This window comes from Jatrophihabitans fulvus (genome assembly GCF_054781375.1).
The window spans coordinates 135,451-192,881 of sequence record NZ_BAAGUN010000005.1 but is presented as its reverse complement, the minus strand read 5'-3'; the positions used below and the strand labels follow the sequence as shown (position 1 = coordinate 192,881).

At 73.6% G+C, this 57,431-nt stretch carries 51 protein-coding genes (2 of these 51 only partly in view); 23 read left to right on the top strand and 28 right to left on the bottom strand.

What is annotated here, in order from left to right; all coding sequences use genetic code 11:
* The 6 genes from ACYVP9_RS17095 to ACYVP9_RS17070 form a co-directional block, all read right to left on the bottom strand.
* Positions 1-78: the 5' portion of a regulator of G-protein signaling domain-containing protein gene (locus ACYVP9_RS17095; protein ID WP_460606124.1), read on the bottom strand. 639 nt of this gene lie to the left of the window's left edge; 78 of the gene's 717 nt are visible here — the first part of the coding sequence; it begins with the start codon at positions 76-78; the stop codon falls past the left edge of the window.
* Positions 79-197: 119 nt separating this feature from the next.
* Positions 198-1,340, bottom strand: a complete 1,143-nt coding sequence (pcaDC, locus tag ACYVP9_RS17090; RefSeq protein ID WP_460606285.1) for a bifunctional 3-oxoadipate enol-lactonase/4-carboxymuconolactone decarboxylase PcaDC — start codon at positions 1,338-1,340, stop codon at positions 198-200.
* 2 nt (positions 1,341-1,342) lie between these two features.
* Positions 1,343-2,524, bottom strand: coding sequence for a lyase family protein (locus ACYVP9_RS17085; RefSeq protein ID WP_460606123.1), 1,182 nt, complete (start codon positions 2,522-2,524; stop codon positions 1,343-1,345).
* On the bottom strand, positions 2,521-3,042 hold the full coding sequence (pcaG, locus tag ACYVP9_RS17080; protein WP_460606122.1) for a peptidase associated/transthyretin-like domain-containing protein: 522 nt from the start codon (positions 3,040-3,042) through the stop codon (positions 2,521-2,523). Before pcaG ends, ACYVP9_RS17085 begins: the two co-directional genes overlap by 4 nt.
* The gene (gene pcaH / locus ACYVP9_RS17075) at positions 3,039-3,782 is read right to left on the bottom strand and encodes a protocatechuate 3,4-dioxygenase subunit beta (RefSeq protein WP_460606121.1); all 744 of its coding nucleotides are present in this window, start codon (positions 3,780-3,782) and stop codon (positions 3,039-3,041) included. The genes pcaG and pcaH overlap by 4 nt, the downstream gene beginning before the upstream one ends.
* A 23-nt stretch (positions 3,783-3,805) precedes the next feature.
* Positions 3,806-4,564: a hypothetical protein gene (locus ACYVP9_RS17070; protein WP_460606120.1), complete on the bottom strand. Its 759-nt coding sequence runs from the start codon at positions 4,562-4,564 to the stop codon at positions 3,806-3,808.
* A gap of 55 nt (positions 4,565-4,619) precedes the next feature.
* Between ACYVP9_RS17070 and ACYVP9_RS17065 the strand changes: the two genes are divergently transcribed.
* Both ACYVP9_RS17065 and ACYVP9_RS17060 read left to right on the top strand, forming a co-directional pair.
* On the top strand, positions 4,620-5,099 hold the full coding sequence (locus ACYVP9_RS17065) for a MarR family winged helix-turn-helix transcriptional regulator (protein ID WP_460606119.1): 480 nt from the start codon (positions 4,620-4,622) through the stop codon (positions 5,097-5,099).
* A complete protein-coding gene (locus ACYVP9_RS17060) occupies positions 5,096-6,331 on the top strand; it encodes an MFS transporter (RefSeq protein ID WP_460606118.1) in 1,236 nt (411 codons plus the stop codon). The genes ACYVP9_RS17065 and ACYVP9_RS17060 overlap by 4 nt, the downstream gene beginning before the upstream one ends.
* A gap of 20 nt (positions 6,332-6,351) precedes the next feature.
* Here the strand turns inward: ACYVP9_RS17060 and ACYVP9_RS17055 are convergent, their stop codons facing one another.
* Positions 6,352-7,371, bottom strand: a complete 1,020-nt coding sequence (locus ACYVP9_RS17055; protein WP_460606117.1) for an aldo/keto reductase family protein — start codon at positions 7,369-7,371, stop codon at positions 6,352-6,354.
* Positions 7,372-7,545: 174 nt separating this feature from the next.
* Here ACYVP9_RS17055 and ACYVP9_RS17050 point away from each other — a divergent pair, with 174 nt between their 5' ends.
* Together ACYVP9_RS17050 and ACYVP9_RS17045 are read left to right on the top strand one after the other, a co-directional pair.
* On the top strand, positions 7,546-9,246 hold the full coding sequence (locus tag ACYVP9_RS17050; protein ID WP_460606116.1) for a PAS domain-containing protein: 1,701 nt from the start codon (positions 7,546-7,548) through the stop codon (positions 9,244-9,246).
* Between the two features lie 79 nt (positions 9,247-9,325).
* A complete protein-coding gene (locus tag ACYVP9_RS17045) occupies positions 9,326-11,155 on the top strand; it encodes a flavin-containing monooxygenase (protein ID WP_460606115.1) in 1,830 nt (609 codons plus the stop codon).
* On the opposite strand, the gene ACYVP9_RS17040 is transcribed toward ACYVP9_RS17045, so the two are convergent.
* From ACYVP9_RS17040 to ACYVP9_RS17030, 3 genes are all read right to left on the bottom strand, one after another.
* The gene (locus ACYVP9_RS17040; RefSeq protein ID WP_460606114.1) at positions 11,152-13,641 is read right to left on the bottom strand and encodes a fibronectin type III domain-containing protein; all 2,490 of its coding nucleotides are present in this window, start codon (positions 13,639-13,641) and stop codon (positions 11,152-11,154) included. The two genes, ACYVP9_RS17045 and ACYVP9_RS17040, sit on opposite strands and share 4 nt — an antisense overlap.
* Before the next feature lie 76 nt (positions 13,642-13,717).
* Complete coding sequence (locus ACYVP9_RS17035; protein ID WP_460606113.1) at positions 13,718-14,404, bottom strand: response regulator transcription factor; 687 nt, start codon at positions 14,402-14,404, stop codon at positions 13,718-13,720.
* Entirely contained in the window at positions 14,401-15,639 is a 1,239-nt protein-coding gene (locus tag ACYVP9_RS17030) for a sensor histidine kinase (protein WP_460606112.1), read from the bottom strand. Before ACYVP9_RS17030 ends, ACYVP9_RS17035 begins: the two co-directional genes overlap by 4 nt.
* 132 nt (positions 15,640-15,771) lie before the next feature.
* Here ACYVP9_RS17030 and ACYVP9_RS17025 point away from each other — a divergent pair, with 132 nt between their 5' ends.
* Together ACYVP9_RS17025 and ACYVP9_RS17020 are read left to right on the top strand one after the other, a co-directional pair.
* Positions 15,772-16,674: a P-loop NTPase family protein gene (locus ACYVP9_RS17025; protein WP_460606111.1), complete on the top strand. Its 903-nt coding sequence runs from the start codon at positions 15,772-15,774 to the stop codon at positions 16,672-16,674.
* The gene (locus ACYVP9_RS17020; protein WP_460606110.1) at positions 16,671-17,453 is read left to right on the top strand and encodes an ABC transporter permease; all 783 of its coding nucleotides are present in this window, start codon (positions 16,671-16,673) and stop codon (positions 17,451-17,453) included. Before ACYVP9_RS17025 ends, ACYVP9_RS17020 begins: the two co-directional genes overlap by 4 nt.
* Here ACYVP9_RS17020 and ACYVP9_RS17015 read toward each other — a convergent pair.
* The gene (locus ACYVP9_RS17015; protein ID WP_460606109.1) at positions 17,450-18,505 is read right to left on the bottom strand and encodes a DUF371 domain-containing protein; all 1,056 of its coding nucleotides are present in this window, start codon (positions 18,503-18,505) and stop codon (positions 17,450-17,452) included. The genes ACYVP9_RS17020 and ACYVP9_RS17015 overlap by 4 nt on opposite strands.
* A 23-nt stretch (positions 18,506-18,528) precedes the next feature.
* Between ACYVP9_RS17015 and ACYVP9_RS17010 the strand changes: the two genes are divergently transcribed.
* Positions 18,529-19,173: a methyltransferase domain-containing protein gene (locus tag ACYVP9_RS17010; RefSeq protein ID WP_460606108.1), complete on the top strand. Its 645-nt coding sequence runs from the start codon at positions 18,529-18,531 to the stop codon at positions 19,171-19,173.
* On the opposite strand, the gene ACYVP9_RS17005 is transcribed toward ACYVP9_RS17010, so the two are convergent.
* Positions 19,166-19,657, bottom strand: a complete 492-nt coding sequence (locus ACYVP9_RS17005) for a TrmH family RNA methyltransferase (RefSeq protein WP_460606107.1) — start codon at positions 19,655-19,657, stop codon at positions 19,166-19,168. The genes ACYVP9_RS17010 and ACYVP9_RS17005 overlap by 8 nt on opposite strands.
* Positions 19,658-19,757: 100 nt before the next feature.
* Here ACYVP9_RS17005 and ACYVP9_RS17000 point away from each other — a divergent pair, with 100 nt between their 5' ends.
* Genes ACYVP9_RS17000 through ACYVP9_RS16980 form a run of 5 tightly spaced genes read left to right on the top strand, consistent with a single transcriptional unit; the run spans position 19,758 to position 28,993 of the window.
* Positions 19,758-23,231: an adenylate/guanylate cyclase domain-containing protein gene (locus tag ACYVP9_RS17000; RefSeq protein ID WP_460606106.1), complete on the top strand. Its 3,474-nt coding sequence runs from the start codon at positions 19,758-19,760 to the stop codon at positions 23,229-23,231.
* Positions 23,228-26,722 carry an AAA family ATPase gene (locus tag ACYVP9_RS16995; RefSeq protein WP_460606105.1) on the top strand — a complete coding sequence of 1,165 codons (3,495 nt, stop codon included), beginning with the start codon at positions 23,228-23,230 and terminating at the stop codon, positions 26,720-26,722. The genes ACYVP9_RS17000 and ACYVP9_RS16995 overlap by 4 nt, the downstream gene beginning before the upstream one ends.
* Entirely contained in the window at positions 26,719-27,387 is a 669-nt protein-coding gene (locus ACYVP9_RS16990) for a Crp/Fnr family transcriptional regulator (RefSeq protein WP_460606104.1), read from the top strand. The genes ACYVP9_RS16995 and ACYVP9_RS16990 overlap by 4 nt, the downstream gene beginning before the upstream one ends.
* On the top strand, positions 27,384-28,100 hold the full coding sequence (locus ACYVP9_RS16985) for a GAF domain-containing protein (protein WP_460606103.1): 717 nt from the start codon (positions 27,384-27,386) through the stop codon (positions 28,098-28,100). Before ACYVP9_RS16990 ends, ACYVP9_RS16985 begins: the two co-directional genes overlap by 4 nt.
* Complete coding sequence (locus ACYVP9_RS16980; protein WP_460606102.1) at positions 28,097-28,993, top strand: S8/S53 family peptidase; 897 nt, start codon at positions 28,097-28,099, stop codon at positions 28,991-28,993. Before ACYVP9_RS16985 ends, ACYVP9_RS16980 begins: the two co-directional genes overlap by 4 nt.
* Before the next feature lie 394 nt (positions 28,994-29,387).
* Here ACYVP9_RS16980 and ACYVP9_RS16975 read toward each other — a convergent pair whose 3' ends face one another.
* The 4 genes from ACYVP9_RS16975 to ACYVP9_RS16960 form a co-directional block, all read right to left on the bottom strand.
* Positions 29,388-31,064, bottom strand: coding sequence for an MFS transporter (locus ACYVP9_RS16975; protein ID WP_460606101.1), 1,677 nt, complete (start codon positions 31,062-31,064; stop codon positions 29,388-29,390).
* 94 nt (positions 31,065-31,158) lie between these two features.
* Positions 31,159-31,425 (bottom strand): hypothetical protein, encoded by a 267-nt coding sequence (locus ACYVP9_RS16970; protein ID WP_460606100.1) that lies wholly within the window; start codon positions 31,423-31,425, stop codon positions 31,159-31,161.
* Positions 31,426-31,594: 169 nt separating this feature from the next.
* Positions 31,595-31,780: a hypothetical protein gene (locus tag ACYVP9_RS16965; protein WP_460606099.1), complete on the bottom strand. Its 186-nt coding sequence runs from the start codon at positions 31,778-31,780 to the stop codon at positions 31,595-31,597.
* Positions 31,781-31,843: 63 nt separating this feature from the next.
* Positions 31,844-32,686: a PaaX family transcriptional regulator gene (locus ACYVP9_RS16960; RefSeq protein ID WP_460606098.1), complete on the bottom strand. Its 843-nt coding sequence runs from the start codon at positions 32,684-32,686 to the stop codon at positions 31,844-31,846.
* Between the two features lie 116 nt (positions 32,687-32,802).
* Here ACYVP9_RS16960 and boxB point away from each other — a divergent pair, with 116 nt between their 5' ends.
* Genes boxB through ACYVP9_RS16945 form a run of 3 tightly spaced genes read left to right on the top strand, consistent with a single transcriptional unit; the run spans position 32,803 to position 36,397 of the window.
* On the top strand, positions 32,803-34,221 hold the full coding sequence (boxB, locus tag ACYVP9_RS16955; protein ID WP_460606097.1) for a benzoyl-CoA 2,3-epoxidase subunit BoxB: 1,419 nt from the start codon (positions 32,803-32,805) through the stop codon (positions 34,219-34,221).
* A gap of 13 nt (positions 34,222-34,234) precedes the next feature.
* Complete coding sequence (locus ACYVP9_RS16950; RefSeq protein ID WP_460606096.1) at positions 34,235-36,208, top strand: benzoate-CoA ligase family protein; 1,974 nt, start codon at positions 34,235-34,237, stop codon at positions 36,206-36,208.
* A gap of 48 nt (positions 36,209-36,256) precedes the next feature.
* Complete coding sequence (locus tag ACYVP9_RS16945; RefSeq protein ID WP_460606095.1) at positions 36,257-36,397, top strand: hypothetical protein; 141 nt, start codon at positions 36,257-36,259, stop codon at positions 36,395-36,397.
* A gap of 58 nt (positions 36,398-36,455) precedes the next feature.
* Here ACYVP9_RS16945 and ACYVP9_RS16940 read toward each other — a convergent pair whose 3' ends face one another.
* A complete protein-coding gene (locus tag ACYVP9_RS16940) occupies positions 36,456-37,622 on the bottom strand; it encodes an Ig-like domain-containing protein (RefSeq protein ID WP_460606094.1) in 1,167 nt (388 codons plus the stop codon).
* A gap of 126 nt (positions 37,623-37,748) precedes the next feature.
* On the opposite strand from ACYVP9_RS16940, the gene ACYVP9_RS16935 reads away from it, so the two are divergent.
* Together ACYVP9_RS16935 and ACYVP9_RS16930 are read left to right on the top strand one after the other, a co-directional pair.
* Positions 37,749-38,606 (top strand): amidohydrolase family protein, encoded by an 858-nt coding sequence (locus tag ACYVP9_RS16935; RefSeq protein WP_460606093.1) that lies wholly within the window; start codon positions 37,749-37,751, stop codon positions 38,604-38,606.
* Between the two features lie 16 nt (positions 38,607-38,622).
* Positions 38,623-40,122 (top strand): MFS transporter, encoded by a 1,500-nt coding sequence (locus tag ACYVP9_RS16930; protein WP_460606092.1) that lies wholly within the window; start codon positions 38,623-38,625, stop codon positions 40,120-40,122.
* Here the strand turns inward: ACYVP9_RS16930 and ACYVP9_RS16925 are convergent.
* The 7 genes from ACYVP9_RS16925 to ACYVP9_RS16895 all read right to left on the bottom strand — a co-directional run bounded on the left by ACYVP9_RS16925 (position 40,061) and on the right by ACYVP9_RS16895 (position 46,985).
* Positions 40,061-40,879, bottom strand: coding sequence for a lysophospholipid acyltransferase family protein (locus tag ACYVP9_RS16925; RefSeq protein ID WP_460606091.1), 819 nt, complete (start codon positions 40,877-40,879; stop codon positions 40,061-40,063). The genes ACYVP9_RS16930 and ACYVP9_RS16925 overlap by 62 nt on opposite strands.
* 114 nt (positions 40,880-40,993) lie before the next feature.
* Positions 40,994-41,476: an Hsp20/alpha crystallin family protein gene (locus ACYVP9_RS16920; protein WP_460606090.1), complete on the bottom strand. Its 483-nt coding sequence runs from the start codon at positions 41,474-41,476 to the stop codon at positions 40,994-40,996.
* Between the two features lie 103 nt (positions 41,477-41,579).
* The gene (gene egtD / locus ACYVP9_RS16915) at positions 41,580-42,497 is read right to left on the bottom strand and encodes an L-histidine N(alpha)-methyltransferase (protein WP_460606284.1); all 918 of its coding nucleotides are present in this window, start codon (positions 42,495-42,497) and stop codon (positions 41,580-41,582) included.
* A gap of 57 nt (positions 42,498-42,554) precedes the next feature.
* The gene (gene egtC / locus ACYVP9_RS16910) at positions 42,555-43,244 is read right to left on the bottom strand and encodes a class II glutamine amidotransferase domain-containing protein (protein ID WP_460606089.1); all 690 of its coding nucleotides are present in this window, start codon (positions 43,242-43,244) and stop codon (positions 42,555-42,557) included.
* A gap of 2 nt (positions 43,245-43,246) precedes the next feature.
* Positions 43,247-44,536, bottom strand: a complete 1,290-nt coding sequence (egtB, locus tag ACYVP9_RS16905; protein ID WP_460606088.1) for a formylglycine-generating enzyme family protein — start codon at positions 44,534-44,536, stop codon at positions 43,247-43,249.
* Complete coding sequence (gene egtA, locus ACYVP9_RS16900) at positions 44,529-45,806, bottom strand: glutamate--cysteine ligase family protein (RefSeq protein ID WP_460606087.1); 1,278 nt, start codon at positions 45,804-45,806, stop codon at positions 44,529-44,531. The genes egtB and egtA overlap by 8 nt, the downstream gene beginning before the upstream one ends.
* Positions 45,807-45,992: 186 nt before the next feature.
* Complete coding sequence (locus ACYVP9_RS16895; RefSeq protein ID WP_460606086.1) at positions 45,993-46,985, bottom strand: helix-turn-helix transcriptional regulator; 993 nt, start codon at positions 46,983-46,985, stop codon at positions 45,993-45,995.
* A 183-nt stretch (positions 46,986-47,168) separates the two neighbouring features.
* On the opposite strand from ACYVP9_RS16895, the gene ACYVP9_RS16890 reads away from it, so the two are divergent.
* Entirely contained in the window at positions 47,169-47,378 is a 210-nt protein-coding gene (locus ACYVP9_RS16890; RefSeq protein WP_460606085.1) for a hypothetical protein, read from the top strand.
* 24 nt (positions 47,379-47,402) lie between these two features.
* Here the strand turns inward: ACYVP9_RS16890 and purS are convergent, their stop codons facing one another.
* Genes purS through ACYVP9_RS16870 form a run of 4 tightly spaced genes read right to left on the bottom strand, consistent with a single transcriptional unit; the run spans position 47,403 to position 51,223 of the window.
* Entirely contained in the window at positions 47,403-47,636 is a 234-nt protein-coding gene (gene purS, locus ACYVP9_RS16885) for a phosphoribosylformylglycinamidine synthase subunit PurS (RefSeq protein ID WP_460606084.1), read from the bottom strand.
* A 52-nt stretch (positions 47,637-47,688) separates the two neighbouring features.
* Complete coding sequence (locus tag ACYVP9_RS16880) at positions 47,689-48,591, bottom strand: phosphoribosylaminoimidazolesuccinocarboxamide synthase (RefSeq protein WP_460606083.1); 903 nt, start codon at positions 48,589-48,591, stop codon at positions 47,689-47,691.
* A gap of 23 nt (positions 48,592-48,614) precedes the next feature.
* Entirely contained in the window at positions 48,615-49,844 is a 1,230-nt protein-coding gene (locus ACYVP9_RS16875; RefSeq protein WP_460606082.1) for a DUF1501 domain-containing protein, read from the bottom strand.
* Between the two features lie 35 nt (positions 49,845-49,879).
* A complete protein-coding gene (locus ACYVP9_RS16870; RefSeq protein ID WP_460606081.1) occupies positions 49,880-51,223 on the bottom strand; it encodes a DUF1800 domain-containing protein in 1,344 nt (447 codons plus the stop codon).
* Between the two features lie 115 nt (positions 51,224-51,338).
* Here ACYVP9_RS16870 and purQ point away from each other — a divergent pair, with 115 nt between their 5' ends.
* The 5 genes from purQ to purM form a co-directional block, all read left to right on the top strand.
* Positions 51,339-52,013 carry a phosphoribosylformylglycinamidine synthase subunit PurQ gene (gene purQ / locus ACYVP9_RS16865; RefSeq protein ID WP_460606283.1) on the top strand — a complete coding sequence of 225 codons (675 nt, stop codon included), beginning with the start codon at positions 51,339-51,341 and terminating at the stop codon, positions 52,011-52,013.
* Positions 52,010-54,295, top strand: a complete 2,286-nt coding sequence (gene purL, locus ACYVP9_RS16860; RefSeq protein ID WP_460606080.1) for a phosphoribosylformylglycinamidine synthase subunit PurL — start codon at positions 52,010-52,012, stop codon at positions 54,293-54,295. The genes purQ and purL overlap by 4 nt, the downstream gene beginning before the upstream one ends.
* Positions 54,292-54,810: a sterol carrier family protein gene (locus tag ACYVP9_RS16855; RefSeq protein ID WP_460606079.1), complete on the top strand. Its 519-nt coding sequence runs from the start codon at positions 54,292-54,294 to the stop codon at positions 54,808-54,810. The genes purL and ACYVP9_RS16855 overlap by 4 nt, the downstream gene beginning before the upstream one ends.
* Before the next feature lie 174 nt (positions 54,811-54,984).
* On the top strand, positions 54,985-56,523 hold the full coding sequence (purF, locus tag ACYVP9_RS16850) for an amidophosphoribosyltransferase (protein WP_460606078.1): 1,539 nt from the start codon (positions 54,985-54,987) through the stop codon (positions 56,521-56,523).
* Positions 56,520-57,431, top strand: partial view of a phosphoribosylformylglycinamidine cyclo-ligase gene (purM, locus tag ACYVP9_RS16845; protein WP_460606077.1) — the 5' portion only. 195 nt of this gene lie beyond the right edge of the window; the window shows 912 of its 1,107 coding nt (coding positions 1-912); its start codon is at positions 56,520-56,522; its stop codon lies beyond the right edge, outside the window. The genes purF and purM overlap by 4 nt, the downstream gene beginning before the upstream one ends.

Below are 57,431 nucleotides of genomic sequence, written 5' to 3'. Positions count from 1 at the left end.
TGCATCGGCCGCCTTGGACTTGTTGGCCTTCCACCAGGCGGCGTCGAACTTCGGGTTCTTGGCGTCGGACGACTTCACGGGTGCTCCTCGGCAGTGCGATTGGAATCTCACGCGGACCGTATGTCGTCCGGGGCGTGCCTGTCTGCGTACGACGACCACCGCGGGACGTTCGTCCCCTGTCGGGTAGCGGACAGCGCTCAGCCGTCGAGCTCGTCGAACACCCGCTGCGCGACGCGGAACGCGGCGTTGGCGTCGGGCACCCCCAGGTAGATCGCGCACTGCAGCAGCACCTCGGCGATCTCCTCGCGGGTGAGGCCGTTGGTCAGCGCGCCCTGCACGTGCATCGCGAGTTCGTCGTGGTGCCCGCGGGCGACGAGCGCGGTGAGGGTGACGATCGAGCGGCTCCGGCGGTCGAGCCCGTCGCGCGTCCACACCCCGCCCCAGGCGTAGCGGGTGATGAAGTCCTGGAACTCGCGCGTGAACGCGGTCGTGCCGGCCACGGCGCGGTCGACGTAGGCGTCGCCGGCGACCTCGCGACGAACCCGCATCCCCGCGTCGCGTGCGTCGGCGACCGTCGCGGACGCAACCGGGCGGGACGCGATCAGCACGGCGACCGTGACCGGGTCCTCGGCCGGGGCGAGGTGGGCGACGTCGAGCTCGACGAGGCGGGCGTGCCCGACGGCGTCGGCGATCTCGCGCAGCCCGGCAACGGGGGTCGGCACGTCGTGCCGTCCGCCGACGAGCGTGAGCGGACGCTCGATCGCGCCCACCCGGTCGCGGACGTCGAACGCCGCGAGGGCACCGCAGGCGAGGGCGTAGCTCTCGGCGTCGGCGTCGCGCAGCGCGCCGAGCAGCGCCGCGGCGGCCTCGGGTTCGCGCTCCCGGAACCCCGGCCCGAACCAGCGGGCGATCGAGCCCTCGACGACCGCCGCCGTGCCGCCCGTCCGCACGGCCGCCGCACGCTCGTCCCAGGTCTGCCGGGTACCGATGCGGGCACCGGTGCAGCACAGCGTGGCCGCCTCGATGCGCTCGGCGTGCTCGAGCAGCAGCGCCAGGCCGACGGCGCCGCCGATCGAGTCGCCGGCGTAGGTGAACGTCGTGTCCGGACCGTGCGCGTCGTCGACGGCGGCGACCACGGCGGCGGCGAGCTGCTCGACGGTGAACGGCTCGCGCGTCGGCGTGCCGCGCCCGTGACCGGGCAGCTCCCACCCGACGATCTCGAAGTGCGGCAGCTCGGCGGCGCAGCGCGACCACAGCGACGTGACGGACGTGCCGAGCGACGGCCCGAGCACGAGCAGCGGGCGGCCGGGACCGGCGGTCGACAGCGGTACCAGGGTCAGCTTCACGGGGCACCTGCGAAGGCGCGGGCGCGGGCCAGGACGGCGTCGAGCACCGAGGGGTCGGACGCCCCGTCGCCGCCGAGCTTCTCGCGTTCGGAATCGACGCCCGGACGGGCGGCGTCGAGATTGCGCGACATCGCGCTTTCGCGCACCTGCAGGCCTTCGAGCAGTTCAGCGGTCTGCGACACCGCGGTCACGGCGTGCCGGGCGAGCAGCTGCAGCGGTTGCCACTCGACGTGCCAGGCCCCGTCCGGACGTTCGTCGCGCGCGTCCGCCGCGGCCAGGTGCAGCAGCGACACCAGCGCGGGCGCGGTGAGCGCGGCGCGCCGCACGAGCACCGACAGGGTCGGGTTCGCCTTCTGCGGCATGGCCGACGAGCCACCGCGACCCTCGGCGGACGGCTCGGCCAGCTCGCCGATCTCGGGACGCGACAGCGTGAGCACGTCGTTCGCGACCCGCCCGCAGGCGGCTGTCACCGCGGCGAGGGCGTCGCCGGCGCGCACGACGGGTGCTCGAGCGGTCTGCCACGGCGCTGTGTCGTCCAGCCCGAGCGCCGATGCCGTCGCGCCGACGACGAGCCGCGCGCTGCCGCCCGCGACTGCAGCCACGCCGCTGCGGGTGCCGGTCGCCCCACCGAATTGCGCGCCGATGCGCAAACGAGACGTGTCGTCGGCGGCGTCGAGCACCGCGGTGAGCCACGACCCCGTCTTGTCGCCGAACGTGATGGGCACCGCGGGTTGCGTGAGCGTCCGCCCGGCCATCGGTGTCGCCCGGTGCCGCTCGGCGAGATGCACGAGCGCGGTGACGCAGCGGCGCAGGTCGGCGAGCACGGCGTCGCGGGTGTCGCGCAACAGCAACGCGAGCGCGGTGTCGAGCACGTCCTGGCTGGTCAGGCCGCGGTGCAGCCACTGCGCCGCCGTCTCGTTGCGGCGCGCCACCCGGGGACGCAACAGGGCCAGCAGCGGGATGACGGGGTTGCCGCCACCCTCGGCGTCGACCGCGAGACCGGCGACGTCCGCCGGCTCGACGAGGTCGAACAGCGCGTCGGCCGCGCCCGCGGGAGCGACACCGGACGAGACGAGCGCGTCGAGCCATGCGGCCTCGACCGCGAGCAGGGCGCCGACGAGCGCGGCGTCGCCGAACAGGCCGCCCGCGCGGTGGTCGCCGGGCCAGAACAGCGTCACCCGCGCTCGCCGTGATCGAGGAAGACGGTCTCGTGATCGCCCTGCAGCACGACGTCGAAGACGTACCCGGTGTCGTCGGCGGCGGCGACGAGGGTGGCGCGCCGGTCGTCGGGCAGCGACGTCAACAGGGCGTCGGTCGGCGGCGGCTCCGGCAGGTACACCCGCGTGTGCAACCGGTCGAGCAGGCCGCGAGCGAAGATCGTCAGCGCCAGGAACGGCGCGCCGGGTCGCAGCGTGGTGAACGAGTACCGCCCGTCCGCATCGGTGGCAGCGCGCCCGAACCCGGTGAACGCCCACCCGTCGCGGCGCAGCGAACCGGGTTCGCGCACGACCCGGCCGGAGGGGTCGGTCTGCCAGAGCTCCAGCAGGGCGTCCGGTACCGGCTCGCCGGCCCCGTCGAGCACGCGACCGTGCAGCCGGATCGCGTCGGCGCGGCCGGGCGCGACCAGCTCGGGTCCGCCGTCGTAGGGCAGCGCGTAGCCGAAGAACGGCCCGATCGTCTGGCCCGGGGTCGTCATGCGAGGTCCTCGGGAGTGCGGGCGGCCCCGGTCAGGACGATGTCCCAGCGGTAGCCGGTGGCCCACTCGTCCGTCGTGACGTCGTGGTCGTAGGTCGCGATCATGCGCTCGCGGGCCTTCGGGTCCGTGACCGCGTTGAAGATCGGGTCGAGTCCGAACAGCGGGTCGCCGGGGAAGTACATCTGCGTGATCAGCCGCTGCGTGAACTGCGTGCCGAACACCGAGAAGTGGATGTGCGCCGGACGCCACGCGTTGTGGTGGTTGCGCCACGGGTAGGGCCCGGGCTTGATCGTCACGAAGCGGTAGCTGCCGTCGGCGCCGGTGAGGGTGCGTCCGGCACCGGTGAAGTGGGGGTCGAGCGGGGCGGGGTGCTGGTCGCGCTGGTGGGCGTAGCGCCCGGCCGCGTTGGCCTGCCAGATCTCGACGAGCTGGTGCGCGACCGGACGCCCGTCGCCGTCGAGCACACGTCCGGTGACGATCATGCGCTCGCCCAGGGGCGCGCCGCGGTGCTGCACGGTCAGGTCCGCCTCGTCGGCGGCCACGTCGCGGTGGCCGAACACCGGGGCGTGCAGCTCGACCCCGTCGGGATCGACACGGACGGGTGGTCGCCCCGGGTGCCGCAGCTCGCTGCTGCGGTAGGGCGGGTAGTGCAGCCGCGGTTGCGGTCCGCCGGCGCCGTCGAGCGCGGCGATCTCGGCGGTGATCTCGTCCTGCGTGGACAACTCCGGCGGCGGCGCCATGACCCAACCCTAGGGCTGCGGCGTCACATCGTGGCGAGGCAGTACGCGAGCGCGGCGACCGCGACGGTGCCGTACGTGCCGGCGGCGGCGCGCATCCATCGCTGCGGCCGGCGCACGGCCGTCCGGTCGAGCGCGACGGCGAGCACCGGCAGCACGAGCACGGCATGGATGGTCACGCCGTGGAACAGCTTGAGGAAACCGCCCTCGGCGTAGCCCTCGGCCACGTGACCGGTGCGGACGAGCGCGGTGCCGCGCGCGATCATGGCCGCTCCCGCGGCGAGGCCGGCGACCAGCAGCCCGAACCCCGTCCGCAGCGCGAGCGGCATCGTCGCCGGCCCGCCGACCGGCCCGCGGAACGCCGCCACCGTGAACCACCCGAGCACGACGACGAGCACCACGCCACCGGCTGCGAGCGAGTACGCCACGGCGGCGTCGGCGGGGGTCCCGGTGTTGAAGTGGGACGGCTCGTCACGCCACGCCTGCAGCGTGATGCCCGCGACCTCGACGACGCAGTCGACGGCGAGCACCGTCAGCAACCGCCGGCGCAGGGCGGCCGGCATCGCGAGGTAGGCGCTCGTCCACACCACCGTGGCCAGGGTGACGCCGAACGAGACGCCGAAGGTGGCGGGTTTGCGCCACGCGAGTGGCCCGTCCCAGGGCCGGTCCGAGACGGCGGCGACACCGAGGTGGAACAGACCCGCCAGCACCAATGCGATCGCGACGGCGAGCAGCGGCACGTCGGTGCCGCGCCGCGCGGTCGTCCGATCGGAACCCCACGTCATGCTCCGCCTCAATCGTTCTTGAAGGTAACGATTATGTGGCGACTATAGTTCGGCCGTGCCCGGACGCAACCCCCCGCCGTCGCCACCCGTCGGTGTCGCCTTCCTGCTCACGCAGCTCGGCGCCCTCGCCGCGGACGCGTTCGCCGCCGCCGTGGCGGAGCACGACCTCACGCCGCCGCTCGCCGGCGTGCTGCGCTTCGTGCGCACGAGCCCGGGGCTCAGTCAGCTCGAGCTGGCCCGACGCCTCGGCATCGCACCCAGCCGCCTCGTCGCCCACCTCGACGAGCTGGAGTCGCGCGGATGGGTGGGACGGGAACGGTCGCCGCAGGACCGGCGGGTCAACGTGCTCGTCCTGACCGCGGCGGGGGAGAAGGCGTTCGCCACGCTCGCCCGGACGGCGCGGGAGCACGAGGAACGGTTCACCGCCGGACTCAGCGGCTCCGACCGCGACCGGTTGCGGACGCTGCTGACCAGGCTCGCCGACGCCCACGGCCTGACCCCCGGGGTGCACCCGGGGTTCCGCGCGCACCGGTGACGTCCGCCGTCGGGGCCGCGCTCGACACGATCGCCCCGCGACGCCTCGGACCCGGCTTCCGGTGGCTGCTCGCGTCGTCGTGGTCGTCGAATCTCGGTGACGGGCTCGCGCTCGCCGCCGGACCGCTGCTGATCGCGTCGCAGACCCGGTCTGCCTTCCTCGTCGCGCTGGGGGCGACCCTGCAGTGGCTGCCGCCGCTGCTGTTCGGCCTCGTCGCGGGCGTGGTGACCGACCGGCTCGACCGCCGGCTGATCGTCGTGGTCGTCGACGCGGCACGGGTGGCGGTGCTGTCGGTGCTCGTCGTGACCATCGCGACCGGCACGGTGTCGATCGCGGTCGCGCTCACCACCCTGTTCGTGCTGGGCACGGCCGAGGTCTTCGCCGACAACGCCTCGCAGGTGCTGCTGCCGATGCTGGTCGACCGCGACGATCTCGCCGTCGGCAACGCGCGGCTGCAGACCGGATTCGTCGTGCTCAACCAGCTGACCGGGCCCGCCGTCGGTGCCGCCCTCTTCGCCGCGGGTGCGTCGCTGCCCTTCGTGTCCGTCGCGGTGCTGGTCGGTTTCGCGGCGCTGCTCGCGTCACGCCTGCGGGTCCCGACGCGGGTCCGTGAGGCCGAGCACGTCGGCACCGTGCGACGCGACATCGCCGAGGGCCTGCGCTGGACGTGGCGGCACCCGGCCGTCCGGACGCTCGTCCTCACGATCTTCACGTTCAACATCACGTTCGGGGCCGCCTGGTCGGTGCTGGTGCTGTACGCGACCGAGCGGCTCGGCCTCGGCGCGGTCGGGTTCGGGCTGATCGCCACGGTGCAGGCGACGGGCGGGTTGCTGGGAATGGCCTGCTATGGATTCATCACGCGCCACGTCACCCTCGGTGGTGTCATGCGCATCGGCCTGATCATCGAGACGCTGACGCACCTCGGTCTGGCACTGACGACCCTGCCGGCCGTGGCGCTGCCCATTTTCTTCGTGTTCGGGGCGCACGCGTTCGTGTGGGGCACGACGTCGATCACCGTCCGGCAGCGGGCCGTGCCCCAGGCACTGCAGGGGCGCGTCAACAGCGTGAACGTCGTCGGGGTCACGGGTGGCCTGGTCGCGGGATCGCTGCTGGGCGGTGCGCTCGCCCAGCACTACGGCGTGACCGCGCCGTTCTGGTTCGCCTTCGTGGGCTCCGCGGTGTTCGTGGTGCTGATCTGGCGTCAGCTGTCGCACATCGCGCACGACAGCTGACGCCGGAGATCAGCGGCGGGTCAGAGTGCGCGCCGCCGCGGGGTCGAGCGCTCGACCAGCGACGGGTCGGACGTCACCGTGTCGCCGAGCACCTCGTCGATGCGCTGCATCGCCTCGGCCGGCAGCGTGACACCGGCCGCCTTGACGTTCTCGACGACCTGCTCCGGACGCGACGCCCCGATCAGTGCGGCGGCGACGTTGTCGTTCTGCAGCACCCACGCGACCGCGAGCGACGCCATCGACAGCCCGACCTCGTCGGCGATCGGCTGCAGCTGCTGGACGCGGGTGAGCACGTCGTCGTTCATGAACCGCTTGATCATGTCGGCGCCGCCGCCGGCGGTGTCGGTGGCGCGGGAGCCCTCGGGCGGTGCCTGACCCGGCTTGTACTTGCCGGTCAGCACGCCCTGCGCGATCGGCGACCACACGATCTGGCTGAGCCCGAGCTCGCGGCACGTCGGGACGACCTCGTCCTCGATGACGCGCCACAGCATCGAGTACTGCGGCTGGCTCGAGACCAGCGAGATGCCGAGGTCCTGCGCGAGGGCGTGGGCGGCGCGGATCTGCTCGGCCGTCCACTCGCTCACGCCGATGTAGAGCGCCTTTCCGGCGCGGACGACGTCGGCGAACGCCTGCATCGTCTCCTCGAGCGGGGTGAACGTGTCGTAGCGGTGCGCCTGGTAGAGGTCGACGTAGTCCATGCCGAGCCGGCGCAGCGACCCGTCGATGCCCTCCATGACGTGCTTGCGCGACAGGCCGGTGTCGTTCTTGCCGCGCGGGTCGGGCCCGACCGGCCAGAACACCTTCGTGAAGACCTCGAGCCGCTCGCGGCGCTCGCCCTTCAGCGCCTCGCCCAGCACCTGCTCGGCGCGGCCGTTGGCGTAGACGTCGGCGGTGTCGAAGGTGGTGATGCCGTTCTCGAGCGCCGCGTGCACGCACGCGGTGGCGACGTCGTTCTCGATCTGCGAGCCGTGGGTGAGCCAGTTGCCGTAGGTGATCTCCGAGATCTGAAGCCCGGAATTGCCGAGGTAGCGGAAGTCCATGACCCCATCCTGCCCACCGGTCGCGGACCTTCGTCACGCCAGGGAGGGCCGGAGGTGGTCCGTACCGGAGGGCCTTACGTCCTGGTTCGGAGTGGGTGAACCTGGTTGCATGGGGTGATTGCCCACTGTGCGCGCTCGGCGAAGTGTGAACGCGAGATGAAAGAGGGACATCGGGTGGAGGCGGTGATCGGTCCGGAGCGCGCCACCGGCGTGCCGACGAGCGCCCTCGACCTCGCCGCCGTCGTCGACCACGTGCCCGCCATCATGGCGCTGTTCGACCTCGACCTGCGCAACCGGTTCGCCAACTGGGCCCACGTGCCGTGGCTCGGGCTCGACCCCCACGACCTGATCGGCGCGAGCCCGGCCGACATCGTCGGCCCGGCCGTCTTCGCCGAGGCGGAGCCGTACTACGACGCCGTGCGCGAGGGCGTGCCGCAGACGTTCGAGCGCATCATGACGCTGCCGAACGGCGAGCGCCGGCACGCGCTGGTCAACTACGTCCCCTACGTCGTCGACGGCCGCATCGACGGTGTCGTCACCCTCGCCGCCGACGTCACCGGACGGGTGCGGGCCGAGTTCGCCCGCCAGGAGCTCGCCGCCCGTGCCGCCGCGATCGGCGAGGCCGAGCAGGTCGCCGTGGTCAAGCAGCGGTCCGCCGCCGAGCGGTTGCAGCGCATGGCCGTCGATCTCGCCGCCGTCGCCGAGCGGCATCCCGACCACGCCGCCTCGGTCGTCGACGCCTCCCGCACGATGGCCGAGGCCGCCGCCCGGTTGCGCGCGCTCGTGGCGCACCGGCCCGGCCCGGGCCGTCCGCCCGGCCCCGAGCGGGTGGTGCGGCGCAGCGTCGAGACCGCCGCCGCGCGGCTGGGCTTCCCGCCCTCGCTGATCGTGCTCGGCACCCTCGACGCCGTGCCGGGCGAGCTCGCCGAGCACATGGGCGAGGTGCTGGGCGTGACGCTCGACAACGTCGTGCGCCACGCGTCGGCCTCCCGGGTCGACGTCACCGTCGGCGTCGAGCACGACGATCTCGTCGTCACCGTCGCCGACGACGGCGCGGGCGTCGTCCGCGCCCAGCCGGGCAGCGGCCTCGACCGGCTGCGTGACTCCGCGCGCGAGCGCGGCGGGCGGTGCAGCTGGTTCATCAACGCCGACGGCGGTGCCAGTGTCGAGTGGCGCGTGCCGCTGCACCCGGACGTCCCGACCGAGGTCGCGACCGCCACGGGGCTGGTCGCCCGTCCGGCCGGCCAGGGTTACGGCCCGCCTCCGGACTACCGCACGCCGGGCACGCTCGCGCTCGACGCCGACGAGATGCGGCGCGTGCTCGACCACCTGCCGATGGGCCTCGCGGTCTGGGACAGCCGCCTGAACAACCACTACGCGAACACGACGGCCGCCCGCTGGCTCGGCCTCGAGACCGGCGAGCAGGTGGCGGGCCGCAACTACGGCGACATCGTGGGGGCCGAGGCGGCGACCCGCATCCGACCGATCGTCCAGGCGGCATTGGCCGGCACGCAGGTCGTGCTCGAACGCCCGAACCGCAACATCCCCGGCTCGCCACGGCACCTGCGGTCGGTGTTCACGCCGCGCTTCGTCGCCGGCCGCATCGACGGCCTGTACGTGCACGTGACCGACATCGGCGAGCAGGTGCGCGCCGAGTCGGCGCTGCACGCCGAGGAGGCCCGCGTCGAGGCGATGCGGCAGCGGAACGCGGCCGAGGAGGAGGTGCACCACCTGGCCATCCAGGAGGTGTTCGCCGCCGCCATCCACCTCGACGCCGTCCGGCCGGCCGACCCGGGGGCCGCCGGTGAGCTCGACCGGGCGCTCGCCCCGCTCGACGACGCGATCGCCGACCTGCGGCGCTCCGTCGTCGCCTGAGGCACGGTTTCCCGCACACTCCCGGCAGACTGGCCGTTCGGAGGGTGACCGCGGTCACTCCCGCGCCCACGATGGGCCCATGACCGCCACAGCCGAGAACACCGACACCTCCGCGCGCACGACCGCGCAGGCCTGGCTGGACGCCTTCGACCGCGCGCTCACGGCGGGCGATGCGGCCGCCGCCGCCGCGCTGTTCGGCGAGGAGAGCTACTGGCGCGACCTGGTCGCGTTCACCTGGAACCTCAAGACGCTCGAGGGACGCGACGAGATCGCGGCCATGCTCGAGGCGACGCTGCCCCGGGTGCAGCCGTCCGGCTGGCGCATCACCGAGGGCGAGGAGCCCGACACCGCCGACGGCGTGACGACGGCGTGGATCCACTTCGAGACCGCCGTCGGCCGCGGCAAGGGCCTGCTGCGCGTGACCGGAGAGGGCGACGACGCGAAGGCCTTCACGCTGCTGACGACGCTCTACGAGCTGAAGGGACACGAGGAGCCACGGCGCGAGCGCCGTCCGATGGGCGCCGAGCACGGCGCGAACCGCCACCGTGAGACGTGGGCGGAGAAGCGGGCGCGTGAGGCACGTGAGCTGGGCTACGAGACGCAGCCGTTCGTGCTCGTGATCGGCGGCGGCCAGGGCGGCATCGCCCTCGGCGCCCGGTTACGTCAGTTGGACGTTCCTACGATCATCATCGACAAGCACCCGCGGCCGGGCGACCAGTGGCGCAACCGCTACAAGAGCCTGTGCCTGCACGACCCGGTCTGGTACGACCACCTGCCCTACGTGCCGTTCCCGGACAACTGGCCGGTGTTCGCGCCCAAGGACAAGATCGCCGACTGGCTCGAGTCGTACACCAGGGTCATGGAACTGAACTACTGGTCGAACACCGAGGCGAAGTCGGCCCGCTGGGACGAGGCCAAGGGCGAGTGGACGGTCACCGTCGAGCGCGAGGGCACTCCCGTGGTGCTGCGTCCGAAGCAGCTCGTCTTCGCGACCGGCATGAGCGGCAAGCCCAACATCCCCGACTTCCCCGGCACGGACGTGTTCGCCGGCGACCAGCACCACTCGTCCGCCCATCCCGGTCCCGACCGCTACGCGGGCAAGAAGTGCGTCGTCGTCGGCTCGAACAACTCGGCGTTCGACATCTGCGGCGCGCTCTGGGAGAACGGCGCCGACGTGACGATGGTGCAGCGCTCGTCGACGCACATCGTGCGATCGGACTCGCTGATGGACATCGGGCTCGGCGACCTCTACTCCGAGCGCGCGGTCGCCGCCGGGATGACGACGGAAAAGGCCGACCTCACGTTCGCGTCGCTGCCGTACCGCATCATGCACCGGTTCCAGATCCCCGCGTACGAGGCGATGGCCGAGCGCGACAAGGACTTCTACGAGCGTCTCGAGAAGTCGGGTTTCCGGCACGACTGGGGCGACGACGGGTCGGGCCTGTTCATGAAGTACCTGCGGCGCGGTTCGGGCTACTACATCGACGTGGGCGCGGCCGACCTGGTGGCGAACGGCGACGTGAAGCTCGTGCAAGGGCAGGTCGACCACCTCACCGAGAACACCGTCGTGCTGGCGGACGGCACCGAACTCGAGGCCGACCTCGTCGTCTACGCCACCGGTTACGGCTCGATGAACGGCTGGGTGGCCGACCTGGTCTCGCCCGAGGTCGCCGATCGGCTCGGCAAGGTGTGGGGTCTCGGGTCGGACACCACCAAGGACCCCGGCCCGTGGGAGGGCGAGCAGCGCAACATGTGGAAGCCCACGCAGGTCGAGGCGCTGTGGATGCACGGCGGCAACCTGCACCAGTCGCGGCACTACTCGCTGTACCTCGCGCTGCAGCTCAAGGCGCGGCTCGAGGGCCTCGAGACGCCCGTCTACGGACTGCAGGAGGTGCACCACACCCGCTAGCGCACGGTCACCGCGCGCGCGATCGACGTGACCGGCAGGTACCCGGGCGACGCGGGCGCGACGAGCCGCACCTGCACCGAGCGGTACGCGCGCAACCGCAGCGTCACCTGGCCCGCCGCGTTCGTGCGGGCCGAGGCGGCCGCGGTGCGCCACGCCGCGGTGCCCGACCGGTACTGCACGCGGACGGTGCGACCGGCCAGCGCCCGCGTCGTGCCGCTGCGCACGAGCCGTCCGCTCACGGCGACGAGCGATCCGGACGCCGTCCTCGCCGGCGCCGTGGCGCTGAGCGTGCCGGCCACCGACGGCATCGTGACCGTCGAACTCGACGCCGAAGCGGCGCCGGTGCCCACGGCGTTCACCGCGGCGACGCGGAACGTGTAGGTGCGGCCCAGCGCGAGCCCGGTGACGACGGCCGACGTGTCGGCGGTGCGGACGGTCGCCCGCGCGCGGCCGTCGAGGTACGGCGTGACGACGTAGCCGGTGACCGCCGACCCGCCGTCGTCGGCGGGGGCGTTCCACGCGACGGTCGCCGCGGTGTCGCCCGCCGGAGACACCCGTCCGACGGCGGGCGCGCCGGGGACGGTGAGCGGCACCACCACCGCGGCGGTCGGCTCCGACTCGGCGCCCGTGCCCGCGGACGAGACCGCGGCGACCGTGAACGTGTACGTCGTTCCCCGGGGCAGTCCGGTCACCGCCGCCGACGTGGCGGTGCGACCCACTCGAACGAAGGGCTGCGGGACGTCGCTCCCGTCGTGCGGGGTGACCACGTAGCGCACGATCGTGGGATCGGACGCCGCCGTCCACCGCACCGTGACGGTCGTGCCGCTCACCGTGGCCCGGACGTCGCCCGGGGCCGCGGGCAGGTCCGCCGGCGCACGTCCGGCGCCGAGCACGGTCAGCGTCGCCGCGACCGGCAGGTCGGCGCCGTAGGTCGTGGTGTGCCCCGCGACGTCGGTGACCGTCAACGCGGTGACGCGCCAGTCGCCGTCCTCGGCGTTCGTGTCGAGCCCGAACGACGCGCGGAACGTGCCCGCGGACGGGTCGCCCGCGACGAGATCGTCCGCCCCGAACGAGGCGACGACGCTCGCACCGCCGGACGGGCTGGTCAGGGTGACGGTGCCGCTGCCCACCCCGGAGGGCACCGCGTCGGGGTCGGCGACGCCGACGAGCACCGCGCCGTTCGCCGGTTCGGAGCGGGTGTCGAGCACGGCGGGGGAGAACGCGACGCCCGACAGCGTGGGGGCGGCGGTGTCGGCCGCGGCCGTGCTGACCACGAACGAGGCGCGGCTGCCGAGATCCGAGGTCGGCACGGACGTCTCGTTGCCCGCACGGTCGGCCAGCGTCACGGACGCGACGGTCCAGGTGCCGGGTGAGAAGTCGGTGACGACGGGGACGCCGACCGTTCCCGTCCAGACGGTGCCGCTGCGCTCGGTCGCGCTCGCGAAGGACACCGTTCCCGGCTCGGCGTCGAGGACGGTGCCGTCCGGGGACCTGAGCACGACGGTCGCGGTGGCGAGACCGGACACGTCGTCGGTGAAACCGATGTGCGCCTGCACGGTGCCGCTGCGCGTGTAGGCCGTCGACACGGCCGCCGGCCCGACCGCGAACGAGGTCAGCGCCGGACCGGTCGTGTCCTGCGTCGAGGACACCCGCACGGTGATCGTCGGAAGCACCCGGTGGGTGTCGGCCGTGTCGAGATCGAGGGTGTTGCCCTGGGCGTCGACGAGGGAGAGATGGGTGAGCCGCCAGTCGCCCTCGACACTGCGCGCGGGGAAGACGACCGTGGCCGTCCAGGTGCCGTCGCGGACGCTGCCGCCGACCGGCTCTGCGTCCAGGTTCCCGGTCACGACGTCGTCGGCGTCGGGCGAGGTGAACGTGACGTCGCCCCCGGCCACGCCCGACAGCGCGTCGCGCGCCCGCACGGTCAGGGTGACCGCCGCGTCGCCCGCGGTGGTGTCGGCGCTGCCGTCGCCGTCCAGCGCCACCGATCCGAACACGGGCGCGGTGGTGTCGGCGGTGCGCGCGATCGTGTACCCGTCGCCGAGCCCGGTCGTGGTGTCGAGCACGTTGCCGGCGGCGTCGTCGGCCACCAGTTCGACCGCGGCCCACGCGCCGGCGGCGTCGAAGCTCGACACCTGGACGAGGCCGGTCCAGGTGCCGTCCAGGGCGGTGCCCGAGGTGCGGGCCAGCTCGACGTCCGAGGTGTACCCCTCGGGCGAGCGGAAGCTCAGGGTGGCGTCGACGACGCCGCTCGCGTCGTCGGTGAGGCGGACGGTGACCTGCGTCGAGGCGCCGCCGACGGTGGCGACGACGACCGTCGGGCTCGCGAGCGGCGTGCCGGCGAGCACGGGAGCGTTCACGTCGTCGGCGGCGCGGGCCGACGGTGCGGCCACGGCGGTCAGCCCGAACGCGCCCAGGGTGCCGAGCGCGGCGACCAGGGCGAGCACGAGACGCGGCCTGCGGCGGCGGGCGGCGGGCTGGGTCATGGCGGGCTCCGGCGGACGAGGTGATCGGCGCTCCCCAGCTCCCCAACTCACGAGGACTTTACATGCGGACGGGGCCTCAGGCGAGCCCGGCGTCGTGCACGACGATCGCGACCTGCACCCGGTTGGCGGCGCCGAGCTTGGCGAGCAGCCGCGACACGTGCGCCTTGACCGTCGCCTCGGACATGTACAGCGAGCCCGCGATGTCGGCGTTGGACAGCCCCTGGCCCACCGCGACGGCCACCTCGCGCTCTCGCGTGGTCAGCGTGTCCAGCCGGGTGAGGGCGGCGTCGCGGCGTCCGGCGCGGTCGTCCGGAGCCGGTCCCGCGCCGGGGACCTCGTCGCCCGCGACGTGTCCGATCAGGGTGCGGGTCACCGACGGCGAGAGCATCGCCTCGCCGGCGTGCACCAGCCGCACCGCGTTGATGATCTCCTGGGGCGCGGCGTCCTTGAGCAGGAAGCCGCCCGCGCCCGCGCGCAGGGCCCGCAGCACGTAGTCGTCGGCGTGGAAGGTCGTCAGCACGATCACCTGCGGCGTGGGGCCGGGTAGCTCCCGCAGCCGGGCGGTGGCGGTGATGCCGTCGACGCCCGGCATGCGGATGTCCATGAGCACGACGTCCGGACGGTGCCGGGCGACGGCCTCGAGCGCGGCGGCGCCGTCGTCCGCCTCACCCACCACCTCGAGGTCGTCGGCGGCCGACAGGATCATCCGCAGGCCCGCGCGCACCAGGGCGTCGTCGTCGACCAGCAGCACCGCCACGCTCACGGGGCCTCCCAGACCAGGTCGGCGGCGACGACGAAGTCGCCGTCGGCGGTCGGCCCGTGCTCGAGGGAGCCGCCGGCGAGCTCGACGCGCTCGCGCAGTCCGAGCAGCCCGCTGCCAGACCCGGGCAGCGACGCTCCCGCGGCGACGGGAAGGCGGTTGCGCACCTCGACGTGCAGGCCGGATCCGGGCGCACCCGCGACGCGGACGGTCGTGGCCGTGCCGGTCGCGTGCTTGGCCACGTTGGTCAGCGCCTCCTGGACGATGCGGTACACGTCGCGTCCGAGCGAGCCGGGCGGCTCGGCGCCCTCGGGCACGTCGACGGCGGCGTCGATGCGGGCGCCCGCCCGGCGTACCTCGTCGACGAGCCGGGGGATGTCGCGCAGGGTCGGTTGCGGGGCGGCCGGCGGCTGCTCGCCGGGACCGTCCGCCGTCTCGTCACGCAGCACGCCGATCACGCCGCGCAGCTCGCCCAGCGCCTGCTGCGCGGTCTCGCGCAGCAGGCCCGCGGTCTGCGCGACCTGCTCGGGCGGCAGGTCGGGCCGCAGCTGCAGGCCGCCGGCGTGCAGCGCCAGCAGCGAGATGCGGTGGGCGAGCACGTCGTGCATCTCGCGGGCGATGCGGGTGCGTTCGGCCCGGCGGGCCCGCTCGGCCATGAGCCGCTGCTCGGCCTCGGCGCGCTCGGCGCGCTCGCGCAGCGTCCAGACGAGCTGCCGGCGGGCGCGGACGACCATGCCCCAGGCGAGCAGCACCGCGTTGGCCACGACGCTGATCAGCATCGACACCCAGAACGCCGTGTCGGACGGGCGGACGACGGTGTACGCGGCGGCGCACACGAGGTTGAGGGCGGTGGCCACCACGGCGAGCGAGGTGCGCCGGTGGACCGCCACGGTGAAGAAGCCGGCCACGCTCGCCGGGACGGCGGCGGCCGAGAAGACCGTGAGCACCGACGTGAGCACCGAGACGGTCATCGGCCGGCGGCGCCGCCACCACAGCGCGGCGCACCCCACCACGCCGGCGAGCGCATCGGCCGCGCCCCACGCCCCACGCTGCCCGTCGTGCAGGTCGCTGCGCGTGCCGAACCAGAACAGCAGCGCCAGGGCCGCGGCGAGCACGAAGACCGACGAGTCGACCAGCCAGTCGCGCAGGGTGCGCCGGCCGTGGCGGCTCGGGTCCTCGGGCGGCAGCAGCCCCGAGGGGACGAGCCGCGGCCAGCTCACGCCTGCCGGGGACTTCATGGCGTCCAGCCTAGGAAACCTCGCGTCCTCCGGCGTCCGACGAAGGTAGGGGGTCCGCCCGCGACCCTCGTAGGGGGCGGAGCGCTACGCACGGCCGATGTGGCGACGGCCCGCCGGCGACAGGCTGGATGCATGATCACCGCGACCGCGCTGTCGAAGCGCTACCAGTCCCGGCCGGTGGTGCAGGACGTCAGCTTCGCCTGCACTCCCGGCACCATCACCGGCTTCCTCGGCCCGAACGGCGCCGGCAAGTCGACCACCCTGCGCATGATCACCGGGCTGACGCGCCCCGACAGCGGCACCTCGACGATCGCGGGCACGCCGTACGCGCAGCTGCCCAACCCGACGCGGGTGGTCGGCACGCTGCTGGACGCGAGCGCGATGCACTCGGGACGCACCGGGCGCAACGCGCTCGAGATCGCCGCCGGCATGGCCGGGGTGCCGCGGCCGCGCGTCGGCGAGCTGCTCGAGCTCGTCGGCCTCGCCGGCGCCGCCGACCGGCGCATCGGCAACTACTCGCTCGGCATGCGGCAGCGGCTCGGCATCGCGCAGGCGTTGCTGACCGACCCTGCCGCACTGATCCTGGACGAGCCCGCCAACGGCCTCGACCCCGAGGGCATCGCCTGGATGCGCCGGCTGCTGCGCGACTTCGCCGACCGCGGCGGCACCGTGCTGCTGTCGAGCCACCTGCTGCACGAGGTGCAGGCGACCGTGGATCACCTGGTCGTCATCGCCGGCGGCAAGGTCGTCGCCCAGGGCGCGATGCAGGAACTGCTCGCCACCGCCGGTGTGGTCGTCCGCTCGCCCGAACCGGCGGCGCTGGAACGCATGCTCGCCGGAGTGCCGTTCACCCGCGCCGACGACGGCGCGCTGACCGTCGACACCAGCAACACCGACCTCGACCCGGAGCGGCTCGGCCGCATGGCGCTCGAGCACGGGGTGCCGCTGTCGGAGCTGCGGCGCTCGGATGCCGCCGGGCTCGAGGACCTCTTCTTCCGCCTGACCACCACCTCGTCCGAGGAGATCGCAGCATGAGCGCCACGACCGTCACCGACCGTCCCGTCCGCCCGGCCCCGCAGTTGCCGCCGACGGCGCGCATCCCCTATGGCCGGCTGCTGCGCGTCGAGTGGCGCAAGGCCACCGACACCCGCGCGGCGCGCTGGTTGATCGGCCTCACCGCCCTCGCCACCGCCGCGCTCATGCTGGCGCCGCTGCTCGCCCGCAACTCGATCGACCAGACGTACTCGTCGTACCTGCTGTTCGCCGGGTTCGGGCTGGCGACGCTCCTGCCCGTCGTGTCGATCCTGACCCTGACCAGCGAGTGGACGCAGCGGACGGTGCTGACCACGTTCACGCAGGAACCCCGCCGCGTCCGCGTCGTCTCGGCCAAGATCGTCGTCGCGCTGCTCATGGCACTCGGCGCGATCGTCTACGGCGCGATCGTCACGGCCGTCGCGCTCGTCATCGCGTCGGCCGGCGGACGGGACCTGACGAACGACCTCGGCGCCGCGAACACGATCGGGTACGCGCTGTTCGTGCTCGCGAACATCGCCATGGGTGTCGCGCTCGGCGCGCTGCTGCACAACAGTGCCGCCGCGATCGTGCTGTTCTTCGTGCTGCCGGCGGCCCTCGGGTTCCTCGGCGCAGCGCTGAAGGCAGTCGGCGAGTGGATCGACCCGGGCACCACCTTCAACTGGCTGCTCGAGGGCGACCTCGGCGGGCACGTGCCGAACATCCTGGTGTCGGCCGTGCTGTGGATCGCGATCCCACTCACCGCCGGTCTCGTCCGCACCGTGCGGCGGGAGATCAACTAGGTCCGGCGGGCGAGCACCGCGTCGTAGGCGCGGCGGCGCTCCCATCCGGTGAGCGCCGCCAGTGCCGTCGCCGCCACCTTGGTGGGCACGCCGTCGGAGAGCAGGCCGTCGACGGCCGACGCCACGTCGGCGGGCAGGGCGTCGTCCGCGGCGGCCGGGTGCAGGCACACCGCCACCCGCCCGGCGCCCGCCAGCTCGGGCACCTCACCGTCCGCCGCGCGCAGCGGACGGCCGTGGTCCTGCACGACGGTGGCACTCCGCCGGCCCGATTCCGCCGCGCGGTGCAACAGATCGCCCACCTGGGCGCGTCCTACGGACAACACCAGACGTGAGCCGGGGGGAACGGCACGCGCCGACGCGAGTCCGCCCGCGTCGTCGGCGAGCACGAGGGGAGCACGCGATGGACAGGCGGCCGCTGCCGCGAGGGGCGCCGGAAGACCGACCGTGTCGAGCACGGCCGCAGCCGCGACCCGCTCGGGACAGGTGTCACCCGGCAGGTCGCGCGTGGCGACGACCAGCGTCCGTCCGCCGGGTTCGCCCCGGGTCGGACCGGCCAGCCGCCGCGCGTCCGCGTCCGCCGCGATGACCTCGTCGGCGGCCGCGAGCTCGGCCGCCAGCCGCTGATCGGGGCGCAGCGCGGCGGCGTCCGCCAGCAGCAGCACGAGCGTGGCGGGCGACGGCGTGCTCACCACGTCGACGGTGACCAGCGCGTCCGGGTCCTGCAGCGCCGCGACCAGCGGGCGCGGCAGGTCGGCGGCGGCGAGCGTCGCGTCGGTCGCGAAGGTGCCGGGCAGCCGCAGCGGGCCGCGACGCACCACGACCGGTCCGGACGGATCCCACGACGGGTTCGCGAGGGCGTCCAGGCTCATCCTCTCGCCGCCCGCGGCGATGCGCAGGCGCACCGGTCCCGCCATCGGGGCGGGTGGGTCGGCCTCGGCGCCGACGGCGACGATGCAGGTGCCGCGCTCGGTGACGACCGGGTCGGCGGTGAACTCGAGCGTCTTGCCGTGCGTGGCGCGGATCGCGGGGTGTCCGCGTCCGGCGAAGCGCATGCCGCCAGCCTAGGGTGAGCCGGGTGCGGCGGGTGATCGGCAAGCAGACCCTCGACCTGGACGCCGACGCCGTGACCGCGCTGCGCGCCGGACGCGACGTCGTGCTCGACCTCGGCACCGGCGACGGCAAGCACGTGCTGGCGGTCGCGCGGCAGCGTCCGGACGTGCTCGCGGTCGGCCTCGACGCGCAACCCGACGCGATGCGCAAGAACGCGCAGAAGGCGGCGGCGAAGCCCGCGAAGGGCGGCACGCCCAACGCCGTGTTCGTCTGGGGCGCGGTCGAGTCGCTGCCCGCCGAACTCACCGACGTGGCCGAGGTGCACTGCCTCATGCCGTGGGGCAGCCTGCTGCGCGCCCTCGTCCGCCCCGATCCGGACGTCCTGCGCGCGGTCGCCGCGCGGTGCCGTCCCGGGGCGCCGTTCCTGGTCACGCTGAACCTGCACGCGTGGCGCCCGGCCGTGGCCGACGTCGACGGCATCGCCGAACCGACGCCCGACAGCGCGACGGGCGACCTGGCCGAGGCCTACGCGGCCGCCGGGTGGACGATCACGTCCGCGGCGTACGCCGACGCCGCCGAGATCGCCGAACTCGGTACGTCGTGGACGAAGCGGCTCGGGTCCACCCGGGACGAGCTGGCCGTGCTGACCCTGCGCGGCCGCATCAACTAGGGAACTGCCGGCAGTACTCGTACAGCGCCATCGCCGTCGCGGTGGCCACGTTGTAGCTGTACGGCAACCCCCACACCGGGATCTCGATCGCGTCGTCGAGCAGCGCCAGCTCGGCCTCGCCGATGCCGAGGCGTTCGTTGCCGATCACCAGCGCCGTCCGCTCGGCGAAGCGGTAGTCGTGCAGGTTCACCGACGTGGTGGTCTGCTCGAGCCCCACGATCCGGTAGCCGTCCGCGCGCAGGTTCTTCAACTGCGGGGCCAACGAGTTGCGCACCTCGAGGCGGACGGTGTCGGCGCCGTCGCGGGCGATCGTCCGGTCGAGCTTGGCGTGGCCGCAGACGATCATCCGCTCGACGCCGCAGCAGCCGGCCGTCCGCGCGATGGTCGACAGGTTCACGTTCGAGCGCATCGGCACGCACGCGACGACCAGCTCGCGCGGCTTCGCCAGCGGCGTCGGCGGGCGGTGCCGCACCTGTTCGGTCACCGGGCCAGGCTAGTGAGCGCGGTGAGGGTCACCCCACACGCCGACGAAGTGGACCTTCCTCCTCTGGCGGGGCCCCGGCAGGGATTGTCATGATGCGCGCGTGCAGAACTGCGGTGCGTGCGGGACGGACAACCCCGCCGGACACCGGTTCTGCGGCGGCTGCGGACAACCCCTGGAGGCCGTCTGCCCGTCGTGTGGAACCGCGGCCACGCCCGGCTTCCGGTTCTGCGGCGCGTGCGGCAGCGCCCTCGACGGCGTCGCCGCGGCGGCACCACCCGCGCCGCTGACCGAACGCCGCGTCTGCTCGGTGCTGTTCGCCGACCTCGTCGGCTTCACGCCGCTGTCCGAGACACGCGACCACGAGGACGTCCGCGCGCTGCTGTCGCGCTACTTCGACACCGCACGGACGATCGTCACCCGCTACGGCGGCACGGTGGAGAAGTTCATCGGCGACGCGGTGATGGCGGTGTGGGGCACGCCGGTGGCGTCCGAGGGGGACGCCGAGCGCGCGGTGCGCGCCGGGCTCGACCTGGTGTCGGCGGTGACCGCCCTCGGCGCCGAGCTCGGCGCCGACGGGCTCGCGCTGCGCGCCGGAGTGGTGACCGGCGAGGTCACCGCGACGCTCGGTGCGGTCGGCGAGGGCATGGTCGCCGGCGACGCCGTCAACACGGCGGCGCGGGTGCAGTCCGCGGCCGAGCCCGGGACGGTGTGGGTCGACGGCCACACGCAGCGGCTCGCGGCGTCCGCGGTCGGGTTCGGGGCCGTCGGCGACCATCTGCTCAAGGGCAAGTCCGAGTCGCAGCCGCTCTGGCGCGCGACCCGGGTGCTCTCGGCGGTGGGCGGCTTCCAGCGCGTCGACGGACTCGAGGCGCCGATGATCGGCCGCGACGCCGAGGAGCGCACGCTGCGCGAGCTGTTCCACGCGGCCGCCGAGCGGGGCACGCCGCGGCTGCTGACGATCACCGGGCCGGCCGGCATCGGCAAGTCCCGGCTCGGGTGGGAGTTCGAGAAGTACGTCGACGGGCTGGCATCCGTCGTCCTCTGGCACCGCGGCCGCTGCCTGTCCTACGGCGACGGCGTCGCCTTCTGGGCGCTGGCCGAGGCGTTTCGGCAACGGTTCTCGATCGCGGCCGAGGACCCGCGTGACGAGGCGACGGTCAAGCTGCTGGACGGGCTCGCCGGGCACGTACCGGCACCGGAGGAACGCGCCTTCGTCGGCGTCCGCGTGGCCCGGCTGCTGGGCCTGAAGCACCCGGACGACCCGGGGACACCGATCGAGGTCGCGGACCTCTTCGCCGGGTGGCGGCTGCTGCTCGAGCGTCTCGGGGACGAGGCGCCGGTGGTCGTGCTGATCGAGGACGCGCAGCACGCCGACGACGGGCTGCTGGACTTCGTCGAGCACGTCGTCGACCGTTCCCGGGCCTCGGCGATCTTCCTCGTGCTGCTGGGTCGCAGCGAGGTCCTGGAACGACGCCCGTCGCTCGGCATCGGACGCAACCGCACCGCGCTGCCGCTGGACGACCTGGACGCGCCGTCGATGCAGCGCCTCGTATCCGCACTCGTCGCGGGGGCCTCGAGCGACGACGTCGACCGGATCGCAGGGCAGGCGCAGGGCAACCCGCTTTTCGCCGTCGAGACCGTCCGATCGCTCATCGACCGCGACGTCGTGCAGGCCGTCGACGGCGAGTACCGGCTCACCGGTGACCTCGGCGCGCTCGCGGTGCCGGACAGCCTGCACGGCCTGCTGGCCGCCCGCCTCGACGCCCTCGAACCCGAGCTGCGCGCGCTCGTCGCCGACGCCGCCGTGCTCGGCACGACCTTCCCCGGCGAGGCGCTCGCCGCCGTCTCGGTTGCCGACGCGGCCGACGTCACCGCCGGTCTCGACGAGCTGGTGCGCCGGGACGTGTTCACCGTCTCGACCGACCCGCTGTCGCCCGAGCGCGGCTCGTACGGGTTCACGCAGGGCATGCTGCGCCAGGTCGCCTACGACACCCTGTCGCGGCGCGATCGGCGCGAGCGTCACCTCGCCGTCGCGCGGCACCTGCAGCGGACGTTCGCCGACCACGGCGAGGGCATGCTCGACGTGGTCGCCCAGCACTACCTGGACGCGCTGGCGCCGGGCAGCGGCGAGGACGACGAGGCGGTGCGGCAGGCCGCCGTCGACTGTCTCGTCGGCGCCGCCGAACGCTCCGAGAGCTCGGGGTCGAACCGACGGGCGGCCGGCTCGTACGAGCGGGCCGCACAGCTGCTCGCCGACCGCGATCCGCTCGCAGCGGCGGCACTGTGGGAGCGGGCAGCGACCACCTTCGGTGCGGCGAACAACTACGACGACGCCTTCCGCGTCCTCGACGAGGCGAGGGCCCGCTACGACCGGGCCGGGCGGCCGCGCGAGGTCGCACGCGTCGACGCCGCGCACGGTCGCTGGCTGCGACGCACCGGTCGCTTCACCGAGGCCCTCGACCTGCTCTCGCGAGCCGCGGACGTCCTGCGCACGGACCCCGACCGGGACACCGTCGAGGCGCTCGACATGTGGGGCGGCACCCTGGCCCTCAGCGGCCGTCCCGGGGCGCGCGAGGTGCTCGACGAGGCCCTGGGTACCGCCCAGGCGCTCGACCTGCCCGACGAGGCATTCGCGTCGCTGTTCGCCGATCGCGCGCTCAGCGCCCTCGTCACCGGCCGCCACCGCGAGGCGGCGCACGACTTCGGGCTCGCCGTCCAGCTCGCCGAGCGGGCCGGCCGCCCGCGCGAGGCGTTCGTCGCTCTCACCAATCTGTCCGCGCTCCAGCTGACCCGCGACTTCGCGGCTGCGGAGTCCGCGGCGCTGCGCGCGCTCGGCCTGATCGACCTGGTCGGCGACCCGTACAACTTCGCGATCGCATCCGGCAACCTCACCGTCGCCCGGCTGCAGTCCGGCGACTGGGACGGCGCGGCGGAGGCGCTCGCGGCGGTACGGGAGCGGGGCATCGACGACGAGTTGATCGGCTATCTGCCGACCCTGCTCGATGCGCTCCGGGGGCGTCCCGACCCGGACTTCCGCCCCGATCTTCCCGAGGACAGCCCGGAGTCGGCGCCACTCGTCGCCTGGGTGACGTCGGCCATCCGCATCGCGCAGGGACGACCGGAGGAGGCGCTGCAGATCCTGAGCGACCTGTTCGGCACGGAAGCGGAGGACGTCGACCACAGTCTCGAACCGCTGTTCTGGTCGTGGCCAACGGCGGCCCGCCTCGCGCACCAACTGGGCCGGATCGAGGAGGAACGCCGTCTGGTGGGCCTGTTGGCGGTGGTGCCGCGCGGCGTCCTGTCGACGATCGCGCGCAGCAACCTCGACCTCGCGCGAGCCCGGCTCGCGGCCGTCGACGAGCAGCCGGACGCCGCGGAGAAGTTCGAGGCGGCCATCGCGTCCCTGCGCGCGACGGGCAGCCCGTACCACCTCGCGTTCGGTCTGCTCGACCATGCGGACTTCCTCGAGGCCCGGGGCGAGGACGCGGCACAGGAGCGGGCCGAGGCGCGGGTGATCGGCGAACGTCTCGGCTCCGCCGAGGTCCTCGGCCGGTTGCGTACGGTTCCCGCGTGACGCCCTGCACCTCCTGCGGCACCGAGAACCCCGCCACCGCGAAGTTCTGCGGTGAGTGCGGCACGCCGCTGGCGCGGACGTGCCCGGCGTGCGGTGCCGCGGTGGGCACCGCGAAGTTCTGCGGCGAGTGCGGCACGCCCCAGCAGGCGTCCGTCGTCGTCGCGCCGCCGCTCGTGGCGCAACCGCAGACCGAGCGGCGGGTGTGCTCGGTGCTGTTCGTCGACCTCGTCGGCTTCACGCCGTTCACCGCCGCCCGCGACGCCGAGGACGTCCGCGAGCTGCTCTCGCACTACTTCGAGCGGGCCCGGACGATCGTCGAGCGCCACGGCGGCGTGATCGAGAAGTTCATCGGCGACGCCGTCATGGCGATCTGGGGAACGCCGATCGCACTCGAGGGCGACGCCGAGCGGGCCGTACGCGCGGCGCTGGAACTCGTCGCCGCCGTCGCCGAACTCGGCACCGACGAGGGCGCGACCGGGTTGTCGGCGCGCGCGGGGGTCGTCACCGGCGACGTCGCCGTCACCGTGGGGCTCGTCGGCGAGGGGGTCGCGGGCGACACCGTCAACACCGCGGCCCGCGTGCAGTCGGTGGCCGACCCGGGATCGGTGTGGGTCGACGACGTCACCGAGCGGCTGACCCACGCCGTCATCGGCTACCGCGACGCCGGGGAGCACACGCTCAAGGGCAAGGCCGAGCCGATGCACCTCTGGGCGGCGACGCGGGTGCTGTCGACCGTCGGCGGCGTGCAGCGGGTCGACGGGCTCGAGGCGCCGCTGGTCGGTCGTGACGTCGAGTGGCGGACGCTGAAGGACCTGTTCCACGTCTCGGCCGAGCGGGCGACCCCGCGACTGGTCGTGCTCTCGGGCCCGGCCGGCGTCGGCAAGTCACGGCTCGGGTGGCAGTTCCGCACCTACGTCGACGGCCTGGCCTCGGAGGTCTACTGGCATCGCGGACGGTGCCTCACCTACGGCGAGGGCGTCGCGTTCTGGGCGCTCGCCGAGATCGTCCGGCAGCGCTTCGACATCGCCGACGAGGACACGTCGGCGACGGCGGCTGCCAAACTCGCCGACCGGCTGCCGGGTTTCGTCGCCGACGCGGCCGAGTGCGACTACGTCGGGGTCCGGCTCGGCCGGCTGCTCGGCGTCCGCTACGGCCAGGACGACGGCGCGCCGCTGCCCCGCGAGGAACTGTTCGCGGGCTGGCGGCTGTTCTTCGAGCGGTTGTCCGCGGACAGCCCGGTCGTGCTGCTCGTCGAGGACGCCCACCACGCCGACCCCGGTCTGCTCGAGTTCCTCGATCACCTCGTCGACTGGTCGCGCGGCGCGCCGCTGTTCGTGCTCGTGCTCGCCCGGCCGGACCTGGCCGACCGCGCTCCCGGGTGGGGCGTGGGACGCAACCGCGCGACGCTCGCCCTCGATCCGCTGGACGACGGGGTGATGCACACGATCGTCGACGCGCTCGTGCCCGGCATGCCGGACGCCGTCCGCGCCGGAATCGTCGACCAGGCCGAGGGCCTGCCGCTGTACGCCGTCGAGACGATCCGCTCGCTGATCGACCGGGACGTCGTCGTGCCGCGCGACGGGGTCTACCGCCTGGTCGGCGAGGTCACCGACGTGACCGAACTGGCCGTCCCCGACACCCTGCGCGGGCTGCTCGCCGCCCGTTACGACGCGCTGCCGGGCCTGTTGCGCTCGCTGCTGGCGGACGCCGCCGTCCTGGGCGGGACGTTCCCGCCCGAGGCGCTCGTGGCGGTGTCGGGGCGGGACGAGCACGAGGTGCGCCGCGCGCTGGACGATCTCGTGCGCCGTGAGATCGTCGACGTCACCTCCGACCCGCTTTCGCCGCAGCGCGGCACGTTCGGCTTCAGCCAGAACCTGCTGCGTCAGGTCGTGTACGAGACGCTGTCGCGCCGCGACCGCAAGGCGCGCCACCTCGCCGTGGCCGCCCACCTGCGTTCCACGTTCGCCGGGGACGGCGACGAGATCGTCGACGTGGTCGCGCAGCACTACGTCGACGCGCTGCACGCCGTGCCCCAGGACGACGACGCCGACGCGTTGCGCGCTCTCGCGGTCGAGGCGTTGGAGCGCGCGGCCGCTCGGTCGCTGCGTTCCGGTGCTCCGCAGCGCGCCGCCGAGCACCTGGTGGCCGTCGCCGATCTGATCGAACCGGTCGACCCGGCGGGAGCCGGCGTCCGGCTCGAGAGGGCGGCCGAGACGCTCATCGACATCGGCAGCTGGCCCGCGGCGCTCGACCACGCCCGCCGGGCCGAGGTGCTCTTCGTCGATGCCGGACTACCCCGTGCGGCGGCGCGGGCGCGGACCCGCGTCGCCGAGGCACTCAACCGCAGCGGTGAGATCGAGACGGCAGCGCGACTGCTGCGCGAGGCGCTAAACGTCCTGTCCGCCGAGCCGGACGGTGACACCGTCCTCGCGCTCTGCGTGGCGGCGAACAACGACGCGTTCGCGGGCGACGGAGAGGTCGCTGCCGCGCGCTCGGAGGACGCCGTCAGGCTGGCGCAGGCCCTCGGCGTCGACCGCGACCTGATGGCCCGTGCCTTCACGGTCCGCGGTCTGGCCCACGCCTTCCTCAACCATGTCGAGGACGCCTGCGCGGCACTGGCCCACGCCGTGCGCCTGTCGGAGCGGGACCTCGGCTCACGGTGGCTCGCGGCGCTCAACAACCTGGCCGACCAGTACCTCACCAACGACCCGGCGGCGGCGTTCGAGGCCGCGGTCCGTACCGCCGAGAACGCGCAGCGCCGGGGGGACACCTACGGTTACGACCTCGGCACCTGTAACGCGGCCGGGGCCGCGCTCTGGCTGGGGCGCTGGGACGACGCCGCGCAGCGTCTCGACCTCGCGATCGCCGACGTGCCCGACGGGCTCTCGGTGCTGCAGACCCGACTGTTCCTGAGCGCACTGCGGGGCGAGGTCCCGCTCGTACGGACAGCGCTGCTCGCCCGTGTCGCGACCGACGACGTGCAGGAGGTGGCGTACACGGCGACGGTGGACGTCGCGCGGGCACTCGTCGATGACCCCCGCCTCGCTCTCGACCGCGCCCTGGTCGCGCTCGAGCGCACACCCTCGCTCGGACTGCGGCACGAGGCGCGGGTCTGGGTGTGGACCCTGGGGGTACGGGCGGCCCGCGAGGTCGGCGACCGCGCGACGCAGGAACGCTTGCTCGACGTCCTCGACGGCGTGCCCGTCGGCCACCTCGCACCCCTCTTACGGGCCGAGCGCGCGCTCGGCCGCGCTCTGCTCGACCGGTCCGAGACGGCGGCGGCCGAGGCGGTCGCGCGGCTGCGCGAGGTGGGCAGCCCGTTCCACCTCGCGCACGGACTGCTCGATCTCGCCGACCTGCGTCGCGACGACGGTGACGACGACGGTGCGGCGACGGCGGTCGACGAGGCCGCGGCGGTGGCGGCGCCGCTGCGGGCCGCCACCCTGACGCGACGTCTCGCGGCCCTGGACCGGATCGAGGCGGTGCTGTGACCGTTTCCGGAGCCGCCGGGGAGCTGTGCCGTACCGACCTGTTCCGCGGCGTCGACCCGCCGGCGCTCGCTGCGCTCGACGAGGTCGCCTTCGTGCGCCGCCTCGCGCGGGGACAGGTGCTGTTCGTCGAGGGAGAGCCCGCCGACCACCTCGTGCTCATTCGCGCGGGTTCGCTCAAAGTGCATCTCGTGTCCGCGCAGGGCAGTGACCTGCTCCTCGCGCTGCTCGGTCCGGGAGCCGTGCTCGGCGACGTCAGCCTGATCGACGCGGGACCGAGGTCCGCGGGCGCCACTGCGCTGACGGACGCCGAACTGCTCGCCGTGCCGTCCGACGCCGTCCGGGCGGTGCTGCGGTCCCGTCCGGACGCGCTCTGGGCGGTGGCGGTCTCGCTCGCCGCCGGTGTTCGCCGTCTCACCGGACGGGCCGCCGACCTCGTCTTCCTCGACCTGCCCCGGCGTCTCGCCAAGCTGCTGCTCGACTCGCAGGTCGCCGGCGTGGTCGATCTGCCGGTGACGCAGACCGACCTCGCCGCGATGCTCGGGGTCTCGCGGCAGTCGTTGAACAAGGGGCTGTCGGGGTTCGTGTCGCGGGGGTGGGTCGAGCTCGGCGAGGGCACGGTGCGCTTGCTCGACCCGGACGCGCTCGAACGCTTGGCGCGGTCGTGACCGACCCGCTGCTCGACCAGCTCGCCACGACCGCGGCCGCGCTGGCGCCGGTGATCACGCCGGACGGCCACGCCGAACTGCTGCGCTCGCTCACCGAGACCGCGCGCGCCCTCTTCGGGGCGGGCGCGTGTTCGCTCGCCCTGCTCAGCGAGGACGAGGAGGAACTCGTCTACGTCGCGGCGTCCGGCGCCGGGGCGGACGCCGTGATCGACATGCGCATCGGCGCGACGCAGGGCATCGCGGGCTGGGTGATGCAGTCGGGGCAGGCCGCGGCCGTCTCCGACCTGCGCCACGACGCCCGGTTCGCGAGCGACGTTGCGGAGGAGACGGGCTACGTGCCGCAGGCGATCCTTGCCGTGCCCGTCACCGGACGCACCGGCCAGCTCGGCGTGCTCACGTTGCTCGACCGCGACGCCACCCGTGACGGCGCGCAGTTCGACCTGCGCACCGCCGCGCTGTTCGCGGACCAGGCCGCGCTCGCGATCGAGAGCTCCCGCGCCGCGGCGGACGTCGGGCGGTTGCTGCTCACCGCCCTCGCCGACGCCGCGGGGGAGGGTACGGAGCTCGCCGCCGCGCTCGCCTCCCGCACGCCGCGCCGCGCGGACGCCGACCTGCACTCGGTCGCCACGCTGCTCGCGACCCTCGCGTCGCGCTCGCCCGCGGACGCCCGGCTCGCGTCCCGGGTGCTGCAGACTTTCCTCGACGCCCGATGAGCGAATCGCTGCTGCCGGCCTGGGCGGACGCGTTCACGCCGGACGCGCTGCGACCTGTCCGTCCCGCAGCCGGGGTTGACGCGCAGTGGGCCTTCGCCGGCGCGACCGGTGCCGGCGTCCGCGTCGCCGTCGTCGACAGCGGCATCGATTTTGCGCACCGACGCGTGAAAGGTCCGTCCGCTCCCGGCGCCGCGTTGCGCTGGGACCGTGACGACGAGCGGGTCGTCGTCGACGAGGGCAACCACGTCGACCGGTACGGCCACGGCACCGCCTGTGCGGGCATCATCCGCCGCGCCGCCCCCGAGGCCGAGCTGATGAGCGTGCGCGTCCTCGGGGAGCGGCTCACCGGCAAGGGCCAGGTGTTCGCTGCCGGACTCCGGTGGGCGATCGAGCACGGCGCGCGGGTGATCAACCTGTCGCTGTCGACCGGACGGCAGGACTTCTACGGGTTGTTCCACGAGATCGCCGACGAGGCCTACTTCGCCGGGGTGGTGCTCGTCTGCGCCATGAACAACGTGCCCGCGCAGAGTTTTCCGAGCCAGTACGCGTCCGTCGTGTCGGTGGCGGCGTGCGCCGGCGACGACCCGATGCTGGTCTATGCCAACCCCGGCGGTCCCGCCGAGTTCGGCGCCCCCGGCATCGACGTGCAGGTGGCCTGGCTCGACGGCAAGCGCGCCGAGGTCACCGGCAACTCGTTCGCCGCCCCGCACATCGCCGGCCTCGTCGCGCGCCTGCTGTCGAAACACCCCGACCTCGCGCCCTACGAGGTCAAATCCGTCCTGCGCTCCGTCGCCGCCAACGCCGTCGCAGCCAACGCCACCGCCGCCAACGCCGCCAACGCCGCCAACGCCGTCGCCGCAAACGCCGACGCTCCGGACCCGCACGCGACCTGACCCGAGCCCGGAGTTGGTCGCCGGCGGCGATCCGGCGGACACACCCCTCGCGAAAACAATTGAGTGGGCTTCACGAGTGGGCTTCACGAGTGGGCTTCACGAGTGGGCTTCACGAGACCGTCTCGTGAAGCGGTCTCGTGAAGCGGTCTCGTGAAGCGGTCTCGTGAAGCGGTCTCGTGAAAGCCTCTCGTGAGAGCGGTTCAATTCTTTCCACCCCACAGGTGCCCGCAGGCGTGGAGTGCAGCCCGCCCCGTCGCGCGGAGCGGCCGACCACCCGACACGCCCGGACCGGCCCGGACCGGCCCGGACCGACCCGGACCGACCCGGACCGACCCGGACCGACCGGGACCGACCCGGATCCCGACCGGGCCGACCCCGCATCCCGATTCCGACGTCAGCGGGCGACGCCACCGGCGCTGTGCCTGCGCGCGGGCTCGGTGCGCGCGAGCCGCTCCCCACTGAGCCGCACGAGGGAGGAACTCGCGGCGCGTCCCTCCAGCGCATCGCGGAAGTCCGTCCCCGAGAGCCGGTAGAGCCGGCACGGCACCGCGGCGGTGACGGTGGCCGTACGCGGCCGCTCGTGCAGCACACCGATCTCGCCGACGTAGCCGGGCGCGTGGACAGTCGGTAGCCCGGGCACAGCGGCGGACGACACGGCCAGCTCGCCCGAGGCGAGCAGCCAGATGTCCTCCGCGGCCTCGCCCTCGGTGATGACGGTGGTGCCCGCGGGAACGTCCCGCGCCTCCGCGGCGATCGCGAGCCGCTCGAGGGCCGGACGGTCGGCGCCGTCGAACAGTTCGAGCGCGGCGAGCAGGTCGACGACCGGGGCGAGCTCGGCGGCGCGGGCGGCGCTGCGGCGATCGGTGGCGACCAGCACCGGCACGCACGCGAGCACGGCCACCGATCCGCCGATGCCGACGACGAGCAGCGCCGGACCCGTCCCGATCCAGGTCACGAGCGCACCACCGAGCAGGGCGAACAGGAGTGAGGCGGTGAAGACACTCGTGTCGAGCATCCCGAAGATGCGGCCCAGGTACGCGCCGGGCACGTCGCGCTGCAGCGCCGTGATGGCGACGAGGTCGACGACGATCATTCCGGCGCCCGAGACGAGCAGCAGCACGAAGGCGCTCGCGGTGTTCGGCAGCGCGACGAGCAGCGCGAACGGCGTGGCCTGCAACAGCAGCGCGACGACCAGGATGCCCGCGAGCTTGCGGCGGGAAGCGAGCCTGCCGGCGAGTCCGGCCGCGACGATGCACCCGAGAGCGTTCGCGACGAGCAGATAGCCGTAGTAGTCGGTGCCGGAGCCGACGTACTCGGACATCGGCAGCGCGAGCGCGGTCGCGACCGCGGCCAGTCCCGAGTCGAGCACCATCGCGACGAAGAGCACGAACGCGGTGCGCTGCGCGACGAGTGCGCGCACCCCGTCGACGAGTTCGGCGAACGGGTTCGCACCCGCCTCGCCGCCCCCGCGTGACTCGACCCGTAACCGCAGCAGCACGAAGACGGGAACGAGATACGTCAGGGCATTGAACGCGATGCCGAGCGCCGGGTCCCCGGTGAGCAGCAGCAGCGTGCCGAGCGCGGGACCGCCGATGACGGTCACGTTGTTGCCGATCTCGCGCAACCCGTTCGCGGCCGCGAGCATCCGTTCGGGCACGACGTCCGGCAGCGCGGACGCGAACGCCGGGCTGTACATGGTCGAGATCGACGCCTGCACCGCCGACAGCACGAGGACGACCGCGAGCGGGACGTCGAGTGCGACGCAGCCGGCCAGCACACCCATGACGGTCGCGCTGCCGACCGCGGACGCGATCATGATCGCCGACCGCGGGTACCGGTCGGCGACCACGCCCGCGAAGGGTCCGAGCAGCAGCGCCGGGATCCAGCGGACGGCCAGCGCGATCGAGATCCACGCGGCCGACCCGGTGGCCTCGAACACGACCAGGGCGTAGACCGTGTTGAAGGCCCACGAGCCGGTGCCGTCGACGACGTCCGCGAGCAGCAGCAGGCGCAGCGCGCGGTGGCGCAGCAGGTCGCGGGTGCGCGCGGACGCGGCGGCCGCAGCGGTCAACGGACGACTCCAGGCGAGCGGACGGGGCGGACAGACGAAACCGGCCGGCACTCCCCCCGGAGGTGCCGGCCGGCCTGCGTTCGGTGGTGCGGTGCTACTTCGCGCGCGCCGACGGCAGCGAGTCGTCGCTGCTCAGCGCGCCGGACACGAAGCCCGGTCCGTCGGTGTCGTCGCTGATCTTCGGCATCGTCTTGCCGTGGCCGGCGACGTCGTCGTCCGCGTCGTCGTCGCTGATCTTCGGCATCGTCTTGCCGTGTCCCGCGACGTCGTCGGTGTCCTCGCTGATCTTCGGCATGGTCTTGCCGTGTCCGGCGACGTCGTCGACGGGCTCCTCGGCCTGACTGTTCTCGTGGTCCGACATCGCTGCGTCCCCTGTCGCTCTCGGCACCGGCCCGTCCGGCGCTCGACCACGGTGGCAGCAACCCCGCCACCCCGGCTGTCGCGCCGACGATAGGAGCGCTGTCGCGCAGGCGACACGATCTTCGGTACCCGCCACCGAGACCAAGGTCCCGGCGTCGGGGCGGACGCGGCTACCGGGTGGGCGAGGTGCCGCCGTCGGCGGCTCGGGAGTCGGCGTCGGCGCGCGCTGCGACGTCCGCATCACTCGTGTCGGGCCGGCGCTTGGCCGGCGGCATGCGGACGCGGCTGGCGGCGTCGTCGATGTACTCCTCGGCCGCGAGATTCTCGAGCGTCGTCGTCGGTGTGCGGTGAGGCATGCGGCAGTCTCCCGTCGAGGAAGTGTGACGTAGGCAACATCCTGCCCCGTCGCGTCCCGCGGATCAACCAGGCGGGTCGAGGGCGCGCCACTGGGCGCGTGCGTCGTCCACCCACCGCGCATGCAGGGTCGCGAACCGCCGCGCCGCCTCGACCCCGCGCCAGCGCGCCGGCAGCAGCTCGCGCGGCAGCGCCGGGTCGACCCACGGGAACCGTCGCCACGCGTGGACGAGATCGATGACCGACGCGAGCGGGTCGTCGTCGGCGGCATCGCGGAACCGGGCCAGGAACTCCTCGTAGCCCTGCTCGACGGCCGGGAGGTCCCAGGCCTGGGCGGCGAGGGCGGCCGGTGGGCCGAGGCCCTCGTACGCCCCCACGAAGACGTGCGCGTCGTCGCCGACCCCCGCCTCGGTCAGTGCTCGCGCGATGTCGGACAGCCGGTCGGCGTGCGGGCTCACCCATACGCCGGGAGCCGGTCCGCCCAGTCCCAACCAGCTCAGCCGGGTGCGCAGCAGGTGCCGGGTCGGACGCTCGGTCTCGGGCGTGCGGGCGAGGACGACGACCCAGCGGCCGTCCCACTCCGGCCGGGCGCCGGTGAACGAGTAGATGCGCTCGGTGCCGTCGACGAGCAGGCGCTCGGCGGCGGGCGTGAGCGTCCAGACGGTGCGCCGGCCGACACGCTCGCTGGCCAACCACCCGTCCGCCGCGGTGCGCATCAGCGCCTGGCGGGCCGCCTTCTCCTCCACTCCGAGCCGCGCGAAGACGTCGATGAAGGTCGACGTCCACGCCCGTCCGCCGCAGGGCAGGACGAACTCGCCGAGCACGGTGAACAGCAGGCCGCGCGCGCTGCCGGAGCCGGCGGCGTGCCGGCGCGACAGCGTCGGGTGGGCGGACTGCGGCGCGGCCATGGCGCCATCCTCCGGGAGGCTGGGAATTAGCTGGAAAGTTCTACGAACTCTTGACGTTCTCGCATTCGATTGTAGCGTTATGCACCGTCGCCGCCGACACCCCGAGGAGTGACGCCATGACCGCAGTGGCCGACTACACCGAGAAGATCCCGAACAACGTCGACCTGCACGAGGACCGCCGCCTGCAGCGCGCCCTCGAGTCGTGGCAGCCCAACTTCCTCAACTGGTGGGAGTCGATGGGCCCGACCCTGCCCACCGAGGACGTGTACCTCCGCACCGCGGTGAACGTCGGCCGCGACGGCTGGGCGCAGTTCGGACACGTCGCCATGCGCGACTACCGGTGGGGCATCTTCCTGTCCGAACGCGACGGCGACCGGCAGATCGGGTTCGGCCAGCACAAGGGCGAGCCCGCGTGGCAGAAGGTGCCGGGCGAGTACCGCGCCGACCTGCAGCGGCTCATCGTCATCCAGGGCGACACCGAGCCCGCGTCCGTCGAGCAGCAGCGCAACCTCGGCGCCACCGCGCCGTCGCTCTACGACCTGCGCAACCTGTTCCAGGTCAACGTCGAGGAGGGCCGGCACCTCTGGGCGATGGTCTACCTGCTGCACGCCTACTTCGGACGGGAGGGTCGCGAGGAGGCGGAGGAGTTGCTGCACCGCAACTCCGGCAGCGACGACGCCCCGCGCATCCTCGGCGCCTTCAACGAGGAGACGCCCGACTGGCTGTCGTTCTTCATGTTCACGTACTTCACCGACCGCGACGGCAAGTACCAGCTCGGCACCCTCAAGGAGTCGGCGTTCGACCCGTTGAGCCGCACCTGCGAGTTCATGCTCAAGGAGGAGGCGCACCACATGATGGTCGGCACGACCGGTGTCGACCGCGTCGTGCAGCGCACCGCCGAGCTGATGCGCGAGCACGACAGCGAGGACGTCGCCGGTGCCGGCGGCATCCCGCTCGACGTGATCCAGAAGTACTTGAACTTCCACTACTCGGTGTCGCTGGACCTGTTCGGTGGCGAGACCTCGACGAACGTCGCGAACTACTACACCGCCGGCATCAAGGGACGGTGGATGGAGGACCGCCGCAAGGACGACCACCGCCTCACCGACGACTCCATCGACGTCGACGCCCTCGTCGACGGCGCGATCGGTTCGACCGAGGTCTCCGCGCTCGTGGGGCTCAACACCGACCTGCGGCGCGAGTACATCGCCGACTGCCGCGGCGGGGTGAAGCGCTGGAACCGCATCCTCGAGGACGCCGGCATCAGCACGCGCCTGTCCCTGCCGCACGTCGCGTTCAACCGCAAGGTGGGCGCCTTCGCCGGCATCGAGGCCACCCCGGACGGCCGCGTGCTCACCGCCGACGAGTGGCAGAAGGAGCAGGGCCGGTACCTGCCGACCGAGCTCGACAAGACGCACGTCCGCTCGCTGATGCACCCGGTGTACGAGCGCGGCCGGATCGCGTCCTGGATCGCCCCGCCCAAGCAGGGCATCAATCAGCAGCCGTTCGACTACGACTACGTGCACCTGCCGTAACGGGGGACGAGCCGTGAGCGCCGAGCTGTTCAACGCTGCGCACTACCTGCTCGACCGCCGTGTCGAGGCCGGGGACGGCGACCGTCTCGCCCTCACCGGTCCGGCGGGCGACGTCACCTACCGCGACCTGCTCGACCGCGTCGAGCGGACGGCGTCGGGCCTGCGCGCCGACGGCGTGCTGCCCGAGCAGCGCGTGCTGATGTTCATGACCGACTCGCCGGAGTTCGTCGCCGTCTACCTCGCGGCGATGCGCATCGGCGCGGTGCCCGTGCCGGTGTCGACGATGCTGCGCGCCGACGGTCTGGCCGAACTCGTCGGCGACTCGCGGGCGCGGCTGGTCGCGGTGACGCCCGACCTGGAGGACCTCGCGCGCAGCGCGCTCACCCGGGTCGCGCACGACGTGCCGCTGCGCACCGGCCAGCAGCTGGCCGGGCACGGAACGCACGATGCGGCGCCCTACCCGACGACCGCCGACGATCCCGCGTTCTGGCTGTACACGTCCGGCACGACCGGGTTGCCCAAGGGCGCGATGCACCGGCACGGCTCGGTCCGCTTCGTGTGCGAGACCTACGGCACCCAGGTGCTCGGCGTCCGTCCGGACGACCGTTGCCTGTCGGCGGCCAAGGCGTTCTTCGCCTACGGGCTGGGCAACTCGGTGCTGTTCCCGCTGTCGGTCGGTGCGGCGGCGGTGCTCGAACCGTCGCCGTCGCGGCCGGACGTCATCGCCGAGCGGGCGCGCACGTACGGCGCGACGCTCTTCTTCGCGGGTCCGACGTTCTTCGCCAACATGCTTCGCGCGGATCTGCGCAAAGACGCGCTCGGTGACGTCCGCTTGGCCGCGAGCGCGGGCGAGGCACTGCCGGCCAGCCTGTACCAGCGGTGGACGGCGCACTTCGGCGTCGACATCATCGACGGCATCGGCATGACCGAGATGCTGCACATCTTCCTGTCCAACCGACCCGGCGAGGTCCGGGCGGGAACCACGGGAGTGGCCGTCCCCGGCTACGACCTGCGCATCCTCGACGACGACGGACGCGAGGTGGCGCAGGGCGACCCGGGGACGCTCTACGTCCGCGGCGCGTCCAGCGCGACGGGGTACTGGTCGCGCTACGACGCGTCACGCCAGGTGTTCCAGGGCGAGTGGCTGCGGACGGGCGACACCTACGTGCAGGACGCGGACGGCTACTACGCCTGCCTCGGTCGCACCGGCGACATGCTCAAGGCGAGCGGCATCTGGATGAGCCCGGCCGAGGTCGAGGCACGACTGCTGGCCCACGAGGGCGTCGCGCAGGCCGTGGTCGTGGCGGCGCACGACGTCGACGGGCTCGAGAAGCCGGTGGCGTACGTGGTCCCCCATCCGGGCACGACGCCCGGCGAGGACGAGCTCGTCGCGTGGTGCCGGGAGGCGCTGCCGTCGTTCAAGCGTCCGCGCAAGATCGTGTTCGTCGACGCCTACCCGACCACGCCCACCGGCAAGATCCGTCGCGTCGAACTACGCGAGATGGCGCGGACCGTCCTCACCGACACCCCGCCGCCCGCCGACACCGGACGCCTGCACTGGCGCAAGGAGGAGATCCCGCGCTGGGACGACGCCAAGCAGCGCCTGTTCGGCGACGCCGAGCTCGCCAGCGTCGGCATGACCCGCCCCGGCTCCGGCGACGTCGTGGCGAACGAGTGGTGGCAGGTCACCGACGACGCCGGCACCGTGCTCGGCTACGGCTGGCTCGACAGCGAGTGGGGCGACGCGCAGATCTCGTTCCTCGTCGCCCCCGCGCATCGCGGTGCCGGCATCGGCGAGTTCGTCGTCGGACGGCTCGAGGCCGAGGCCGCGGCGCGCGGGTTGAACTACGTCTACAACCGGGTTCCGGACGGCCATCCCGACGCCGCCTGGATGACCGACTGGCTCGTGTCCCACGGCTTCAGCGGGTCACCGGACGGCACGCTGCGCCGGAGGGTCGGAGCTCCCGCGCCGCTCGATGTGAAGTAAACGTGAAGAGCGGGCATACTGGGGTCCTCACACCGGAGGAGGCCGACGATGATCTCCGCTCTGCGCCACCGCGTCACCCACCGCGCCACGCACCGACGCCCGTCGTGCCGCCGCACCGGCCACGACTGGACGCTCATGTCCGATCCGCCGGCCTGCGCACGCTGCGGGCGCTGCGCCGCCAACGCCTGAACCGTTCCCCTCGCTCGTTCCCCTGACGCGTTCCGTTCGGCCCTCGCGGAGCCGGACGTCACCGTCGGGTGACCGCCACGGCGACGCGGTCGCGCGCCGACCGGGCGATGCCGTCCGACGCGCGCAGCGAGAACGAGTCACGGCCGCGGTAGCCGGCCCGCGGCCGGTAGGTCACGGCGGTCCCGACGACGGACACCGTGCCGTGGCGCGGCCGTGACGCGATCGCGATCCGCACCGGATCGCGGTCGCGATCCGACGTCCGGACGCGGAACGTCTTCGAGCCGCGGGCCGAGATCCGCGCCGGCGCCGCGAGGCGTGGCGCGTGGTTGGTGACCCGGACGCGCACGGTGGTCGCGACCCCGGTCGACACACCGTCGCGCGCGGTCACCGCGAAGGACCCGGTGCCGACGAAGTGTCGCGCCGGGGTGAAGCGGAACTGCGTCGGACCCGTCCGCGACACCGACCCGTGCCGCGCCGCCGACGAACCGACGGTCATCCGGTCGCCGTCGGCGTCCTTGCAGGTGACCGTCACGAGTCGTGGCCGGTCGTGCACCACCGACACCGGCGCCGCCGTGCACCGCGGCGCGGCGTTGACCACGGACACCGCGACGGTGACCGGCTCCGTCGTCATCTCGCCGTCACCGGCGCGGTAGGTGAGGGTGTCGCGGCCGACGTAGCCGCGCGCCGGGGTGTACGTCAACGTCGTCCCTGCGACCGTCAGGGTGCCGTGCGCGGGTTTCGTCCCGGCCGTGAGGGTGATCGCGTCCTTGTTGGCGTCGGTGCACGCCGGGGTCAGCTTCAGGGCGCGGTCGTGCGGCGTGGCAGCGGTCGCTCCGGTCGGGCAGGCAGGGGCGAAGTTCTTGATGTCGAAGACCACGATGCCCCCGCCGTCCTGGCCCGCGCCGTGAGCGAGGAACCAGAACCCGTCGGCCTCGGCGTCCTGGTTCGGCGTGTAGGTGAAGGCCCCGGTGAGCTGGTTCAGCACGAGATCGCCGCTGGTCGGGTCCCCGTCGAGGGTGTAGCCGTCGATCGGCGAGCCGTCGCTCGACCGGCAGGTGACCTTGCCCGAGTACGTCACGTAGCGCGGAACGGCCAGTGTGACCTTGTCGCAGGTGATCGTGGGGTCTGCGACGGCGTCCGCCCGTGCGGTCGCGACGGAGCTCCCGACGGCGGCCGCGACGACCGCGACCAGGGCGACGGCGATACGACGGACGGTGGGCGGCATGGGTGGCTCCTCGCAGGGCGGCGTGCCGCACCGGCGTGGCGGCACCTGTGCGCTCGTCGTTGCCATCGGCCGTCCCGCGGGCCGTCCGAGGGACGTTGGTCCCGCCGACGCCGTAGGGTCGCGGGCATGCTGGACGGCCGCCCGCTGATCGACGTCCACCTGCACCCCGCCCCGCTGGGCGAACTGAAGCTGTCGTGGCAGACGTGGGTCCAGAACTTCGACTCACCCGAGCTGCGGTCCCTGTACGCGTCCGGCGACGCGATCGACGCCGGCGCCTTCGACGCGTTGCTCGAGGCCGAGGGCGTCGACGGCGCGCTGGTGCTCAGCGAGTACAGCCCGCGCGTCACCGGGTGGCAGCGGGCCGAGGCGATGGCGGCCGTGGCCGCGGCGAATCCGGGCCGCATCCGCTTCGCCGCCAACGTGAACCCGCACTTGCACTTCCCGGTCGACGAGGAACTCGTCCGCCAGCTGGAGCTCGGCGCGAGCGCGCTCAAGGTGCACCCGGTGCACGCCGGTCTCGCGGTGAACGACCGCGCGTTCTATCCCGCGTACGCGATCTGTCAGGAGCGGGGCCTGCCCGTCGTCGTCCACTGCGGCACGTCGACGTTCCCCGGCGCGCAGAACCGGTTCGGCGACCCGGTGCAGCTCGACGAGGTCCTGCGCGACTTCCCCCGGCTCGACTGGGTGCTGGCGCACGGCGGTCGCGGCTGGTGGTACGACGCCGCCGCGTTCCTCGCCTTGACGAACGACCGCGTGTGGATCGAGCTGTCCGGGCTGCCGCCGTCGCGGCTGCGCACGTACTACGCGCGGCACAGCTGGTCCCGGCTCACCCGCCGGATGATCTTCGGCACCGACTGGCCCGGCATCCCCGGCATCGCCGCGAACGCCCGTGCCGTCGTCGAGCTGCTGCCCGACGACGCCACGGCCGACGCCGTGCTCGCCGGCAACGCCGCCCAGGTCTACGGGTTCGAACTGCCGGGCTGAGCGCTACCGTCGCGGGGTGACCGACCCCGACCTCGTGCTGGCGTCCCGGCAGGGACGCGGCGTGCTCACCGCGATGGTCATGGGCAGTGGCATGGCCATGCTCGACGGCACCGTCGTGAACGTGGCCCTGCCGCGCATCGGCACCGATCTCGACGCGGGGCTCACGGCGCTGCAGTGGACGGTGAACGCCTACACGCTCACGCTCGCGGGCCTGCTGCTGCTCGGCGGTTCCCTCGGCGACCGCTTCGGCCGGCGGCGCATCTACGTCGTCGGGGTCGTCTGGTTCACCGCCGCGTCGGCGGGATGCGCGCTCGCACCGGACGTCGAGCTGCTCGTCGCGATGCGCGCGCTGCAGGGCGTCGGTGCCGCGCTGCTGACGCCCGGGTCGCTCGCCATCCTCGAGGCGGTGTTCCGCCGCGAGGACCGGTCCGCGGCGGTGGGTGCGTGGTCGGGCCTCGGCGGCGTCGCCACGGCGATCGGGCCGGTCGTCGGCGGCGTGCTCGTCGGCGCGGCGCCGTGGGGCTGGCGGCTGGTGTTCCTGCTCAACCTGCCCATCGCGGTCGCCGTCGTCTGGCTGGCGCGCCGGTTCGTGCCGGAGACCCGCGACGACGAGGCCGACACCCACCTCGACCCGGCGGGGGTCGTGCTCGCCGCGCTCGGGCTGGCCCTGCTCGTCTTCGGCCTCACCGAGGGACCGGCGGACGGGTGGACGGCGCTGCCGGTCGCCTGCGTCGCCGCGGGCGCCGCGCTGCTGGGCGCCTTCCTGCTCGTCGAGGCACGCGGCCGGCACCCGATGCTGCCGCTCTCGCTGTTCCGCGAGCACCAGTTCAACGCGGCCAACGCGGTCACCTTCGTCATGTACGCCGCGCTCGGCGCCGCGCTGTTCCTGCTGCCGGTGCAGCTGCAGCGCGCGGCAGGCTTCGCGCCCGTCGAGGCGGGCAGCGCGCTGCTGCCGCTGACGCTCGTCATGCTGCTGCTGTCGGCTCGCATGGGCCGGCTGGCGGCGCGCATCGGCCCGCGGCTGCCCATGACCATCGGCCCCATCGTGGCCGGGTGCGGGCTCGCGCTGTTCGTCCGGGTGGGTCCGGACGCCGGCTACGCGGCCGACGTGCTGCCCGCGGTGCTCGTGTTCGCGCTGGGGCTCTCGGCCACCGTCGCACCGCTGACCGCGACCGCGCTGAGCGCGGCGCCGTCGCGACTGGTCGGCACCGCGTCGGCGGTGAACAACGACATCGCCCGCGTCGCCGGCCTGCTCTCGGTCGCGGTGCTGCCCGGCCTCGCCGGCGTCACGCCGTCGGCCTACGACGACCCCGTGGCGCTGTCGGACGGCTTCTCGCGCGCCATGCTCGTGTGCGCCGGGCTGTGCGTGCTCGGCGGCCTGCTCTCGGCGGTGCTGGTGGCCTCCCGGGAGGACTCGCCGGTCACCCCGGACGCGCCCGACGCGGCCACGGACGTCACGCCCCCGGTCGACGACCGTCCGCAACTGCACTGCCCGGTGTCGACGCCGCATCCCTGACCGCGCGCAGCCGGACCCGCTCGCGCTCGGCCTCGGCGGCGACCTCCGGGGTGGGGGCGGTACCCCCGTTGCACGCGGGCAGCCACCAGCGGTCGTCCTCGTCGCGCGGACGGTCGGGGTACGTCGCCACGGCCTCGTCGAGCAGCAGCTGCAGTCGCTCGCGCAGCTGCGCGTCGACCTCGGCCGGGTCGGCGTCACGGGGCGGGCGCAACGGCTCGCCGACGAGCACCATGACCGTCTTGCCGCGTCGCAGGCTGTAGCGGCGGTCGACGGTGAAGGTGCGCTGCGGCGCCCACAGCACGACCGGCACCAGCGGCACCTGCTCGCGCACGGCCAGCGTGGCCGCGCCGCGCTTGAACGACTTCAGCGTCCACGAGCGGCTGATGGTGGCCTCGGGGAAGACGCCGACGACCTCGCCGGCGGCGAGCTTCGTCGCCGCCCGGCAGTAGGCGGACGCCCCGTGCTCCCGGTCGACCGGGATGTGTCCCATGCGGCGCATCAACGGACCGGACACCCGGTTGGTGAAGGTCGACTGCTTCGCCATGAACCGGACGAGCCGCCCGCGCCGGGAGGCTGCGAGGCCCACGAACGTGAAGTCGAGGTAGCTGAGGTGGTTGCACGCCACGACGGCCGGGCCGTCCGCCGGCAGGTGCTCGTGGCCACGGACCTCGAAGCGCAGCCCGAGCAGTCGGAACGCGGTGCGGAACAGGGCGATGACCACTCGGTAGGTGAGATCGCGTCGCTGCGCCGGAGCCATGACGCAGACGCTAGACGTGACACGTGTGAGTGACCGCCTGCCCGTTCGGCCGGGTCACAGCAAGCGGGCCGGCCCCCGCACGGGGGCCGGCCCGCAGGCGCTGCTGCCGCAGGCCTACTCCTGGTGCTGCTCGATCGTCTGCGGCGCCGAGGTGGTGACGGCGATGCGCGTCGACTCGGGGCCGGCGTGGACTCCCGCCACGCGGACGGTCAGCACGCCCGCGTCGTACGAGGCCGACAGGTGCTCGGCCGTGACGCCGGACGGCAGCGCGAAGCTGCGCTCGAAGGCGCCGTAGCGCATCTCGCGGACGACGCGCTGGCCGTGTTCCGCGTCCAGCTGGTCCTTGCGCTCGCCGCGGACGACCAGGCGGCCGCCCTCGAGGGCGACGGCGAGGTCCTCGTCGATGTCGACGCCCGGGATCTCGAGGCGGACGACGGCGTCGTCGCCGTCGCGCAGGATCTCGGCGGCCGGGCTGAACGGCGCCGGCCGGCTCGCGGCGAACGGGGTGAACGAGGGGCCGAACGCGCTGCGCACGAGGGCGTCGAACTCGCCGAACGGGTCACGGCGCGGGCGGCGGGAAACGCTGAGGGTGGTCATCATGCACTCCCTGGGTCGTATCGGTAGTCACCCACCTTGGGCGGCTGCTACTCATACAACTTGCGTCGGAAGCACTCAATTTCGCAAGAGGGTGTGACGGCTGTCACACCGGAACGGCCAGGGAGAGGGCGTAGTCGCCGTCGGGATCGGTCCACCACTGCGTCAGCCGCATCCCGGCGTCGGCGAGGTCCGCCGCCACGGTCTCCCTGCGGAACTTGGTCGAGATCTCGGTGCGCACCTCCTCGCCGCGAGCGAACGTCACCTCGAGGCCCAGGGACCGCACGTGCACGGTCAGGTCGTGGCGCGCGCGCAGTCGCATCTCGATGCGTTCGGCCTCGGGGTCCCAGCGGGCCACGTGGTCGAAGGCCTCCGGGTCGGCGTCGGCATCGAGCTCCCGGTCGATCACCGTCAGCACGTTGCGGTTGAAGGCCGCCGTCACGCCCTCGGCGTCGTCGTAGGCGGCGACCAGCCGGTCTACGTCCTTGACGAGATCGGTGCCGAGCAGCAGGCAGTCGCCGTCGTCGAGCATGCCGCGGACGTCGGAGAGGAACCGGGCGCGCTGGCCGGGGTCGAGGTTGCCGATCGTCGAGCCGAGGAAGGCGACCAGCCGGGCCGGACGGCGCGGCACCGCGCCGAGGTGGTGCTCGAAGTCGCCCACCACCGGATCGATCTCGAGGGACGGGAACTGCTCGGCGATGGCGGCGCTCGCGTCCTTGAGCACCGCGGGGTCGACGTCGAAGGGCACGTAGGACGTCAGCGTGCCCGCGTCCGAGAGCGCCCGCAGCAGCAGCTGCGTCTTCTCCGAGGTGCCGCTGCCGAGCTCGACGAGGGTCGCGCCACCCGACACCGCGGCGATCTCGCCGGCGTGCAGTTCGAGGATCGTCCGCTCGGCCCGGAACGGGTAGTACTCGGGCAACCGCGTGATGCGGTCGAACAGGTCGCTGCCGTGGGCGTCGTAGAAGTACTTCGGCGGCAGCGTCTTCGGCGTGGCCGTCAGCCCCGCGCGCACGTCGAACGCCATCTGGGCGCTCAGCGCGCCGGGATCGAGGTGGACGGCGGTCTCGTTCACCGGCACGGGTCAGCTCTCCAGATCGGTCACGGTGACGCCGTCCGGCGTCACCTCGACGAGATGTCGGTCGGGCACGTCGACCCATCGGGGGTCGTCGTCCCAGGGCTCGCTCGCGACGGCCACACCGTCGGGCAGGACGAGGTAGCTCAGCTCGTCGCCCCAGGTCACGCCGACGACGCGGGAGCCGTCGGTCATGAGCACGTTGAGGAACGCGTCCGGATCGTGACGAGCGATGCCACGCAACGTCGCGACGACGTCGTTCGGGCCGGACGCGAACACGTGGGCGGCGAGCACCGCCGAGTCGCACACCGACTCGGCCGCGGGCTGCGGCGGGATCGCCGCGCGCGACACCTTGCCGTTGTGCGACAGCAGCCACCGTCCGTCGGTGAAGGGCGCGGCGGCGGTCTCGTCGATCGGCATGCCGACGGTGGCCGAGCGGACGGCCGCCAGCACCGACCCCGATGACAGCACCGGCGCGATCGAGGCGAACGACGCGTCGTTCCACAGCGGGCGGGCCGAGCGCCAGCGGCGCACGGTGCCGTCCGGTTCGTGGAAGCCGACGCCCCACCCGTCGGCGTTGAGCAACCCGCGCTTCTGCCGCCGCGGGGCGTACGCCTGGGTCTGCAGCCCGGTGGGCGGGTCGAGGACCAGTTCGGCCAGGGTGCGCGGCGCCCCCAGCCAGGCGAGGTGCCTACACATGCCTACACATCCCAGGCCAGCCGGAAACCCGTGAAGATCTGCCGGCGGATCGGCAGGTCCCAGTTGCGGAACGACGGCCGCACCGCCTGCCCGCCGACCGCCCACGACCCGCCCCGCAGCACGCGGAACTCGTCGTCGCGGCCGAAGAACGGGGCGCTGTACTGCCGGTAGAGCATCGGTTCGAACCCCGGGTAGGGCGTGAACGGCGAGGACGTCCACTCCCAGACGTCACCGATCAGCTGCTCGACGCCGTACGCGGACGCCGAGGCGGGGTACGCGCCCACGGGTGCGGGCCGCAGCGCCCCGCCGCCCAGGTTCGCCAGCGAGGCGCTCGGCGCGGCGTCCCCCCACGGCCAGCGGCGTCGCCGCCCGGTGCCGGGGTCCCAGACGCACGCCTTCTCCCACTCCTGCTCGCTCGGCAGGCGGGCGCCGGCCCAGGCGGCGTACGCCTCGGCCTCGTGGAAGCAGACGTGCTGCACGGGTTCGTCGTCGGGACGTGCCTCGACGGTGCCGAAGCGACGCCGGGTGCCGTCCGGTCCCCAGAACTGTGGCGAGGCGAGGCCCGCCTCCTGCCGGTGCGCCCAGCCGGGGGCGGACCACCAGCGGGGCTCGTCGTAGCCGCCGTCGGCGACGAACTCGGCGTACTGGGCGTTGGTGACCGGCACCCGCGCGATGCGGAACGACGGCACGTCGACCACGTGGGCCGGACGTTCGTTGTCGAGCGACCACGGTTCGTCGGTGCCGTCGACGCCGAGCACGAACGGGCCACCGGCGACCAGCACCGGTTCGGCCGGGACGGGCCGCCCGGACGGCAGCGGGGCGCCCGGGCCGAGCAGCGGCGCGCCGTCGCGCAACTGGTGCGTGGCCAGCATGGTCTCGTCGTGCATCTGCTCGTGCTGCTCGGTCATGACGTACGGGAACAGGTCGTCGGCGGTCACCTCGGCGAGCCCGGTCAGCCGGTCGGTGATGCGGGTGCGGACGTCGCCGAGGAACGCCCGCGCCTCGTGCGGCGGCAGCAGCGGCAGGGCCGCGCGGGTGGCCCGCGGATTCTCGAAGGCGTTGTAGAGCCGCTCGACGTCGCGGGCGAGCGTGCCCTGCACCGTGTCGTCGCCGCCGCGCAGCAGCCACAGTTCCTCCTGCTGGCCGATGTGCGCGAGGTCCCAGACCAGCGGGCTCATCAGCAGGTGGTGCTGGGTGATCAACTCGTGGTCGTCGGCGGCGGTGAGGGCGAGCGTCCGGTCGCGGGCGGCCACGAGTCCCCGGGCGACGGTGTCGACGTCGGTGTCAGGCACGGGCCTCCTCCTCGAGCAACCCCAGCGGGTCGATCTCGCGGGCCCGCTCGCGCAGCACGTCCGACGGCGTCCGTCCGGACGAGATCAGCTCGGCGAACGTCTCGAGCTCGGGACGCAACGGCTCGGGACAGTGCTCGACGGCGACGGCGACGCAGCCGGTGACGGCCGACCGGACGGCCGGGTCGGCGAGCCCGTCGCGCGCGGCGGCGTCCCAGGCGCGGGCGACCGGGGCGGCGACGTCGCGGGCCTTGTCGGCGGCGACCGGGTCGTCGACCAGCACGGTGGCGAGCGCCGCGACCGCCGGCCACCACCGGTCGGGCAGCGCGTCGAGGCAGCGCAGCTCGAGGTAGCCCCGCGGTCGCAGCGGGGGGAACAGGGTCGTCAGGTGGTAGTCGAGGTCGTCGGCCGTGGGACGGCGCCCGAACGGCCCGCGGTCGGGCACGTCGCCGCCCAGCCACTGCCCGAAGGTGACCCGGTCGGTGACGACCTCGGCCGTCGCGCCGTCGCGCACCAGCATCACCGGGGCCGCGAGCGCGTACGCCGCCCACTGGCCGCACGGGTCGTCTCCGGTGTCGAACGGGTCGGTGCGGCCACGGTCGATGCCGAACCAGACCTCCTGGCGCATCGAGTGCCAGCCCGACTCCCGTCCGGCCAGCAGCGGTGAGCACGCCGACGCCGCGACGAAGACGGGGGCGAGCGCGAGCACGTGGTCGAGCCGGTCGCACCACATGTCGGGCGTGCCCGCCTCGAGATTGACCTGCAGCGCGGCGGTGGCGGTCATCATCGCCCGCCCGGGCCCGATGCAGCCCAGAGCCTCGAAGTGACGTTCCATGGCGACGTAGCGCCCGGCCGGGTTCACCCGCCGGGTAGGACGGGCGGGGTCGGTGCCGAGCGGCGCGGCGCCGAAGCCGCGCTCGGCGAGGGTGCCGCGCAGCACCTCCCGGTCGGCCCGCAGCAGGGCGACCGCCGACGCCAGGTCGTCGCCGGGCGGGGTGGACAGCTCGATCTGGCCGCCCGGCTCGAGCGTGACCCGGCTGCCGCCGGGCAGGGCGGGGACGGCCTCGGCGAGCGCGGTGACCTCGGACCACTCCGGGCGGCGGCCCGGGTCGGCGAGGTCGACCAGGTGCAGTTCGAGTTCGAGCCCGACGCGGCCCGGCGGCGCGGACGTGAGAGCCGCAGCGATGATGTGCTCGCGCGCCACGTCGAGCGCGGTCGCGGGGTCGTCGAACGGGTCGGCCGCAGCATGCCGCGGCAGAGTCTGAGCGGACAAGACCGCCCCCTCCAGGTCCGGACCGGCAACGTGTGTTGCCGCGGGTCGGTGCGGGGGCGGCCATGGCTCGACCGTCCTCGATGTACCCGTCCAGTCTTACGCGCGGGTCCGACAACGACCAACACCGGGACGGAGCGTTCCGTCCCGGTGTGTCGGGTTAAGCGCTACAGCCGGTGGGTGGCTGACTCAGCCGGGTGTCGGAGTGTCGAGATGCCCCGCTCGGGCGGCGATGACCCCGGCCTGGAACCGGCTGGTGGCGTCGACCTGGGCCATGTAGTCGGCGATGTGCCGACGGCAGGTGCGCACCGAGATCGACAGCCGGCGCGAGATCGCCTCGTCCTTCTCGCCCTCGGCCATGAGCCGCAGGATGGCGGCGCGCGTCTGGTCGAGCTCGGTGTCGTCGTCGCGGCGGTTGATGACGTCCTCGAGCGGCGAGGCCTCCGCCCACAGCTGCTCGAAGGTCGCGACCACCCACGCGATCACATTGGGCTCGCGCACCACCGCCAGCCCGCCGTTGCGCCCGGGCTCGGTGGCGGGGATGGGCAGCAGCGCCACCGACCGGTCGACCACCAGGCTGCGTCCGGGGACGGACGGGGCGAAGCGGATCGTCGCGCCGTTCTGCGCCAGCTCGTTCAGGTACGAGCGGGTGGCGCGGTCGCGCAGGGCGGTGTGCTGGTAGAGCGCGCGGGTCTTGATGCCGCGGCGGGCGGAGTAGACGTTGGCGACCCGGGTGCGGCCGTCGATGCGGGTCGAGGGCAGCCGGCCGGGTGCGACCGACAGCAGCTCGGACTCGCACTGCCCCGCGTAGTGCATGAGGATGTTGGCCATCTTCGCCTGGTCCTCGATGACGTCGACGATGCCGGCGTCCGGCACGGCCGTGAACGAGGAGTTCCACTCGGGCACGAGCCGGCGGATGGTGTCGCGGCGCTGCTCGAGGGCCGCCCGCCGCGCGCCCAGTTCGAGGTCCTCGGCGCCCAGCACGGTCGCCTCGGCGAGCATCGGGCTGACCCCGGTCAGCCGGTCGGCGTCGCCGTGGCGGATGAGCCCGAGCTCGCCGAGCCGCGCGACCGCCTTGTCGAGGTCGTCCGCGGTGAGACCGAGTCGTTCGGCCACCGAGGGCACGGTGGCGGACGGATCGGACAGCACGGTGCGGTACACGGTGACGTCCGAATCGGTCAAGTCGCCGAAATCGCCCACCTTGTCCCCGTCATTAGGTGCCAGGCAGCTACCTGCCACTACCTCGGTTTGGAGGCTTCCCGCCTCCGCGGCGATCCTAATGTCAGTTGTTCGTGTGGCGCCGTGTCGAACTCACGTCGGCGTCACACGGATTCGCTCGTTTCTGTGCGGAGTGGGGCAAACCTGATGCGGAAGTTCCTGGTTTCGGCGGCCGCGGCTGCGGTGCTGGCTGCCGGCGCGATCGTCGGTGTGGCGGTCCCGTCCGCCGGAGCCGCCGAAGACACCGGCACGCAGACGACACAGACCACGACCCAGACCACGACCCAGGACACGTCGACGAGCACGCCGACGCGGCTCGGCGGCGGTCCGCGCGCCGCGCGCGACTGGTGGTTCTGACCCGGTCCTGCCGCCGGCGCGGGGTCAGTCGCGCCGGATCGTGAAGTTCTCGATCACCGGGTTCGACAGCAACGTGTCGGCCAGGCGGGTGAGCGTGCCGTCGTCGACGGTGTCGTCGATCTCCAGCTCGAAGTGCTTGCCCTGCCGCACGTCGGTGACCCCGGTGACGCCGAGGCGCGCCATGGCGCCGGCGATCGCCTGACCCTGCGGGTCGAGGATCTCGGGTTTCAGGACGACGTCGACGACGACGCGGGCCACGGCTGCTCCGAACGACGGGGGACGGTGGAGCGCCGATCGTATCGGCGCGGGCTCAGCCCGCCGACGGCCCGGGCCAGTCGGCGAACCGCAACCCGGTCAGCCGCTCGTACGCCTCGACGTAGCGGGCCCGGGTGGCGTCGACGACGTCCCCGGGCAGTGACGGCGGCGCGTCACCCGAGGAGCGGTCCCAGCCGGACGCGTCCGACAGCAGCCAGTCGCGCACGTACTGCTTGTCGAACGACGGCTGCGCGCCGCCGGGTCGCCACGAGTCGGCCGGCCAGAAGCGGGACGAGTCCGGGGTCAGTACCTCGTCGCCGAGCACGAGCGGGCCGCCGCCGGGTCGCCGGCCGAACTCGAACTTGGTGTCGGCGAGCAGGATGCCGCGTTCGGCCGCGATGCCGGCGGCCGTCGTGTAGATGCGCAGCGTGAGCTCCCGCAGCTCGGACGCGAGCTGCTCGCCGTGCTGCGCGGCGACCACCTCGTAGGACACGTTCTCGTCGTGCTCGCCGAGATCGGCCTTCGTCGCCGGGGTGAAGATCGGCTCCGGCAGGCGGTCGCCGTCGACGAGCCCGTCCGGCAGTGCCACGCCGCACACCGCGCGGTCGCGCTGGTACTCGACCCAGCCCGACCCGGCGAGGTAGCCGCGGGCGACGGCCTCGACCGGCACCATCTGCAGCGCGTCGCACAGCACCGCGCGGCCGCGCCACGCGGCGGGGATCAGCGGGTCGTCGAAGCTGATCACGTGGTTGTCGACGACGTCCGCCAGCCGCTCGAACCACCACGCCGACATCGCGGTGAGGATCCGCCCCTTGTCGGGGATGGGGGAGTCGAGCACGAAGTCGAACGCCGAGATGCGGTCGCTGGCGACCATCAGCAGCCGTCCGTCGGCGTGCCGGTACAGGTCGCGGACCTTGCCGCTGTGCACGTGGGCGAAACCGGCGGGCGCGTCCGTCACGCCGGTCATCGTGCCAGAGCGGGTCAGGCGAGCAGGCCGAGCTCGGCGGGCACGGTGTCCAGCACGCGGTGCGGGTCCGTGCCCAGTACCGAGTGGACGATCTCGCCGTACACGGCGCGGAAGTCGACGGTCGCCTTGAGATTGCCGTCGTCGAGATCGGTCAGGGACGGCTGTTCGCCGTGGAACCCGCCCTTGACGGGTACCCCGGCGAGCAGCACCGGGGCGGCGGTGCCGTGGTCGGTGCCCTCGGAGGCGTTGCCGGCGACCCGGCGTCCGAACTCGGAGTGCACGAGCACCACGACGCGCCGGCCGCGCGGGTCCGCGGCCATGGCGTCGACGAAGCCGGACACCGCCTCGTCGACCACGGACAGCAACTGCTCCTGCATCCGCTTCTCGCCCGAGTGCGTGTCGAACCCGCCGAGGCTGGTCAGGTACGCGCGGGTGGGGACGCCTGCCTTCACGCACGCGGCGACCACGTCGAGCTGGGTCTCGAGCGGGTTGCCCTTGGCGCCCTTCCGCCGCCGTCCACCGCCCGGCTGCGGTGACGCCGCCCCGAGCGCGTGGGCGACCGTCGCCTCGACCGTGCGCTCGTTGCGGTAGGACGTCCGCACCGCCGCGCGGGTGGGGCTCTCGCCGGGCGCCGCCGTGCCGAGCCCGGTGACCGCGGCGGCGAGCTGTTGCGGGAGCCGGCGTTGCCCGGTGGCGTCGAGCGCGGCGGCGGTGCAGCGGGTACCGACGCCCGCCGGGGCGGGGACCGAGCCGATGGTCACCGCGCGCACCGGGTCGTCGCCGGTGGCGTCCAGCCAGCGTCCCAACCAGCCCGAGGCGGTCGGCGAGGTGGGTGAGCCGGTCTGCCAGATGTCCATCGAGCGGAAATGGCTGAGGTCCGGGTGCGGGTAGCCGACGCCACGGACGACGGCCAACCGCCGCTTCGCCCACTGTCCGGCGAGCCCCTTCATCGCCGGGTTCAGGCCGAGGCCGTCGCCGAGGTCGTGCAGCTCGTCCGGCTCGTAGGCGAGATCGCGGCGGGCGTCCTGGTAGGCCGCGTCGGCGGCCGGGACGACGGTGTTGAGGCCGTCGTTGCCGCCGTACAGCGTGACCAGCACGAGCACCCCGGCGTCGGGATCGGCGGGATCGGTCGCGGCGCGCGCGGCGAGGTCACCGGCCCCGACGACGGCCGCCCCGGCGGCGAGGGCGCCCGCCCCGGCGACTCCGGAGGCGACGAGGAAGCGGCGACGGGTGACGGTGTCCATGCGGTTCTCCGGTGGAGGTCGGGTGCGCTGGGCGCTCAGTGGACGAGGTACTCGGGCGTGTTCAGGGCGACGGCGACGAGCCGGCGGGGCTGCGCGGCGGCGCCCTTGAGCACGGCGAGCGACCGCGGCGACCACGCGGCGACCCCGAGCCGGTGGGCGACCGCCTCGAGCCTCGCGGTGGTCGAGCCGCCGACGTCGTCGAGGTCGGCGCCGGCCGCGAGGCGGCCGGCGGTCCGGAAGCGCAGCTCGGCGGCCGCCGTCGACAACCACACCGGGCCGGACGGCCACCCGCCGACGCTGGGCGGGAAGAACGGCAGCTGCCCGAGCTCGTCGAGCGAGTGCGCGAGCGCGGTCACGTCGTCGTCGGTCGTCGGCACCCGCAGCGCACGGGCGGCCCCGACCGCCCACTCGACCGGCCCGACCACGAAACTGCCCTCCGCGTCGGCGAACGCCGGATCGGTGACCATCGCGGTGAGCAGCGCGGCGATGTCCCGGTCGGGTCCGAACGCGCTCGCCAGTCTCGCGACGACGGACGCCGACGGCGGGGTGGACGACACGTACCGCGGCCACAGCCGCCGCACGATGTGGCCCGACACCTCGGGACGGGCGAGCACGGCGGCGCAGAACCCGTCGGCGTCCAGTTCGCCGGTGCGGCCGAGCACCGTCTTGGTCGTCGCGTCGTGGCGGGCGGCGACGAACCGCAGGCCCTCGCCGCCCTTCGCCCGCTGGTAGCCGGTGAGGGCGCGGGCGCCCTCGCGGACGTCCTTCTCGGTGTAGCCGTCGCCGTGGCCGAGCGTGAACAGCTCCATGTACTCGCGGGAGAGGTTCTCGTTCGGTCCGTCGACCGTGTTCTCCTGGTTGTCGAGCCACACCTGGGTGGCGTCGTCGGTCAGCATCGCCCGGGCCAGGCCGTCGAAGGAGCCGACCGCTCCGGCGCGCTGCCGCTCGTTCTGCCGCAGCACCAGCGCGGCCACCTTCACCTTCTTCAGCGACGTCGCGAAGTGCGAGTGCCAGACGAAGGTCGCCTTCTCGGCGAGCGGCTGCTCGACGGCGATCATGCGGCGCAACCACCAGGACACGAGCTGCTCACCCTGGGCGCGTGCCGCCTGCCGGAAGGCGGCACGCGCGGGGTCCTTGCCGGACCCTGCGTCGTCGCCGCCGCCGGTGCGCCGTCCGTGACGCCGCGGCAGGGGATCGAACGTGGGGACGGGCGTGCGGGCGACGCCCGGATCGGCGGACGGGGACCGTCGTGCCCCGGCCAGGATGCGTGCCACGTAGGCGTCCGTGCCCTCGCGCGCCGCGGCGTCGACCTCGTCCCCCGTCGCGCCGAATCCCGTGCGCCGCACCAGGTGCGCCGCCCGTGACCACTCGGTTGTCATGGGGAACACCGAACCCTGCCGATGTTCGGATCGGGTCAGGACGACGTGCGGATCGGTTGCGGATCGGCGGCGGCGCCGGGGATCACGCCGGCGCCGGTAACCTGTGGGCGTGCCGTTGCGTGTGGGTGTGGTGACCTTTCCGGGCAGTCTCGACGACCGCGACGCGGCGCGGGCGGTCCGTTACGCGGGTGAGGGTGTCGAGGCCGTCGCCCTGTGGCACGGCGACGCCGACCTGCACGGTGTCGACGCCGTGATCCTGCCCGGCGGCTTCTCCTACGGCGACTATCTGCGCTGCGGCGCGATCGCGCGCTTCGCGCCCGTCATGGACTCGATCGTGTCCGCGGCGAACGACGGCATGCCGGTGCTCGGCATCTGCAACGGCTTCCAGGTGCTGTGCGAGGCGCACCTGCTGCCGGGCGCGCTGATCCGCAACGACCACCGCCGTTTCGTCTGCAAGGACCAGACGCTGCGCGTCGAGAACGCGTCGACCGCCTGGACGTCCGCCTACCGCGCCGGCCAGGAGATCGTGATCCCGCTGAAGAACATGGAGGGTGGGTACGTCGCCGACGCCGCCACCCTCGACGCGCTCGAGGCCGAGGGCCGTGTCGTGGCCCGTTACCTCTACGGCAATCCCAACGGCAGCTACCGCGACATCGCCGGCGTCACCAACGAGCGCGGCAACGTCGTCGGCCTGATGCCGCACCCGGAGCACGCGATCGACGCACTGACCGGCCCGGGCACGGACGGCCTCGGCTTCTTCACCTCGCTGCTCGCCGGGGTGGCGGCATGACCGTGTGGACGACCGACACCGTCGAGAACGCCGGACGGACGCCCGAGCAGGCGCAGCCGTTCAAGGAACTGGGCATGGCCCCGGACGAGTACGCCCGCGTGCGCGACATCCTCGGCCGCCGCCCCACCAGCAGCGAGCTGGCCATCTACTCGGTCATGTGGAGCGAGCACTGCTCCTACAAGTCCTCGCGCGTGCACCTGAAGCAGTTCGGCGAGAAGGCCCCGAAGACGGACGCCCTGCTCGTCGGCATGGGCGAGAACGCCGGCGTCGTCGACGTCGGCGACGGCTGGGCCGTCACCTTCAAGATCGAGTCGCACAACCACCCCTCGTACGTCGAGCCCTACCAGGGCGCGGCCACGGGGGTGGGCGGCATCGTCCGCGACATCCTCACCATGGGCGCGCGTCCCGTGGCCGTGCTCGACAGCCTGCGCTTCGGTCCGCTGCACGCCCCCGACACCGGACGCGTGCTGCCGGGCGTGGTCGCGGGCGTCGGCGGCTACGGCAACTGTCTCGGCCTGCCGAACATCGGCGGCGAGGTCGTGTTCGACGAGAGCTACATCGGCAACCCGCTCGTCAACGCGCTGTGCGTCGGCGTCATGCGGGCCGACGGCATCAAGCTCGCGAAGGCCGACGGCGCCGGCAACCACGTGGTGCTCTTCGGCGCCCGCACCGGCGGCGACGGCATCGGCGGGGCGTCCGTGCTCGCGTCCGCGACGTTCGAGGACGGCCCGTCCAAGCGGCCGGCCGTCCAGGTGGGCGACCCGTTCGCCGAGAAGGTGCTCATCGAGTGCTGCCTCGAGATCTTCGCCGCCGACCTCGTCGTCGGCATCCAGGACCTCGGCGCCGCCGGCATCTCCTGCGCGACCACCGAACTGGCCGCCGCCGGCACCGTCGACGGCCGGCCCGCCGGCATGGACGTGCAACTCGACCTCGTGCCGCTGCGCGACGCGAACCTCGCTCCCGAGGAGATCCTCATGAGCGAGTCGCAGGAACGCATGATGGCGGTCGTCGAGCCCGACAAGCTCGACGCGTTCCTCGCCGTCTGCGCGAAGTGGGACGTCCTCTCGACCGTCATCGGCACCGTCACCGACACCGGGCGGCTGCGCATGACCTGGCACGGCGAGCAGATCGTCGACCTGCCGCCGCGCACGGCCGCCCACGACGGCCCGCTGTACCAGCGTCCGATCGAGCGGCCGCTCGACCAGGACGTCCTCGTCGAGCACGACGGACGGGGCCTGCCCCGCCCCCGCACCGCCGCCGAGCTGCGCGCCACCGTGCTGCGCCTCGCGTCGTCGCCCAATCTCGCCGACAAGTCGTGGGTCACCGACCAGTACGACCGCTACGTGCTCGGCAACACGGTGCTCGCGCAGCCCGAGGACGCCGGCATGATCCGCGTCGACGACTCCACCACCCGGGGCCTCGCGCTCGCCACCGACGGCAACGGCCGCTACACCCGGCTCGACCCGTACACCGGCGCGCAGCTGGCGCTGTCGGAGGCGTACCGCAACGTCGCGACCACCGGCGCGCGTCCGCTGGCGGTCACCAACTGCCTCAACTTCGGCTCGCCCGAGGACCCGGGCGTCATGTGGCAGTTCGCCGAGGCCGTCCGCGGCCTGGCCGACGGCTGCCAGGCGCTCGGCGTCCCCGTCACCGGCGGCAACGTCAGCTTCTACAACCAGACCGGCACGACGCCGATCCTGCCCACCCCGGTCATCGGCGTGCTCGGCGTCATCGACGACGTCGCCCGCCGCACCCCGCAGGGCTTCCGTTCCGACGCGGCCCGCATCCTGCTGCTCGGCGACACCCGGGACGAGTTCGGCGGTTCCGAGTGGGCGTACGCCACCCACGGCTTCCTCGGCGGGCGTCCGCCCGCGGTCGACCTCGACCGCGAGCAGCTGCTCGCCGGCGTGCTGATCGACGCCGCCCGCGAGGGCCTGCTCGACTCCGCGCACGACCTCGCCGACGGCGGTCTCGCGCAGGCGCTGGTCGAGTCGTGCCTGCGCGGCGGCGTCGGCGCGGCGGTCACGCTGCCGGACGGAGACCCGTTCGTGCAGCTGTTCAGCGAATCGGCCGGACGGGCGCTGGTCGCCGTGACCCGCGGCAACGAGGAGCGTTTCACCGCCCTCTGCGCCGAGCGCGGCCTGCCGTGCGTCCGCCTCGGACAGGTCGACCTCCTTCAGACGACCCTCGACGTCACGACGCCGGCGGGCGAGTTCTCGCTGCCCCTTCGCGAACTGCGGACGGCCTGGTCGGCCCCGCTGCCCGCCCGCTTCACGCGGTGAAGGCCTCGCCCGCCGCGCTGCTCGAGGCGTTCCGGGCGCAGGCGGAGCTGACCGCCACCCGCCTCGACGACCTCGGTACCGACGCACCCGGGCCACTGCTCGACCTCGTCCGCCGGCCCCCGGCACCGGACGCGAGCGCGGAGGCGATCGCCGCCGCCCTCGCCGACCTCGTCGTCGGCACGGACGACCTCTCCCGCGCACATCCCGACCGCGACCCGGTACCCGTGCACCGGCCCACCCTCGCCGCCGCCGTCCGGGCCACCGCCGAACTGCTCGCCGCGCGGGCTCCCGGCCGCTCCGTCGAAATCCGCATCCCTCCGTTCGTCGCCGTCCAGGCCGTCCCCGGCCCCCGCCACACCCGCGGCACCCCACCCAACGTCGTCGAGACCGCCCCCCTCACCTGGCTCCGCCTCGCCACCGGCCGAGCCACCTTCACGACCGAAGTGGCCTCCGGACGGGTCACCGCCACGGGCCCGCGCAGCGACCTGAGCGACTTCCTGCCCCTCCTCTCCTGACGGACGCCAACGGCGGACCGAGCGAACGGTCGCGTCCGAGCGCAGCGAAGGACGGAGGGTGTCGGTGCGAGCGTGGATGGGCCTGGCCCCCCGAGCGCAGCGAGGGGTGGTTGCGAGCACCGACACCCTCCGTCCGCAGCGGCACCCGCGAGAACCGTCCGTACACTGAGCCCCGTGGCGCGCGGCGACGGCAAACTCACCCACGACCTCGAGACCGACGGCGACAAGCGCCCGCAGGACGCCTGTGGGGTGTTCGGGGTGTGGGCGCCCGGCGAGGAGGTCGCCAAGCTCACGTACTACGGCCTGTACGCCCTGCAGCACCGCGGCCAGGAGGCGGCGGGCATCGCGGTGAGCGACGGCAGTTCGCTGGTGGTCTACAAGGACCTCGGCCTGGTGTCGCAGGTGTTCGACGAGGCCACCCTCGCCACGTTGCAGGGCCACATCGCGGTGGGTCACACGCGCTACTCGACGACCGGGTCGACGACGTGGGAGAACTCGCAGCCGAGCTTCCGCACGACACCGGCGGGCACCGGCCTGGCGCTGGGGCACAACGGCAACCTGGTGAACACCCGGGAGCTGTCCGAGCAGGCCACGGCGGCCGGCATCCGCGCGAGCGCGATGGGCGCGACGACCGACTCCGAGCTGCTGACGGCGCTGCTGGCGGCCCGTCCGGACGTGAGCGTCGAGCAGGCGGCGATGGACGTGCTGCCGAAGCTCGTGGGCGCGTTCTCCCTGGTCTTCATGGACGAGCACACGCTCTACGCCGCGCGTGACGCGCAGGGCGTCCGCCCGCTGGTGCTGGGCCGGCTCGAGCGGGGCTGGGTGGTGACGTCCGAGACGGCGGCCCTCGACATCGTCGGCGCGAGTTACGTGCGCGACGTCGAGCCGGGCGAGCTGATCGCGATCGACGAGGACGGCCTGCGCTCCGAGAGCTTCGCGACGCCGAAGCCGAAGGGCTGCGTCTTCGAGTACGTCTACCTGGCCCGTCCCGACACGACGATCGCCGGCCGCAGCGTGCACTCGACGCGGGTCGAGCTGGGCCGTCGGCTGGCCAAGGAGCACCCGGCCGAGGCCGACCTGGTGATCCCCGTCCCGGAGTCGGGGGTGCCCGCGGCGATCGGCTACGCCGAGGCGTCCGGCATCCCGTACGGGCTGGGCCTGGTCAAGAACTCCTACGTCGGACGGACGTTCATCCAGCCGTCGCAGACGATCCGGCAGCTGGGCATCCGGCTGAAGCTCAATCCGTTGCGCGACGTGATCCGGGGCAAGCGCCTGGTCGTCGTCGACGACACCATCGTGCGCGGCAACACGCAGCGCGCGCTGGTGCGCATGCTGCGCGAGGCGGGCGCCCTCGAGGTGCACGTCCGCATCTCGGCGCCGCCGGTGAAGTGGCCGTGCTTCTACGGCATCGACTTCGCCTCGCGCGCCGAGCTGGTCGCGAACGGTCTCGACAACGACGGCATCCGCGCCTCGATCGGTGCCGACTCGCTGGGCTACGTCTCGGCCGAGAACATGATCGCGGCGACCGAGCAGCCGAAGTCGCGGTTGTGCCGGGCGTGCTTCGACGGCGAGTACCCGATCGCGATCCCCGAGTCGATGGGCGGCAAGCACGTCCTCGAGGGCATCGGACGCTCGGTGCCCGCCCCCCAGATCGCCGGACGGGAACCGGAGCGCACCGCCGGCTGGGCCGGGGACGCCCTGACCCGCCCGTGACGGACGCAGCCGTGCCGCCAGTGCCCACCGGAGCCTCCTACGCCGGGGCGGGCGTCGACATCGCCGCCGGCGACCGCGCGGTGGAGCTGATGAAGTCGTCGGTGCGTCGCACCGACCGGCCGGGTTCGCTGGGCGGGCTCGGGGGCTTCGCGGGCCTGTTCTCCCTCGACGTCGCCCGCTACCCGCAACCGGTGCTCGCGACCTCGACCGACGGCGTCGGGACGAAGCTGGTGATCGCCCAGGCGCTCGACCGGCACGACACGATCGGCATCGACCTCGTGGCCATGGTGGTCGACGATCTGGTGGTCGTGGGGGCCGAGCCGCTGGTGCTCACCGACTACGTGGCCGTCGGCAAGGTCGTGCCCGAGAAGATCGCGGCCATCGTCAGTGGCGTGGCCGAGGGGTGCGTGCAGGCGGGGTGCGCGCTGGTGGGGGGCGAGACCGCCGAGCACCCCGGCGTCATGGAGCCCGACGAGTACGACATCTCCGGCACGGGCGTCGGCGTGGTGAACGCCGACGCCGTGCTCGGGCCGCAGCGGGTCGCCGACGGCGACGTGCTGATCGCGATGGGGTCGAGCGGCCTGCACTCCAACGGCTACTCGCTGGTGCGGCACGTGCTGCTGGAGCGCGCCGGTCTGGACCTGGCGAGCCGGCCGGCGGCCCTCGGCGGCGCGACGCTGGGCGAGGAGCTGCTGACGCCCACCCGCATCTACGCCCTCGACTGTCTGGCGCTGGCGGCGGAGTGCGGCGCCCACGCGTTCGCGCACATCACCGGCGGCGGGCTCGCGGGCAACCTGGCCCGGGTACTGCCCGAGGGTCTCGCGGCCGACGTCGACCGCGCCACCTGGGCACCGCAGCCGGTGTTCGATCTGGTCGCCGCGCACGGCGCGGTGTCACGTGCGGACCTG

Bases quoted from the DNA above. Each gene is read 5' to 3' on its own strand.
- pcaG (WP_460606122.1), bottom strand. From the start codon at position 3,042: ATGACGACCCCGGGCCAGACGATCGGGCCGTTCTTCGGCTACGCGCTG.
- pcaH (WP_460606121.1), bottom strand. From the start codon at position 3,782: ATGGCGCCGCCGCCGGAGTTGTCCACGCAGGACGAGATCACCGCCGAG.
- ACYVP9_RS17070 (WP_460606120.1), bottom strand. From the start codon at position 4,564: ATGACGTGGGGTTCCGATCGGACGACCGCGCGGCGCGGCACCGACGTG.
- ACYVP9_RS17055 (WP_460606117.1), bottom strand. From the start codon at position 7,371: ATGGACTTCCGCTACCTCGGCAATTCCGGGCTTCAGATCTCGGAGATC.
- ACYVP9_RS17045 (WP_460606115.1), top strand. From the start codon at position 9,326: ATGACCGCCACAGCCGAGAACACCGACACCTCCGCGCGCACGACCGCG.
- ACYVP9_RS17040 (WP_460606114.1), bottom strand. From the start codon at position 13,641: ATGACCCAGCCCGCCGCCCGCCGCCGCAGGCCGCGTCTCGTGCTCGCC.
- ACYVP9_RS17030 (WP_460606112.1), bottom strand. From the start codon at position 15,639: ATGAAGTCCCCGGCAGGCGTGAGCTGGCCGCGGCTCGTCCCCTCGGGG.
- ACYVP9_RS17025 (WP_460606111.1), top strand. From the start codon at position 15,772: ATGATCACCGCGACCGCGCTGTCGAAGCGCTACCAGTCCCGGCCGGTG.
- ACYVP9_RS17020 (WP_460606110.1), top strand. From the start codon at position 16,671: ATGAGCGCCACGACCGTCACCGACCGTCCCGTCCGCCCGGCCCCGCAG.
- ACYVP9_RS17015 (WP_460606109.1), bottom strand. From the start codon at position 18,505: ATGCGCTTCGCCGGACGCGGACACCCCGCGATCCGCGCCACGCACGGC.
- ACYVP9_RS16980 (WP_460606102.1), top strand. From the start codon at position 28,097: ATGAGCGAATCGCTGCTGCCGGCCTGGGCGGACGCGTTCACGCCGGAC.
- ACYVP9_RS16970 (WP_460606100.1), bottom strand. From the start codon at position 31,425: ATGTCGGACCACGAGAACAGTCAGGCCGAGGAGCCCGTCGACGACGTC.
- ACYVP9_RS16965 (WP_460606099.1), bottom strand. From the start codon at position 31,780: ATGCCTCACCGCACACCGACGACGACGCTCGAGAATCTCGCGGCCGAG.
- ACYVP9_RS16960 (WP_460606098.1), bottom strand. From the start codon at position 32,686: ATGGCCGCGCCGCAGTCCGCCCACCCGACGCTGTCGCGCCGGCACGCC.
- boxB (WP_460606097.1), top strand. From the start codon at position 32,803: ATGACCGCAGTGGCCGACTACACCGAGAAGATCCCGAACAACGTCGAC.
- ACYVP9_RS16945 (WP_460606095.1), top strand. From the start codon at position 36,257: ATGATCTCCGCTCTGCGCCACCGCGTCACCCACCGCGCCACGCACCGA.
- ACYVP9_RS16940 (WP_460606094.1), bottom strand. From the start codon at position 37,622: ATGCCGCCCACCGTCCGTCGTATCGCCGTCGCCCTGGTCGCGGTCGTC.
- ACYVP9_RS16935 (WP_460606093.1), top strand. From the start codon at position 37,749: ATGCTGGACGGCCGCCCGCTGATCGACGTCCACCTGCACCCCGCCCCG.
- ACYVP9_RS16925 (WP_460606091.1), bottom strand. From the start codon at position 40,879: ATGGCTCCGGCGCAGCGACGCGATCTCACCTACCGAGTGGTCATCGCC.
- ACYVP9_RS16920 (WP_460606090.1), bottom strand. From the start codon at position 41,476: ATGACCACCCTCAGCGTTTCCCGCCGCCCGCGCCGTGACCCGTTCGGC.
- egtD (WP_460606284.1), bottom strand. From the start codon at position 42,497: ATGGCGTTCGACGTGCGCGCGGGGCTGACGGCCACGCCGAAGACGCTG.
- egtC (WP_460606089.1), bottom strand. From the start codon at position 43,244: ATGTGTAGGCACCTCGCCTGGCTGGGGGCGCCGCGCACCCTGGCCGAA.
- ACYVP9_RS16890 (WP_460606085.1), top strand. From the start codon at position 47,169: ATGCGGAAGTTCCTGGTTTCGGCGGCCGCGGCTGCGGTGCTGGCTGCC.
- ACYVP9_RS16875 (WP_460606082.1), bottom strand. From the start codon at position 49,844: ATGGACACCGTCACCCGTCGCCGCTTCCTCGTCGCCTCCGGAGTCGCC.
- ACYVP9_RS16870 (WP_460606081.1), bottom strand. From the start codon at position 51,223: ATGACAACCGAGTGGTCACGGGCGGCGCACCTGGTGCGGCGCACGGGA.
- purL (WP_460606080.1), top strand. From the start codon at position 52,010: ATGACCGTGTGGACGACCGACACCGTCGAGAACGCCGGACGGACGCCC.